The sequence below is a fragment of the Mammaliicoccus sp. J-M41 genome (assembly GCF_022385935.1).
GTDB lineage: Bacteria > Bacillota > Bacilli > Staphylococcales > Staphylococcaceae > Mammaliicoccus > Mammaliicoccus sciuri_A.
On record NZ_JAJNIR010000018.1, the window covers coordinates 1 to 48,767 of the forward strand.

Sequence of the window (48,767 nt, forward strand, 5' to 3'; positions counted from 1 at the left end):
AGTCTAACAGACCATTTATCGCTTAATTAAGCTACTTATTTTTAAAAAAATAAGTAGTGATCAAACAACTATATCTGTTTAAACTTCAAAATAAATATAGTTGTTCGATTCATTAAAAACCAAAGGTTGATTACATTCTAAAGATATTACACAAACATATGGACTTGACTATAAAATAAATTACCGGTCCAGAAATGAGAAATACAGGCCGATAAATAAAAATATAGACCCGAAAACCTTGTTTTCGGGTCGCTCAATCTTTAAGATTCTATCAATTTTTCGTTATGTAAATTAATATAATATACTTCGTTATCTGTCCATTCATCAAATTCATAAATAAAGTTCTTTCTTAATACTTCAAATTCAAATCCTAATTTTTTAATGAGTTTTTTAGAAGGTTCGTTATCTACATTAATATGTGCTTCTATGCGATGAAGTTTTAATGTTTTATAACATTGGCTGATGACTTCTTTCATAGCTTCAAATGCATAACCTTGATTCCAAAATTGGTTGTGCAAGAAATAGCCACATTCTCCCCATTGGAAGTCAGACCTGCTTAATACTTTAATATCCAGCATGCCTACATGTTTGCCATTTTCTAGAAATATTCCAAATATAAACGTATCGTCTTGTTTAATGAGCGCTTGTTGTTTATCAACGAGTGCTTTAAACCAAGTTTCGTCGCATTCATCCATATTGATTTTCCCTTTGTCGTGTTTATATTGCGAAGGATATCGATTTTCAAAGCCTTCAATCCAATCTTTGTGGTCATCATAGTTTAAAGGTCGAATCGTCAACATATTCGTACGGAAAGTTAATTCTTTATCTGTATACATTAAAAATCCCCTTTGTAAAAATATGTGTAATTTATTACATTATATACCTTAATTACCTAGGTTTGTAGAGGAAGCTTACAATAAAGATGTATGCTATTCATGAATTATTAGAGGTAATGAATACTATCCGATATAATTTGGTTATATAACGTCGAGTAAATATTATAGTATTAAATTATGATTAACCATGTAAGGAGGGAATGGAATGATAGATGATTTAAATAAAGCATTAGATTATATTGAAGATAATTTAACAAATGACTTATCTATTGAAAATATTGCTAAACATGTAGGTATATCTGATTATCACTTTCGGAAAATATTTCAGGCAATATCTGGTCTGCCTTTGAGTGAATATATTAAAAAGCGTAAATTGTCATTAGCTAATGTTGATTTAAAAAATGGTGAATCTGTTACTAAAGTAGCCTTTAAATATGGTTATCATTCAGTAGATGGATTTAGTCGCGCATTTAAAAACTGGACAGGTTCTTTGCCATCAAATGCAATGCATCTTGCATGTATAAAATCATTTCCTAAACTTACTTTTACGATAAGTATAAGAGGAGGTATAGATATGGAATATAGAATTGAAAATAAACCTGCTATCAAATTTGTCGGGGTTTCAACAAAGATACCTATGCAGTTTGAAGGTGTAAATCAAAGTATTGTAGAGCTTGCAAATAGTATTTCAAACGAACAAAAATCATATATGCATACACTTAATAATATTGAACCAAAAGAAGTATTAAATATTTCTTATGATGCTGATGCATATTTTGAAAAAGAAGAAGGATACTTAACTCATATGATTGGTGTAATTACTGATAAAGTAGAAATAAATCGTGAGTTATTAGATGTTTTTGAAGTTGAAGCACATACTTGGGCTGTATTTCCTAATGAAGGACATTTCCCATCTACAATGCAAAATACTATGGCAAGCATTTATGCAGAATGGCTACCATCTTCTGGGTATGAATTAGAAGATGTACCAAATTTCTCATTTACAAAAATGAATACCCAGGAAGAAACAGCTTACAGTGAAATTTGGATAACAGTTAGAAGTATAGAAAAAGTCTAGGGTGCCATACCCTAGACTTTTTCTCATTAATAAGCTTTCTCTATATCATCTAATTGTTTAATTGTTGAACTAATGCCACCAGAACCGAAGAACCATGTGTTGGAATCAAACTTTAGTATATCTTTATTTTTGATGGCACTAACATTTTTAATGACTGGATTTTCAAGTTCTTGTGGTAATCCTTTAGAATCATCATCTGTTCTATTTATATAGAAGATTTTGTCTGGATTCTTTTCTGCGATATATTCATATGATACTAACTGTCCGCTTGAGTTTGCTGGCATGTCTGGATCAATATGTTTGATACCTAAATCACCACTTAAAAAGCCACCATATCTACCAGTTTTACCGTATGTCTTAATGCCTTTTTGGTCAATATTCGCAAACATAACGGTATCGTCATTCACTTTATTTTTTACAGATTTAACTTTTTGATCAAGTTTCTTTATGAGTGATTGAGTTTCATTTTCTTTATCGAATATTTTTCCAATATTTTGTGCATTTTCCTTAATAGATTCTATGTAACGATCATCATCAGGACTCACGTAAAGTACTTTTGCGTTAGGTGCGGCCTTTTTAAATTCTTTTAAGTTTTTAGTATAAGCTTGCCTAAATGATATTAAAATTAAATCCGGATCTTCTTCAGCGATTTTTTCAAAATTCGGTCTGCCGGGATTTCCTAAATTGGTATATTTATCATCTTTAAACTCTGATAAATAACTTGGTAAGAAATCACCATTTGGACCTTTAGGAATAGCTGTTATATGTTTTTGTAATTTCAAATCTTTCATAATATCTAAAGCCCCATAATCCATGACAATAACTTTTTTAGGATTCTTAGGTATTGTTAAAGTTTCAGTTTTTTTCTTACCTCTATTATGATCTTTATTCTTTTCTTTATATTCAAAAGTATTCTTAATTGTGACAGTATCTTTATGACTGACTTCACCTTTACTATTACTACATGCAGATAATAATAAAAGAACACAAACGATGACGGTTATATACTTTTTCATGATTGCCTCCTATTTTCAATTGATAACATTTCTCAATTATACAAAATAATTTAAGAATAACAAGTGCTATTTTTAAAAATCGGGAATGTTTTAGAGGGTGCATATTTACTTATTCCCCATATAGAATAATTTGTATATAATTAAAGTAAGTCATGATATGGTGGTATGCAATATGAAGAAAAACTATATATTTATTATTTTATTTACCTTTTTTAGTATTATTGGCAGTAAATTATTTACATTTGCGCTTTCTTTTCATGTTTTAAAGATAACAGGAAGTGTACAAGCATTTTCTAATATTATGATTATATATTCGCTCATATTTATTTTGGGTAGCACTACTATCGGATATTATATAGATAAGATTAATAAAAAATCATTTATTATAACTATGCAGAGCATATCGATTTTATCAATTATAAGTATTTACTTAATACCAAATAGTTTAAACCAACTTCTATACATATACATAATTGTAATCATTTTAACAGTTACAGATATGGCTGTATCACTCACTTTTAACAGTGGTTTGTTAAGTTTAGTTAGTGAACGTTTTATAGATCAAACAGTTTCATATAGAAATGTCATTCAGAATGTATTACAAATAGGTGCTCCAATTTTAGGTGGAATAGTATACGCTTATTTCGATATTAAGACTTTTATGATTATTATGTTTGTAACTGAGCTCATTTCATTAATAATAGTGCTTAATATTGCGTTTAATAAAGTTCTAGCAAGTAAAGTCTATGAAGAAGTTAAGGATACATTCTTTAACAGTTATAAAGTTGTATTTAAATTTTTGAAATCAAATAAAGATATATTTTTAATACTATTATCAGGATCTATCATTAACTTTATGTTTGGTTTCGTTACGGTAGGTATTCCAGGAAGTTTTGTCACTATATTTAATATGAATTCTAAACAGTTAGGAATCATTGAAACAGGATTTCCGCTAGCAGGTATATTGTTTGGTTTGATTTATCCTAAGTTGAAGAATAAAGGAACACTTGTAGCAAATATGCAAGTTGCCATGATTACTTTAGCTGTGGGAATACTCATATTATGTATTCCGTTTATAACAGATTTATATAATTTATCGATACTTGTAATATATTTTATAAGTATATTTATTATCGGAAGCGGCGTCGTACTGAGTAATGTACCGATAAACATTTATGTACAAAAAAATGTACCAGAACAAATAAAAGGTAAATATTTAGCATTGTCACAAACAATGTCACAAGTAATGATGCCTTTTGGAATTTTAGTTGCAGGTATACTCTTTGACATTAATTCAGTATTCTATATTATTTCGTTCACCTTTACCGCAATATTATGCTTTATCTTGGCATATCTTTACGCATTTATCAAAAAGCATGACGGCGTAATTTGAGGGATTATCAATAAAGAAATAGAAGTATTAGAATAAAGTATATATTAAACCCCAACTCGAAAATATCGGGTTGGGGTTTTTAAATTTATTAAAATGATTATTATTAAACAAAAGTAATAAAAATAAATAAATGTTTTATTTAATATTCCTTGTAATTGAAATTTAAAAGTGTAGGATGAAGGTGTATCATCTTATGATACATAATCTATATAAAGGGAGAGTAATCGAATGAACAAATTTTCAAAAGTTTTTGTTTCAACCGGTTTAGCAGTAGCGACAGTATTTACGGTAGGCGCGGCGGGTAACGGTCATTCCGTTGATGCGGCGAGCAACAGTAATATGGATAGCCAAGCTTCTCAACCTTATACTTCTTATTACAATGGATATGTGAGTTATGATCCTGGATTTTTCATAACGGATACATTCAAAAAAGGATTTGAATCAGGTAATTTCACGTTAAATGGATATGAAACACCTGCACATGAAGATTATGCTAAAGAACATGAAGATGAAGCTAAAAATATAAATTTATATGATCAAAATTTAAATGTATATAGTAACTACGGTTTAGATGCTAATGCACAACCGACAAATGCAAATCAATTTAATTTATCGATAGATGATGTTGTTGATTCTTACGGTACAGATTTCAGTAAATCAGGTAGTCCGAGAAGTGTTGAAGGTCAATATTCTTGGAGTTTAAATGGTTATAAAATTGCCTTCACTTCTGATGAAACAGGTACTGTAACGAGAATTGATTTCTATACGATTGTTGAATAATGCTATAGATTGTTAAATTGTTCTATACGATATTGAAGTTCATCAAAGTCTATTATACGGGCTTGTCGGTGAACTTCTTTTTGGTTGTAATAAAGTAATACGACAGGTGAAGTGAATAAATTTAATTGTCCGACTGCTTCTGGCATTTGATTAGCAACAATTTCGTATGCTGGAATGTCATAGTCTTCCACCATTTTTTGTACGATTGGATGATCTGCTTTACATACCGAACAATTCTCGCTAGATACATAGATTAGTGTGAATGTATGTGCATCAATCTGTTTATTTAATTCATCAAAAGTTGTGATGATTTTCATGAAATTTAGCTCCTATCATTTAATTATAATGGCAAATATTATACCATTATATGAGAATAGGAGGAAAAAATATGTTTGGTAATAAAGATAATAATCGATTTTATGTTAAATAGGTAGATAATGTTAAAGGATTAGGTCGCATTTCGATTCTTGTTGATCGTGAAACAGGCGTCAACTATATCAATGCTTGGGTAGGTACAGGTAGTGGTTTAACACCATTGTTAGATGAGAATGGAAAACCTGTAATAGATAAAGTTTAATAAAATATACATCAAAGTCAAAGGAGTATTTAAATGTCTAGAAGATTTCTAAAAATGATGATAACAGTTGTGACGATGATGTTAATCATCAATGTATCATCTGAAGAAGTAGAAGCGGCCCAAGAAGAAGGTACGATGGGTCATGGTTATAAGAAATACATAGAAAATGAAAATCAAAATACTTTTAGAAATAAACAAGAAATAGAGGAATCTTCGACAGTAGCTAAAGATGATTCGATACTTGATTTATCAGAATGGCAAGGTGAATTAACTGCAGCTCAAGTTAAAAAGCTTAAAGCCAATTATGACTTTATTATTTTAAGAGCACAGTATGGTTCAGACTATAAAGATGCAACATTTGATACAAATTCAAAATTACTTTCTGCCAATAATATGAAGTATGGTGTATATACATATAGTATGTATGAAAATGCAAGTGAAGCAAGAACAGAAGCGAAATCGCTATATAATAGAGCACCTAATGCAAGTTTCTATATCAATGATTATGAGGAAGAATCAGTTGCTTCAGGAGATACGAATGCAAGTACACTCGCTTGGTTAAATGAAATGAGGAAGTATTCAGGCGATAAGAAAGTATTACTATATTCTTATGAAGACTTTATGGTTAATCATACAGCAAATGCTGTCGGCTCTTATGATGGTTATTGGTTAGCCTCATATCAAGAAACACAACCTGAAAGAGAACATGTATTATGGCAATACACAGATAGTTACTATTCATCAGAACTTGATCAAAATGTCGATGCAAATGTACTAGGACCAAATGTGCAAACAAGCTGGTTTATAAATTAATGAGCATTATGATTTCTCTTTTGTAAAGTGAACGGTATAATCACTTGAAGAAAAGAAGGTGAATATAATGAACATATTAGATGAATACTTTATCTTATTTGATGAAGCAAGATACAGTGAAGAAAGTTTTCATAAATTAAATGAACTATTTCATGATGATATAGAATTTGTACTAAATAAGAAGACTTTTAAAGGTAAAGAAGCTTGGAAGCAGTTTGTTAAAAGTGTTTATACAACAAATAAAGGTTTAAAACATATGCACAACGGTTGGACGCAAAACGAAGACGGTAGTTACGAAACAGATTGGGCAATTTGTGGTAATCGATATGAAACAGGTGTTTATACACAAGAAGGCAAAGATATCGCAAGATTAGATGCAAACGGCAAAATTATCTACTTAGAAAACCAACCTAAAGATGATCAATTGTTTTCAAATCAATCATAAAAAACTTAGAAGAGTTCCTAAAATTATTTTGGGAACTGTTCTTTTTCCATTAATGGGACGGGACCATTATTGACGATTGTTGTGAAATGTTTGATTAAATGAGATTTATCGATTCTATTTTCGTCTTGTATCCAATGTTTAATAAGTGAAATACCTGCACCTGATACATAGCTTGTGAAATATAGTAATGGAATATCACCAATAGTGTTGTTGATATTCTTATATGAACTTAAATGATCAAATATCAATGGTTAATAGATAAAAATCGAGAAAGAGCTTTTTCTGACAGACGATTATATTAAATAGTACGAATTTAATAGTTAAATAAATATTGTCTAATTTGACATAAATTGGTATAATAATGTTAATAAATAATCGGCGTTGTAGCGCAGATATAAAAATTAATACTACATAGAAATATTAAAAGAGACTGAGACATTACTTTGTGTCCCAGTCTTTTTTTAATTGAAAAATCAATCTAAACGTGAGGTTCTATGTTGCTTGTTTAGGCTGTCTTGCAACATACAGAGGTTCTATGTTGCTTGTTTCACCAGTCTTGATAAATACGAGGTTCTCAACATTGCTTGTCGAGCCCCGCTTGCAATATTCAGCCTCTCAACATTGCTAGTCACGCTCCACTTGCAATATTCAGCTTCTTATTTCTAAAAATGAAAAAAGTCTAGAACATTTCTGTCCCAGACGTTTGTATGTCTTAAATATCTATATAAATAGATACTTTAAAGCTAGGATTTTGTATCCCAGCTTTATTTTTTATGTTCTTCTATAAATGCTTTTGTCTTACTAGTAATGAGTGGTCCGCCTGTGTATATGTCTCTAGTTGATGGGTTTTTGACTTTTTCAGTTGGACGAATGCCATGTGCATGTATACCTATGACATGGTTGTCTTGATTAAATACTGGAGATCCTGAAAATCCTATAGTTCGATGCATGTGTCCGATATATTCGATATAGTCTTGAGTTGGTTTAAGATAGAATCCTTTTGATTGATACATATATTGACCGTCATATGGTTCTTCATTTGGATAACCTGCCATAAATAATGCTGATTTAGGTTTCAATTTTTGAATTTCACGTTCGGATGCTATAGTTAAAGGTTTAATTTTAGGTGTTAATGATTTTTCAGTAATGAGTACTGCGACATCTCTTTCGTTTGATTTATAAAATTGCTTAATCTTGAATTTCATCGGTGTATATTGATTAGATTTAGCTGGAAAGAAATAAAATTGTTTCTTTCCCTTATTTCCGTCATCATCACTTGCGACATGTGAAGCTGTGATAACTGTATGATCATCGACGACAAACCCTGTTGCGCCATTTCCTGACTTGCCTGTTTCATCAGATGTAACTTTACCAACAGTTTGACTGATAGTTTTGTCGTTTGAATGAAATGGTTTGATTTTAAGTTGCTCATTTGGAATTTGTGAACCTAATTTAAAAGCTTCTTGATAATCATGATGTGTTGCTTTAGTAAATGTATCTTTATAGGTTGCAGGGACATCAGTTGGTATCAATAAATAATTGAACATGGAAATTATGAGTATTAAATATAATTTAAGGTATAACAGCATTTAATCACAATCTTTCTCAAAATTGAATCATCACTATGTTATACCCTGATATTTCTATTATAAAAATCCAACGACAATAAATGTGATTACTGATAACACGATTGACGTTATAAGCATTGCTATCATTGGTTTGAATGCTTTTGTTTTTAAGTCACTGAAAGATACATTTAAACCGATACCGACCATTGCCATAATTAATATGAGTGATGTAAATTTACTGATTACATTTAATATGGCTTCAGGAATAGGAATGAATGTATTCACAGCGCTCATAATTAAAAATCCAATTAAAAAGTACGGAAAGTCTATTTTTTGTGACACTTTATGTGATCTCTTTCTATTAACGATAATTAAGAAAATAATACTTAATGGTATTAATAGAAATACTCTACCTAACTTTGTTAATAAGCCAATGCCTAATGATGACTGTCCTCCGGCATCTGCTGCTAAAATAACGTGTGCAATTTCATGTAAGCTTGAACCTGACCAAATACCATAAAATTCAGCATTCATTGGAAAAATAGCGAATAATAGCGTGTAAGTTAAAGAGAATATTGTACCCATTATGGCCACTAAACCTACACTCATCCCAACATCACTGTCTTTAGATTTAAGAATAGGTGATATTGCGGCAATTGCAGCTGCACCACAAACACCAGTTCCAACACCTAATAACAAGACTAAATTGTTATCTCCTTTAATGATTTTATTTAAAAACAAAATAAACAATATCGCAAAAGCGACGACACCAACATCTAGTAATAATAATGTGCTACCTTGGTGAATAATCGTCCACAAATTTAATTTAAGCCCGTATAGAATAATCGCAAATCTTAATAATTTTTTTGATGAAAATGCAATCCCCGATTCGATTTGCGTAGGATATCCCCTGAAATGTCTATATAAAATAGCTGTAATAATCGCAATTGCGAGTGCACCAACTTTGTTAAATACCGGTAAATACGATAAAAGTATACTGACAATAGCAACTAAAAACGTAAATCCAATACCGAGTAAAAAACGTTTATTAAATTTCTCCCCCATAATGTTCACCTCAACGTAAGTTTAAGTGCAAGATGAATATTTGTGAAATGCTATTTTTAAATATATAATATAACAAAAATGATATGAGGTGGTTGTAATGGAAGATAAATTACAAATCTTAAAAGTTATTGTAGAAGAAGAGGGCTTTACGAATGCTGCCGAAAAGTTATATAAATCACAGCCATCAATAAGTAGAGATATCAAAACACTTGAAGAAAAATATCAAATTAAGATTTTTGAAAATACAAGAAAGCATATTATTTTGACAGAAGAGGGAAGAGAGTTATATAACTATGCATGCCAATTAGCAATATTAGATGAGCAATTGCAAACAAAAATTAATCAGCATAAAGGAGATGTGAAAGGGAAGTTTGTCATAGGAACGAGTCACACTTTCGGTCAATCGATGTTACTAGACTTAACAATCTATCTACAAACAAAATATCCAAAATTAAATATTCATATATATGTCTATAACTCAGCTGATATATTAAATAAGTTGAAAGATTACTCACTTGATCTAGGCATTATCGAAAAGCCAGTACTGGACGACAAAATCAATAGTGAAGTCCTAACGAGAGATAAACTATTACTCGTGAAAAATAAACAAACAAACCAAAATTTAAATCAATTAAGATGTTACGTTAGAGAAACAGGATCGGGTATAAGATATTATCAAGATATGCTATTACAGCAATTGAATTTAACATCTCGTAAAGTCGTCATTAATGATAACCAATTAATTTTAGAACTCGTTAAACAAAACATGGGCTTTACGATATTATCCAATTTCTCTATAAAATCATTTGATGAAGATTATATCGTCACAAACGACCTAGATTTAAATCGTAATTTCTTTATAGTGTCTAACAAATCAAGATACAAGACAAATAAATATAATACGATCGTAAATGAAATTAAGAACTATGAGTTTAGATAAATACATAAAGAGACTGGGACATAATATAATGTCTCAGTCTCTTTAAACATCTTGGCAGTAGCTGACTGAATTGAAAATGCGCTTTTAACAAGCTTTTTTCAACTCTAGTCATCCTTGCCGGGGCGGGACTACGAAATCTTTTTATACAAATTAGATTTCTGTCCCGCTCCCTTATGTAACAACATTTATTTATTATCTTCAATTTCTTTGGCCAATACTGTATCTACAGGATTTTCACTTTTATTAAGTTCCGAAACAATATTCTTTTTATCAATGTCACTACGATACTGGCTTAGTTTATAAGCAGCATCAATTTCTTCAATTTCCATTTTAAAACCTACAATACCTTTAACTTGTTTTTTCGTTTGATCTGATAAATTGTTCCAAGTTGCACCATTTTGTCGATGACTTTCATATTTATTTAAAAGGATCGTCAAATCATCTACTAACTCTGACTCACTTAACAAATGCCCTTTACCATACGCATGTATACTTTGGTAATCCCAAGTTGGAACATCTTCTTTTTCATACCATGTAGAAGAAATATAAGCATGAGGACCATGGAATATGATAAGGATATGTTCGTTTGATTCGATTGTTTGCCATTGTTTATTAGCATTTACAAAATGGCCTGACACATATAAGGTATTATCTTTTTCTTCAATATTAACCGGTAAATGTGTAGCAAGAGGTTTTAATTCGTCATAAGTAATGATGGTTACAAAATTATTATGCATCATAAAATCTTTGATTTTTCCATAATCCTTCATTTGATAATATTTTGGTACATACATGTAAAAGCCCCCTTATAAATCATTCATCATAATGCACGAAGGCTGAGAGATATCGTGCGCCACCCACTCTCTAAAATTACTTATTCTCTTAATGATACCCAAGTAATCTAGAAATTTTGTTAGCACATGTTTTTAATTCATCTACAAAGAACTCTTTCTTATCTAATTCTGTTGTAGGGAATGAAAGGCTGATAGCGCCTTGGACTTCGTTTCGATAGTTTACGAAGTATGTACTTACGCAATATATGCCTTTTTCGTTTTCTTCGTTATCAACGGAATAACCTTGTTCCCGGATGACTGCTATTTCATCGATGAATTGATCATAGTCTGTGATTGTATTTTCGGTTAGTTTAACAATGTTCGATTGATTCCATATTTCTTGGATTCTTTCATTCTCATACGTCGAAAGGATAGATTTACCTACTGCTGTGCAATACATTGGTGCTCGTTTCCCAATTTTTGATGCCATCGATCGATTGTTATTACTTGGTATAAATTTATCAATATATACCACTTCGTTATTGTCTTCCACTACTAAATGACATGTTTCCCCAACTGTTGTCATCAGCTGACTAATCATACTTTTAGCTACATTTAAAAAATCAATATTTTGTACACGTTTATTCCCAAGTTGGAACATTTTAAAAGTTATTTCATATTGATTGGTCAATGCGTTTTGTTGAACGTAGCCATTGCTAATCAATGAATTAACAAGTCTATGTACAGTTGCTTTAGATAATTGAGTTTCATCTACTAAGTCTTTTAATGATATTTGTTCTTTTTCAGATATGATTTCTAAAATGCTTAATGCGCGGTCAATGGATTGAACGTTAGAAGCCATAATCATCACCTCTTTGATAAAAATATAGCATAAATTATTCTATGAATTAAGTAACATAGATGAAAATAAATAATTGACAACGTTTTCACAAACGTTATAATAATACTAAATATTACTATACAATACATTGTATCATAATATGGAACGGAGGGCTATTTTGAAAAAGTATAAAATTTTAAACCAGTTACATGAAAATTACCTCGTTGCAGTTGTTAGAGGGAATGACGAGGATGAAACAAAGAAAATTGTGGATGAAATCATTAAAGGTGGATTTAAAAATATAGAAATTACGTTTACTGTACCGAATGCTGAAGAAGTGATTAATCAAGTACATAAACAATATGGTGATGATATCGTTCTTGGTGCAGGTACAGTGTTAGATGCTGCTACTGCACAAATTGCGATTAATAAAGGGGCACAATATATTGTAAGTCCACATTTAGACACCAATATATCTAAATTATGTAATGTATATTCTATTCCATACTTACCAGGTTGTAGTAGTGCAACAGAAATTATAGAAGCGTTACGCTATGGCTCTGATTTAATTAAACTGTTCCCAGGAGCACAATTAGGTGCCGGATTTATTAAAGATATTAAAGGTCCAGTACCTAATGTTGAATTGATGCCTTCTGGAGGCGTGAATTTAGATAACGTATCAGATTGGATTGAAAAAGGTTCATTCGCTGTAGGTATTGGTGGCGACTTAACGAAAGAATTTACAGGAAATAATTATGAAGTTATTTCAGAAAAAGCTCGAAAGTATGTAGAAGCTGTTAGAAATCGATGAAAGTGAGTGGTAGAAATGAGGCTTTTCACAATTGGTGATTCCATGATAGCCATGAATCCTAGTAATAAAGGACCTTTAAAATTTAATCATACATTCCAAAGAACAATTGGAGGCGCGGAATTAAATGTAGCAATTGGTGCGAGTAGATTAGGGTTAGAAACAACTTTTTATTCAAAAGTTGGTAAAGATGAATTTGGTCAACATATTATCAATAATTTACGTGGAGAAGGTATTGATACAGAGCATATCGAACAAGTACCAGGAAAAAACACGTCCGTTTATTTTAAACAAATCAATGCAGATGGAAGCGGTGCTTCATTTTATTATCGAGACAATGCACCCATTAAAGACTTAACAGAAGAAGATGTCGCACATATTAACTTTGATGATATTGATTATTTCCACGTCAGTGGTGTGTTTGTCGCATTATTGCACCATAAAATCGAACTGATTCAATCAATGATGAAAAAAGCGCAAAAAGCAAATACAACTGTAACTTTAGATCCAAACATTAGACTAAAAACTTGGTCTAAAGAAACAGCAAGTGAAAGTCTAGGCGCGTTATTACCTTATACAGATATTCTGTTAACAAGCGATGAAGAACTAGAAATTCTTAAAATAGCAACACCATTTGAAAATATTGAAGATTTATTAAAAGAACAAGACTTACAAGAAATCATTGTGAAAGGTGGACATTTACCAACACAATTTGTAAGCAATGAAGAACAATTTGAAACAGAAGTCTTTCCAGTAAGTCCAATCGATACAGTAGGCGCTGGAGATGGCTTTTCAAGCGGATACTTGTTCGCTTTAAGTAAAGGATATACAGCAAAAGAGCGCGTAAGATTCGCAAATGCAGTTGGCGGAATGGTTACAGAAGTAATAGGCGATAACGAAGGATTGCCATATTTAGAACAAGTAGAAAGTTTCTTGAGTGGTAAAGGTATAATAGAAAGATAATCGGCAATTAGGAGATGGATAAAATGGAAATGACATTTCGTTGGTACGGAAGAAACAATGACACAATTACATTAGAAGATATTAAACAAATACCTAATACAACTGGGATTGTATGGGCACTTCATGAAAAGCCAGTTGGTGTTGTTTGGGAAAAAGATGAAATTAAAGAAGAAGTTGAATATATTGAATCACATGGATTTAATGCAAAAGTTGTTGAAAGTGTGAATGTTCATGAATCTATTAAATTAGGTAATAGTGAACGTGATGAATTAATTGAAAACTACAAACAAACAATTGAGAATTTAGCTGAATATGGTGTGGAAGTTATTTGTTATAACTTCATGCCAATATTTGATTGGACTAGAACAGATATGTTCCATCCATTAGAAGATGGTTCTACAGCATTATACTTTGATTATGAAAAAGTTAAAAATTTAGATCCGAAAGAATTAATAGAAACTGTTTCAAGTGCGAGTAAAAATCTAACAATGCCAGGTTGGGAACCAGAAAAATTAGATCAAATTTCAGAACTATTTGAAGCATATAAAGATATAGATGAAGAAAAATTATGGGAAAACTTTGCATACTTTATAAACGCAATCATTCCAACTGCAGAACGTTGTGGCATTAAAATGGCAATTCACCCAGATGATCCACCATATTCTATTTTCAACTTACCAAGAATTATAACTGGTGCAGATAGTTATGAGAGAATGTTTGAAATCAATAATAGTCCAAATAATGCGATTACGTTATGTACGGGCTCTATGGGTGCTAGTAAAGATAATGATATGGCAGAAATTGCTTTGAAATACCATGAGCATGCACCATTTATGCATATTAGAAATGTTCGTATCTCCGAAAATGGCAGTTTTGTAGAGACTTCTCATTTTACAGAAGACGGTAATATTGATATTGCACAAATTATGAAACATTTATCAGATGCAGATTATAAAGGATACATTCGACCAGATCACGGTAGACATTTATGGAATGAAGAATGTCGTCCAGGATACGGATTATATGATAGAGCATTAGGAATTATGTACTTAAATGGATTATGGGATGCATATCAACTTGAAAAGGAGTCTGGTAAAAATGTTTAGTAAACATGAAAGTTTAAAAGATAAAGTCGTTGTAATTACAGGTGGAAGCGGAGTGCTTTGTAGAACAATTGCGAAAGAATTAGGCAAACAAGGTATGCAAATCGCCATTTTAAATCGTACTTATGATAAAGGTGTAGAAGTTGTTAAAGAAATAGAAGCTGAAGGTGGTATTGCTCGTAACTATTCAGTTGATGTTACGAATGAAGAATCGCTAACGAAAGCTAAAGATGAAATTTTAGAAGCATTTGGAAAAATTGACTATTTAATTAATGGTGCAGGTGGTAATAATCCTGACGCTATTACAGATTCAGAGTCATACAATGCTGAAGATAAAAAGAACTTTTTTGATTTAGAACAAAGCGGATTTGAACATGTATTTAATAATAACTTTATTGGTTCATTTGTTGCTGCCAAAGTATTCGGTAAAGAATTACTGAAGTCAGAGCATGCAAGTATTATTAATTTCTCTTCTATGAGCAGTTACGCACCAATGACTAAAGTGCCTGCATATAGTGCTGCAAAAGCTGCTATTAATAACTTTACGCAGTGGTTGGCTGTTTATTTTGCAGAGGAAGATATTAGAGTTAATGCGATTGCGCCAGGATTTTTCTTAACAGAACAAAATAGAGACTTATTATTAAACGAAGACGGAAGTCTGACGGAACGTTCAGAAAAAATATTAAGTCAAACACCTCTTGGAGAATTTGGGAAACCAGAAGCACTTATCGGTACGATTTTATGGTTATTAGATAAAGAATATTCATCATTTGTAAATGGCATTACTGTACCAGTCGATGGCGGATTTATGGCATACTCAGGCGTTTAATAGAAATTTAAATTCAAACTCATTTTAGTAATTTTGCTAAAGTGAGTTTTTTTGTGCGCAATTTTAATTGATATGCAGTCTTTTTACAAATGTAGAAGTGTAAAAGAGGTTAATTCATTACTTTAGTAAAGCGATAGTTTATAATGAATTGATCAATAAAGCCCGTTTTCAAGGAAACGGGCTTTAAATATTATTTATAATTTTTTAAGTAATACGCGCCACCTAAAAGTCCGACAGGAATCCCAAATAAAGGTGTGATGAGGACACTTAAGACAACAACCGCAACTAGTACAACTGCTATATTGTAACCTGTTAATTCTAATTCAAGTAAATCGTTGAAACTTTTCTGAAGTAATTCTTTTACTTTCATGATTAACCCTCCATAGATAATTTATGTGAAATTATTCATTTCATATTATACCATCTCATATAATTACTGGTAAAACAGATGTCATTTTCATCTCTTTAATATATATGATTACCATAATTATATATAAAATGTTGCATTTATATTATAAAGGAATATATTGTGAATATCATAAGTTTTTGAGTCTTTAAAATAATATTAACAACGAAAGAGGTATGTCATATGGGTTTTTATATAATGTTACTTTCATTTATTTTAGGTTTAGTGATTGTAGTAGTTGGCATAAAACGTAGAAAAGAACATAATATTTATAAAGGATCTATATATGTTGGTGCGGTTCTTATTATCTTTGCTATTTATTTAGGATGGCCAAAATAAAGAATAGTGTACTAAAGGGTGAATCTTTATGAAACAAATTATTGTATTAATATTAATAGCGGGTATACTTCCAGTTATCGCAACTAATTTAGAAGGAAGTTTAACCAATTTATCTGCAGTATTATGGGGAGTTTCAATATTCCTCTTTATAATAGCTGCATATAAAGTAGCAAAAAGGGTCATGAATTGAGATAGCTCTTTTAATAAAAAACAAACGATACACTCTATGACTTTATCTCTTATCTAAGTGAAAGTGACGGAGTGTATCGTTAATTTATATTTACATATTTTGATTTTGAGCTTTTAACTTTTAGAAGTGATGAGATTGACGATTAACCATACGAGTTGTGTTAAGAATGGAATGATAAAAAGTGTTGCCATGATACCGATAGAGAACCATTTTAATTCTGTTGTTTGCACAGCTCCAGTGGCATCAACTTCTCTAAACCATAAAAAGATTGAGAACGTTAAAAATGCACCAACTTCAATGATTGTTAAAATCCACCACAATATCCAAGATACTTTCATGAGAATGCCTCTTTTCAGTATATAATATATTAATGTAATATTATCATTTAAATATTAAATGAGCAATTAAGGAAAGAATGCTTGAATATATCCTATCGTTTGAATAACATGTAAATAATAGTATGAGTTTGAGGAGGGTTATAGTGGTTAAGAATTTAATGGAATGGGTTGCGTCTATCGTTGTTGCTATTGTTGTGGCGTGGCTTATTACGACTTTTTTATTTAGTAGATATGAGGTGCATGGACAGTCTATGTATCCTACGTTTAATGATAAAGACAATTTGATTGTTAGTAAAATTTCGAAAACGCTTGGTACAATTGATAGAGGTGATGTGATTATTTTTCATGCGAATGAAGAAAAGGATTATATTAAGAGGTTAATAGGTGTACCTGGTGATACTGTCAGTTATAAGAATGATCAATTATATATCAATCATGAAAAAGTTGCAGAACCTTATTTAGATTTTAATAAAAAGCATAAATTTACGGAGTATTTAACGGAAAACTTTGATGTTTCAGATACAAAAAATTCTGAAGGTGAAAAAGTAATTCCAGAAGGTAAATATTTAGTCCTCGGTGATAATCGTTTGAATAGTAATGATAGTCGCCAAGATGTTGGACTCATTACCGACGAACAAATTGTAGGGAAAGCTAAATTAAGAATTTTACCAACGAATAATATGAAATATGACTTTTACGCTGATTCGTTTGATCATGTAAATGAGAATTGATTGGAACAATATGCTAAACTTTAATTAACTGCATGAAGACTTTATAGAATAGGATGAGGCTAATGTCATTTGAGATTGAGACTTTAGATAAAGAGAAGAATATAGATTTGATTACAATCTATGATGAGCGTTCAAAGATTCAATTTACGAATTTTGGTATGCGGATTGTCGATTGGAAAATTGATGGTAGATCCGTTATCCTTGGTCCGACTGAAAGTGATGATTTAATAGAATATTATGAGCAAAATCCTTATTTCTTTGGTGCAACTGTTGCAAGATATGGCGGCAGAATTGAAGACGGTCAGTTTGTATTAAATGGAGAATCTTATCAGCTTGAACAAAATGATGGTGTTCATAATTTACATGGCGGCTCTAATGGTTTATATACTCAAGTGTGTGATTATGACATTGTTAATGAAGATGATGTTGTCCGTATTGTATATCATGTAGAATTGAAACATTCAGTTGATCATTTCCCAGGTGATATTAACATGACCGTAACACATCAATATGATTTAACAAATTTGAAATGGACAATTATATATGAAGCAACGAGTACGGAAGATACTTTATTGAATCCGATGAATCATGTGTATTTTAATTTGAATGAGACAAATGCATCTATTGAAAATCATCAACTTCATCATAACGTTCAATTCTATCCGCTTAAGGATAATCAAATTGTGGAATCTCTAGATACAGACAATATTAATGTAGAAATTGGGAAAGATAGTATAACTTTTAAAGATATATTTGAAAGTGGATTACAACAAATCAATCAATTTAATGGTATTGATCATCCGGTGACATTAGAAGATGGCACTTTCAAAGTGTCGAATGATGAATTGGAAATTGAAATGACGACTGATCAGAATGAAGTTGTCATATTTACATTGAACGAAGTAGATTGGAATGATCATCAAGACTCTATTAATGTACATAGTGGCTTTACATTAGAAACGCAATCATTACCTAATGATATTAATTTATTAAATGAAACAGCACCATCAATTTTAAGAAAAGGCGACACATTTAATAGTGTCACAAGTTATCAAATCAATTATAAGAAATAGTATATATAATAGAAGACAATCATACTTTCATAACCAATCTTGTTTAGAAGCGTTGGTTATGAAAGTATTTTTATATCTTGTTTATCAATGACTCTCATAAATTATGTCTTTTAATTTTAAAATAGCAGGTTCGATATCTTCTCGATTTATTTTCGCAAATCCAATAATGAGCGTCTTAAAGGGTGTATTTTCAGGTTCATCAGCCATGAAACGTCTAATCGTATATAATTCTATATCATGGTCATGCGCCTTCTGTTCAATCTCTTGATAACTTAAGTCTGTCTTAATATTAATTAGAAAATGCAGTCCTGCCTCCATATCGTAAATCGAGACGTCTTCTTTAAAGGCTCTTTTTAATACTTTTAGAAAAAGCTCTCTCTTTTCAGTATAAGTATGATGCATCTTTCGAATATATTTCTCATAGTTTCCGGATTTAATAAATAAATGTAGGGCGTATGCATTTATTAAGCTTAAATCTGTAATAGATGTATCTGTTATCGCATCGAATTTATATAAAAGTGGATAGGGTAAGGCCATATAGCTTATTCTCAAACTTGGCATTAATGTCTTTGCGAAAGTACCTAAATATATGACACGTTCATTCTTATCTAAACTATACAATGAAGGAATATTGTCTGTACCATATTTATATTCACTATCATAATCGTCTTCTATAATATATTTATTATGTTCAGTTACCCAGTTGAGTAATTCAATTCTTCTTGAAATTGGCATAATCGTGCCTGTTGGAAATTGATGTGAAGGTGTTGTCACGACAAAATCAGGCTTTGCCTGTTTCACATGTTCAACAGATAATCCTTTGTTGTCGAGTGGAATATTAACGACATCCTGTCCCATGGCGATAAATAGCTTTCTCATTCTTGAATAGCCGGGATTTTCGATAGCAATTTTTTGATTATTTGAAAATGCTTTGAATAAGCTACTGAGTAAGTTTGCTGTACCTGATCCGACAATGATTTGTTCAGGGTAACAGACGACACCTCTTTTGTATGAAATCAATTGAGCGATTGATTTTCTTAGCTCAAGCGGACCTTTATATACAGGGATTTCTGACATTTCATGTTTGAAAAGGTGAAAAGCTTCTTTCACATATTTTGACCATAAGTCTATTGGAAATTGTGAGATGTCTGTTGTCATATGCGATAAAGAATAACGATATGAAGATTTAATTTGAGTTGGGCTATTATTTAAAGGTTGCGTAATATGTTGATCTTGAATGATTAACTTATTTAATGCTTCAACAAAGTATCCTTGTCTTTCCTTTGTGTAAATATAACCCTCAGCGAAAAGTTGTTCATAAGCATTCTTAACGGTGTTAATACTGACATTTTGATCAATTGAAAGTTGTCTTTTGGATGGTAATTTTTCGTGACTGTTATATTTCCGAGAGAGTATATCTTGTTTTAATTTGAGATAAATTTCTCTATATTTGTAAGTTTGAGTCATATAGTTCGCCCCTCTGGTACTATTAAAAATTAAAAACTGGTACTTTTCATTATACCAATCTTTTTTTAATATGTACTAAATAAACAATAGGAGGGATTTTGATGGGTAAGACTCAAGAACAATTAGAATCTTTACGTAACGAATATGTAGCAAGAGGTGTCAGTAATGGTAATACACATATTGCTGATTTTGCAAAAGGGGCAACAGTTACAGATAAAGACGGTAAAGAGTGGATTGACTTTGCAGGAGCAATTGGTACGTTAAACGTTGGTCATTCACATCCTAAAATAACTGAACATTTAAAAAACGAGCTTGAAAGATTTATTTTACCTGGTTTCAATGTGATTATGTATGAAAGCTATATTAAATTAGCAGAGAAATTAGCAGAAATTACACCAGGTGACCATAAAAAGAAAACAGTATTACTAAATTCTGGTGCAGAAGCAGTAGAAAACGCTGTGAAAATCGCTAGAAAATATACAGGTAGACAACAAGTTGTATCATTTATTAGAGGCTTCCATGGTAGAACAAATTTAACAATGTCTATGACAAGTAAAGTAAGACCATACAAATTTGGGTTTGGCCCATTTGCACCAGAAGTATATCAAGCACCATATCCTTATTTAGCAGATAAACCTGAAGGATTAAGTGATGAGGCATACATAGATTCAGTCATTAAAGATTTGAAGAATTTCTTTATCGCAACAGTGGATCCTTCAGAAGTGGCATGTGTTGTGATTGAGCCAGTACAAGGTGAAGGTGGATTTATCATTCCAGATAAGAAATTTATTCATGCATTAAAAGATATTTGTGAAGAACATGGTATCGTATTTATTGCAGATGAAATTCAAACAGGCTTTGCACGTACTGGTAAGACATTTGCAATTGAGCATTTTGATGTTATTCCAGATTTAATGACTATATCAAAATCTCTAGCAGCAGGATTCCCATTAAGTGGCGTTGTAGGGCGTAGTGAAATTATCGATAGCCCAAATCCAGGCGAAATTGGTGGTACATATGCAGGAAATCCACTTGCATGTGAAGCAGCATTAAAAGTAATTGAAATTATTGAAGAAGAAAACTTAAATGCTAAAGCTGAACAACTTGGTGCAACGATTCAATCAAGATTAGAAGCATTTAAATTAGAACATTCATTTATAGGAGATATTCGTAGATTAGGCGCAATGGTCGCAATGGAAATTGTTGATCCAGAAACGCAATCACCTGATAAAGTTAAAACATCACAAATTGTTAAAGCTGCAAATGAAAATGGTTTATTATTATTATCAGCTGGTATTAACGGAAATGTGATTCGATTTTTAGCACCGTTAGTCATTACAGATCAAGAATTAAACAAAGGATTATCAATCTTAGAATCTAGTCTTTAAGAAATTTGACTAATAAAAATGGGGTATAATTATGAATTCTCAATTTAATAAATCAATGAACATAGCAGACGTACTATTTCTCGCGATTGGCGCCATGCTTGGATGGGGCTGGGTTGTTCTTTCGGGAGAATGGATTTCACAAGCAGGATTTCTAGGTAGTATTATCGCATTTGTAATTGGTGGATTATTAGTAATTTTTATTGGATTAACATACGCAGAGCTTGCCTCTGCAATTCCTGAAACAGGTGGCGGATTTGTATTTGTTAAGAAAGCATTTAGTCCAGGCGTAGCATTTATATCTGGTTGGTCAGTATTATTTGGTTATGTATCTGTTATTACTTTTGAAGCAGTCGCATTGCCAACTGTTATTGACTATGTCATACCATTTGAACATTCTGGTTTATTATGGAATTTAGCTGGCTGGGATGTTTACTTAACTTGGGTACTCATCGGTTCTATAGGTAGTGTTATATTAACATCATTAAACTACTTTGGCGTTAAACCTGCTGCAGTTATGCAAACTGTGTTTACAATATTTATTGTCGGCGTAGGTTTATTATTATTCTTTGGTGCTGGTTTCAATGGTGACTTTACACATCTTAAACCATTGTTTAATGGTGGTGTAGGTGGAACAATGTCTGTTCTAATCATGATTCCATTCCTATTTGTAGGTTTCGATGTTATTCCACAAATAGCTGAAGAAGTAAAAGCACCTTCTAAAAAAATAGGTGGTATTTTAGTTATCTCTATTATAGCATCGGTTATCTTCTATTTATTAATTGTGTTTGGTGTTGCAACTGGTTTAACACCAAGTCAATTAAGTACAAGTGAATTAGCAACGGCAGATGCAATGGTGAATTTATTTGGATCAAGTGGATTTGGTATATTACTCGTATTAGGTGGGATTGCTGGTATTATCACAAGTTGGAATGCATTTATTATTGGTGGTAGTCGTATTTTATATGCGATGGCGAAAAATAATATGATTCCTAAGTGGTTTGCATACATTCACCCTAAATACAAAACACCAACACACGGTATTATATTCCTTGGTGTTTTAGCATTTGTTGCACCATTATTAGGTCGACTTGCATTAGTATGGATTGTTGATGCTGGTGGCATCGGTGTTGTATTAGGTTACTTATTAGTTGCATGTGCATTTTTGAAATTAAGAAAAAGTGAACCTAATTTAGAAAGACCATATCGTATTAAAAGTGGTAAAGTAGTTGGTTGGATTGCTGTAATTTTAAGTATTGCGTTTATCGCAATCTATTTACCAGGAATGCCGTCATCACTTATTTGGCCACATGAATGGATTATCGTATTTGTATGGTATGGCATAGCAGCAGTCTTATATTTAACAAAATCAAAAGGGGATGAAGTATTTGAAACAGCTAAAAGTATACAATCCAGCAACGAATGAAGTCGTTAAGACGATTCCTTATACTTCTGAAGAAGAAGCAATTCAACAAATTGATAAAGCACAAGTTGCATATGAATCATGGCGTGAAAAAGACGCTCATGAACGTTCATCACTTTTATTAAAATGGTATCAATTAATTGATGAACATAAAGAAGAATTAGCAGAATTAATTACTCTAGAGAACGGTAAACCTTATAAAGAAGCAGTAGGCGAAGTTGCTTACGCAAATAGTTACATTCAATGGTATCAAGAAGAAGCAAAACGTATTTATGGTAAGACTATACCTGCTAATCAAAAAGGTAAAAAAATTATCACTGATCCGTTCCCAGTAGGTGTTGTTGGTGCAATTACACCTTGGAACTTCCCAGCAGCTATGATTGCAAGAAAAATGGCGCCAGCATTAGCAGCAGGTTGTACAATTGTTTGTAAACCAGCTTTAGAAACACCATTAACGACGATAAGAATGGTTGAATTGGCACATGAAGCGGGTATCCCTGAAGATGCCATTCAATATGTTGTATTAAGTGGTAAAGACGCAGGTAGAATATTTACTGAAAGTCCAATTATACAGAAGATAACATTCACAGGATCTACACCAGTAGGTAAACATTTAATAAAAGATTCTGCAAATACAGTTAAAAATGTCACGATGGAATTAGGTGGATTAGCACCAGTTATTGTTCATAAAGATGCAGATATTGAACTAGCAGTTGATCAAACGATCGCGACTAAATTTAGAAATTCAGGACAAACTTGTATAAGTGCAAATAGAATTTATGTACATCAAGATATAGAACAAGCTTATACAGAACGTTTAACTGAAAAAGTAAACGCATTAAATGTAGGAAATGGCTTAGAAGAGGGTGTTGAAATGGGTCCACTTATTAATCAACAAGCTGTAGATAAAGTCATTGACCAAATTGAAGATGCTGTTCAAAATGGTGGAGAATTGTCATTACCATTAGAACAATTAAAATTAGGTGGAAATTTCTTAAAGCCAGTCGTTATTAGACAAGCCAATCTTGATATGAAAGTGATGCATGAAGAAACATTCGGACCAATCGCTGCAGTCATGGCATACGAAGACTTAGATGACATTATTAAAGTTGCCAATGATACAGAATATGGTTTAGCCGCTTATTTCTTCACGAATGACTATCGTACAGGCTTTGATATTTATAAGAAGCTTGATTTCGGTGTGATAGGTTGGAATGATGGTGCGCCATCAGCAGCGCATGCGCCATTTGGAGGATTTAAAGAAAGTGGATATGGCCGTGAAGGCGGCATCGAAGGTATTGAACCTTATTTAGAAACTAAATATTTATCAATCGGTAATATGTAATAAATGAACCCCCTAAAAGTGACCACTTTTAGGGGGTTCTCATATGTATCTATTTCTAGAATACACTTTAAATGCTATGATATTATCTAATGTCTTTCACAATTTTGCCATCTATTGAAACGACTTTAATTTTATTTGGGTCTCTTAATACTTTGATGTCTTCTAAAGGATTTTGATCTAGTATAATGAAGTCTGCTTTCTTGCCGACTTCAATTGTACCTAAGTCGTCGTCATAACCTAAACATTCAGCAGCTGTCTTAGTAGACGAAACAATAGCTTCCATTTCTGTCATGCCGTGTTCAACCATAAGCTCTAATTCTCTTAAATTAGTTCCATGTTTGAATACACCTGCATCTGTACCCATTGCTATTTTTACACCAGCTTGATGTGCTTTCTTAAAGCTATCAATATGGTCTTGCATGACTTGTTTAGATTTCTTAATAGAATTTTCACTCATACCTAATTCTTCAGCGAACTCTATAACGGAAAGTGGTGCGAGTAATGTAGGTACGAGGTACATTTCTTTTTCTTTCATTAATTGAACAGCTTCATCATCTAAATATATACCATGCTCAATTGAATGAATGCCTGCTTCTATACATTGTTTAACACCTTGCAACCCTTGAGCATGTGCCATAACTTTTCGATTATTTCTAAATTGAGCTTCTTCTACAATGACTTTTAATTCTTCTAATGAGAATTGCGTATAATCTGGGTGGTCAGTTGCACTTGTTACACCACCTGTTGCGTGTACTTTTAATACATCAGCACCAGCTCTTAACATTTCGCGTGCTTTTTTACGGACTTCATTCACACCATCACATATGCCACTCGGTAATCCAGGATAGCCATCTTGCAAAATAGGTAGTTGTATACCGGATTTAGTATAACTGTCCCCATGGCCACCTGTAATGGTTAATGCGTTGACACTTATTTGTAAACGTGGTCCAAGTATTAAACCATCATTTACAGCTTCTTTTAAACCTAAATCTGCTCCTAAAGCATCTCGAACTGTTGTAACACCTGCATCAACTGTTCGTTTTAAATGATCAATTGCTTTGTAGAAGTTATATGAAAAAGGTGTAGATAATCTTCTTTCTAAAGGTTCCATTTCCAACATAACATGTACATGACTATCGATTATACCTGGTAATAGATATTGACCATTTCCTTCTATTATATTGTCGCCATTTAAATTACTACCAATTTCAGAAATGACATGATTTTCAACTTTTATATCAACACCTCGTTGAATGTCTTTTCCAGTACCGTCTATTAAATTGATGTTTTTTATAATCATATTTATGTCCTCCTAAATTACTTAATAAAGTTCATTAATATAGATGTTAAAATAACAGATGCAACTGTTACAGTTGTAAATCCACCGATAATCATCGGGCTCAATAACTCATTAAATACATCTTCTCTGTCTTCCTCATTATCAGTAACAGATCGACTGACTTCTTCACATAAAATAAAATCACCCGGGAAACCATATAATGCGGTTAAAGCAACTGGCAGTGCTTTAGTTGGTTTCCAACCAATTAATTTAGCACCGATAAATCCACCAATTAAAATACCAATTGTACCTATAACAAGAATAGATAAAATAGCAGGTAAGAATTCCCATAAATCATGTGGTTTAATGCCGCCCATAGAACCGATAACGATTAAAATGATAATAACCATCATAATTGTGAATGATTGATTATGTTCCAGTTCTTTTTGTTCAAACAATCCAATTTTCAATCCGATAACACCAAATAATAAACTGACTAGTGTGAAATGAATGCCTGTTACTTCACCAATCATGAAGGCAATACTTGCTAAGAAGAACATAATAAAGAGTCTGATGACATTGTTTTGAAGTAACGGATTCTTATTAAATATCGTTTCTTTCTTGGATTCGTTTTTATTAGAAATATTAGCGACATTTTTGTCTGTATGTCTATTTGCTAAGTAATATTTTGAATAGCGCTTCATAAGGATAGAACTTAATGGCATACCAATAACGCCTTGAAGAGCCTGCACGATAGCGGGTAAAACAATTAAATTTGCTAATCCTAAATCTTGAAGCTTTTCGACTGTGATGAGCAGCGCGACGATACCTCCAGCAATAGGTCCAACACCTGAAGCAGCAGTACGGAAATCAAATAGGAGTGTAACGAAGACTAATATTAAGGTTGTAGAACCCAATATACCCAATATTGATATAACAACTGCTTTCCATTGTGATTTAAGTATATGAAGCGGCATCATTGTACCCATATGCATGATAACTGGTGCAATAATAAGCGCACCTAGCGAAGGTAAAATGGCATTATCTAATATCTTTTCAGGTAAGACGCCTGCCCATGATAAAAGCAAATAACTGACCATTGCCGTTAATAACATTGGTACACGAGCCTTTGTAAGATAAGATATAATTTCCCCGAGAACGATTAATGCGAATAGTATTGTTGCTGAAATAAGCGGTTCACTAACCATTAGCATTCCCTCCTTTTTAAAGTTAATAGTCAAACTTTAGCATATCTAAATCAAGAAGTTAATAGTATTTTCTAAAAATTTAGAATATATAGATAAATATTACACTATTAATTGCATTCAATATATAACAAGAATTTAAATATTATTCGATGGTATATAACATTTGTTCAATAAAAAACAGTAAACACGTCATATGACGATGTTTACTGTTTATTAGAGTTATTCATTTGAAGTAGATTGCTTGCGATGATTCAAATAATAAATAACAAGCAATAGTACAATCCATAAAGGTGAGTACATTAATGCTGTACGTGTATCATTTGCAAAGAACAAAATAACTAATACAAATACAAAGAATATTAATGCAAGATATGATCCAATCACACCGAATGGATTTTTGAATTTAGATTTTTCGTGTAAAGATTTGTCTTCTTTTCTAAATTTGATATAACAAATTAAAATGATAGACCAAATAAAAATAAAGAATATCGTAGCTAATGTCGTAACGAGTGTAAATACGTCATCTGGTATAAAATAATTTAATATCGCAGCGAAGAATAATACAACACCTGAGAATATCAATGCTGGATAAGGTACACCACGTTTATTTGTCTTGCTTAACCCTTCAGGCGCATGACCCGTTTGACCTAAACCATAAACCATACGACTATTACTGAATAATCCACTGTTTGCAGCACTTGCAGCTGAAGTTAACACAACAAAGTTAACAATTCCTGCAGCAGCTGGAATACCAGCTAATACAAATAAATTAACAAAAGGACTTTCAGCAGGATCAATTTTATTCCATGGTGTGATACTCATAATGATTAATAAACTTAATACATAGAAAATTAAAATACGAATACCGATAGAATTAACCGCTTTAGGTAAATTCTTTTCAGGATCTTTCGTCTCACGAGCTGTAACACCTACAAGTTCAATTCCTACAAAGCTAAATACTGCCATTTGGAAAGCCAGTAAGAAGCCCATAGCACCATTTGGGAAGAAACCATTATGGCTATATAAATTATGAAATCCAGATTGAATACCTGTGCTAGATTTAAAACCATTAAATATCATCCATAAACCAATGACAATTAATAATATAATGGCGATAATTTTAATGAGTGCAAACCAAAATTCGACCTCACCAAATAATTTAACAGTCATAAGATTTAAACCTAATAGAATAACAACTGTTGCAATTGCAGAAACATATGCAGGAACATCAGGATACCAAAACTGAATATACTTAGCCACTGCTGTAATATCCGCTATTCCCGTTGCAACCCAACAAAACCAATACGTCCATCCAGTTAAAAATCCGAATAAAGGACCTAAATAATGTTCTGCAATATCAATGAAAGAATTATAGTTATTATTTGAAAGTAATAATTCCCCTAAGGCTCTCATCATAATAAATAAGAAAAAACCAATAATAATATAAACTAATAAAATAGATGGACCCGCTAGTGAAATACTCTTACCAGCCCCAAGAAAAAGACCGGTACCAATCGCGCCACCAATAGCAATTAACTGAATATGCCGATTAGACATACTTCTTTGTAACTCATGATTTTCCATTTTTAATTCGCTCTCCTTAAACACAATAAAACATATGTAAACAATAAGATTTATAAAACAATATAAAAAGCATTATACTACGATTATTTGTATTTTGCATATTAATATAAATAAATGTTTTTAAATGTAAGATAAAGGTGAGGATACATAACACGATGAGTAATGTAACTTTACTCATTTTTTTGACTTATAATTATTTGATATAGAATAAGAATAACTTAAACAAAGGAGGAGATTTCTTATGTTAACAAGTATTTTACAACCAATCGTAGATTTGATTACAGCTTTAGGTCTTTAATTTGAATTTGATTTATTTTTATATGCAAACAAAGGGGTTAGTACATAGTGCTGTAAGTACTAAATAAGCCACCAATTCGTATTTTGCGAATTGGTGGCTTTTCTATTTAGTAACAATAATTGACCAATATGGTCGATAGCGTTATGATGTAGTCGACCGAACTGGTCTAATATGTTTCGGAAGGTGTATATGATGAATGATGCATTCTATAATTTAGATGAAGAAAAGCGTCAAAAAATAATCAATTCAGGACTGATGGAGTTCTCTAATTATGGATATCAACAAAGTTCTACGAATCGTATTGTTGAAAATGCTGGTATTGGTAAAGGGATGCTTTTTTATTACTTTAAAAATAAAAAAGGATTATTTAAATTTCTTGTGGATTATTCATTAGATTTCATTGAGGAATATTATTTTAAACAAATTGATACTTCTGAGAAAGATATTTTTAATAGGTTAGTTAAACAAGCGAAAATAAAATCTAATTTAATGACGATTCATCCTCATATGTCGAAGTTTTTAACGAAAATTGTTCTGGAGGAATCTGAACATCATTATATATCTGAAGAACAAGATCAACATATTAAACAATTACAAAGTAAAGTTCAAAATGCACTATTTGAAGATTTAGAAAGGGCTCTTTTTAAAGAGGATTTGAATGTTGAAATGTCTATCAATATTATAAAGTACTCGATTGACGGTTTAGCAGAATCTATGAAGACACGAATAACGCATCAAATGATCGAGCAGAATGATTATCAAAGCTTTTATGATGAATTCGACTTATATATTAAAGAAATGCGTAAAATTTTCTATAAGGATCGTGATTAATATGACATTGTTAAAAGTAAATGATGTAACAAAGACGTTTGGTAAATTTAAAGCTTTAAACGGTGTGAATTTCACTGTTGAAGAGGGAGAAATATTTGGTTTTATCGGTCCGAATGGTTCTGGGAAATCTACGACAATTAAAGCAATTTTAGGCATGCTTAAACCTGATTCTGGTACGATTGTGGCATTTGATAAAGATGCTTGGAAAGATGCAGTTCAAATTCATAAACAAGTTGCCTATGTTCCAGGTGATGTGAATTTATGGCCAAACTTAACAGGTGGAGAAGTGATAGATTTATTTCTAAAATTAAGTGGCACTAAAAATAATGAAAAAAGAGATGAACTGATTAAAAAATTCGATTTAGACCCTACTAAAAAATGTGGGTCATATTCTAAAGGTAATAGACAGAAAGTTGCACTTATCGCTGCATTTACTACTGATGCACAACTGCTTATATTAGATGAACCGACATCTGGATTAGATCCTTTAATGGAACAAGTATTCCAAGAATGTGTATTAGAAAAGAAAAAAGAGGGCAAAAGTGTTCTATTATCAAGTCATATATTAAGTGAAGTAGAAAAACTATGTGACCGAGTCGGCATTATTAGAAAAGGTGAAATCGTAGAAATGGGAACGTTGGATGATTTGAGACATCTAACGAGAATGCATTTCGTAGTTCAGTCTAAAGAAGATTTATCAGATTTAGACGAGCAAGATGGTGTACATGATATTTCTAGAGAAGGAGAAATATATCATTTTCAAGTGGATTCAGAGAAAGTTTCTAATATTATTAAATATTTAAGCCGATTTGAATTACTGAAATTAGAAAGTATGCCACCTACATTAGAAGATTTATTTATGAGACATTATGGTGTGAATATTGAAAGAGGTGAGTAATATGAATAATCTCTTTAGTGGTGTTGGTCAATTGACGTTATTTTACCTCAAGACTCATAAATGGAAAATGCTGTTTTGGATATTAGGTATTGTCGTTTTAACAGTTATCATTCCACCAACATTTAAAAGTATGTATCCACACCAATCAGATATGCAACCAATTGTTGAAACTTCCAAAAATCCTGCAATGGAAGCAATGTTAGGACCAGGACAATTTGAACACGTATCAGTTGGCGTGTTATTTACGCACGAGATGTTGCTTTTTACTGGTATTCTCGTTGCAATAATGAGTATTTTACTTGTTTCAAAAAGTACAAGAGGAGATGAATCTGCAGGTCGTATCGAAATGATTCGAGCATTGTCAGTTGGAAAAGTATCACCTCTCGTAAGTGCACTTATTGAGATGATAATTGTGAATATCATGGTAACCATTTTGATTATGATTATATTACCTTTAATGAATATTGATAGTGTGGATTGGCAAGGTTCAATCGTGTATGCAGTTTCATTAGGATCAATTGGTATTCTATTTGGTATGATGACAGCTATTTTCTCACAGTTAACTGAAACAAGTAGTAGTGTTACGGGCTATAGTATTACAGTACTGCTCTTAAGTTATTTAGTGAGAGCTGTTGGTGACGTCATAAATGAAGATATTTCTATGATTTCACCTCTAGGATGGATTACAAGAACGTTTGCTTATTCTGAAAATAATTGGTGGCCAATCGTCATAACTTTGATAACGGCTATTATATTCTTAATGATAGCGATGATACTTTATTTCAGAAGAGATATAGAGTCTGGCTTACTGCCTTCTAAACCTGGTAAAAGAACAGCACATAAAATATGGCTATCTCCACTCGGTTTACAACTTAAATTGTATAAAGTAGGGCTTATTTCCTGGGCAATAGGGATGTTTGTATTTGGCGCTTCATATGGGTCAATATTTGGTGAGTTAGATGACTTTATTAAAGATAACGAAATGTTGCAGCAAATGGTAGCTGGTAAAGGTGATCATTATATAGAAGCATTCTTACCTACTTTAATGATTATAATGGCAATTGTATCAACTATACCTGCGCTGTTAAGTTTATACAAAATAAAAAACGAAATAGATACTCATCGTATAGAACTTATAATGTCTCGACCTATTTCAAGAATTAAATTGTTGAGTAGCTATTTAGTGGTTTCATTATTTAATGCTATTTTAATGATTTTTATAGCTGCATTAGGTTTGTATATTGCCCAAGCATCTGTGTTAGATGATCCATTTAGTTTTTGGACAATTATAAAGGCAGGAATTGTGCATATACCAGCCATTATATCTTTCGTAGCACTCGGTGTTGTACTTTTAGGATGGTTCAATAAAGGGCATTTTATCGTTTATTTATATTTAACTTATACATTTTTCGTCGTATACTTAGGACAATTATTAAATATTAAAGACTGGTTAAAAGATATAACGCCATTTCATCATATTCCTGAAATACCTGTTGAAGATATGAATTATTCGGGTATAAGTATATTAATCATAATATCTGTAGCGCTTATCATAATTGGATTTATAGGGTTTAAACGAAAAGACATTTCATAAAGGGAGCTGTGTTCGGATGACAAATTTGCCGAAAATAGGGAAACCAGCAACAAATGCTTTGAATACGATCAATATTACGACGTTAGAACAGGTTGCACAATTAGATGAACATAATTTGGCGAAACTTCATGGTATGGGACCAAAAGCAATAGGCATTTTGAAAGAAGCATTATTAGAACAAGGGTTATCATTTAGTCAATTAGATGATGATTTGAAAAATGTGAAATTCACTGTACTGGGAGATTTAAAATGTGATAACGCACCAAAAAGAAGAGTCATACGAGACATTGTGATTGCTTCAATAGTTGGTGACGAAAAGTGTCTCACTGAATGGCTAACAGATGATTTAGTATGGAATGTACCTGGTTCTTTTGAACTAATAGGTAGAAAAGCATTTTTAGAAGAAATAAATGAGCACTTGCAAAAAGTATCTAGCCTTGAAATTAAATCAATGCTTACGCACGGTAAAGAAGCTTCTACACATGGCACAATTATATTGAATTCTGGTGAGGAAATTTATTTTGCTGAAATGTATGAATTTGAAAATCATAAAAAAGATGCTAAAGTCAAAGCGATTACGTCATATATCATCATGAATCCTTAAATTTATGAAAAATCCAATACCAGTATTTATGAAAATGTGATAAATTATAGAGGTTATTATAAACTTTCGGAGGTTGAAAGATGGAAGCAATATTACCAAATTGCCCTAAATGTGATTCAGAATATACTTACGAGGACGGACAATTTTATATTTGTCCAATGTGTAATCATGAATGGTCTATAAACGACGAAGATGCATCAAATGAAGAAAACACAGTTATTAAAGATGTAAATGGTGTTGAATTAAATGATGGAGATACTGTAACAGTCATTAAAGATTTAAAAGTAAAAGGATCATCTAATTCTATTAAACAAGGCACTAAAGTTAAAGGTATCAAATTAGTGGACCCAGAAGATGGTCATGACATTGATTGTAAAATACCAGGCTTTGGACAAATTGGATTGAAGTCATCAGTTGTTAAAAAAGTGAATAAATAAACACTTAAGAGCCTGAAACATTGAAATTGTTGCAGGCTCTTAGTTTTTAGAAAGTATGTTGATATAAATATTAACGAGGTGCTTATTATTTTTGTTAAAAATAATTAATTGATTATTTTAAGTTTTTGAAATATTAATTCGTTATATACATCAAATGTTTTTTGTGGTAAATATGTAGTAGAGATTACGTTTCCAACAACTATATAAGGGGAGAAAAATATGAAGGCTTATATGCAAAAATTTGCACAGTCTCTAATGCTACCTATTTCGATTTTACCGGTAGCTGGGTTACTTTTAGGTATCGCATCTTTTATTGATTCAGGTGCAATTAACGGGGAAGGAAATAGCGTTGCGAACTTTTTAGCAAATGGTGGTTTAGCAGTTATTAATAATTTACCCATACTATTTGCGGTAGGGTTAGCATTCGGTATGTCTAAAGATAAAAATGGTGCAGCAGCACTTAGTGGACTTGTATCATTTTTAGTGGTTACACAAGTACTAAAGCCAGAAGCAATGGCGAAAGTATTGCATATTGCTGAGGATAAAGTTGATATAGCATTTACGGGTATTAGTAATGTATTTATCGGGATTATTTGTGGTTTAGTTACAGCAGCAATTTACAATAGATTTAAAGATACGAAATTACCAACAGCGTTTGCTTTCTTTAGTGGTAAACGTCTTGTGCCGATATTATCAGCAGCGGCTATGTTAGTCATTTCTATCGCACTTATGTTTATTTGGCCGCCAGTATATAATGGCTTAGTGTCATTTGGTGAAATGATTTCTAAACTTGGTCCTCTTGGGGCAGGGTTATATGGATTCTTTAACCGTTTATTATTACCATTTGGATTGCATCACGCGTTAAACCAAGTATTCTGGTTTGATATTGCGGGTATTAATGATATTGCAAACTTCTGGTCTAGTAAAGGTGAAGCGGGTATAACAGGTCGTTACCAAGCAGGCTTATTCCCAATTATGATGTTTGGATTACCAGCTGCAGCATTAGCGATTTGGAAAAATGCTGAAAAGCGTAACAGAAAAGTAGTAGGTTCTTTAATGGTTACAGCAGCGATTGCTTCATTCGTAACTGGTATCACAGAACCATTAGAGTTCTCATTCTTAGTAGCAGCACCGATGTTATTTGGTATTCACGCGTTATTAACAGGTATTTCATTATTTATAGCAGCAACATTCCATTGGACTGCAGGATTTACATTTAGTGCAGGATTAATAGATTATTTATTAAGTTTAAGTATTCCAATTGCTAATAAACCATTAATGTTACTTGTACTTGGTTTGATTATGGGTGTCGTATACTTCGTCGTATTTGATTTTGCGATTCGTACATTTAATCTTAAGACACCAGGTAGAGATGGTTTAATGGAAGAAGCGGCAAAGCAAGATCCTAGTCTTGAAGAAGATGAAGCGGGTACTTCAACAAACAACAGTGGTGTGAAAGTATCTAATAAGACAAAGCTTATATATGAAGCAATTGGTGGTAATGATAATATAGAAGTTATCGACCACTGTGCAACAAGACTGCGTCTAACATTAAAAGATACAAGTGTTGTTGATCAAGATAAAATCAAACAATCTGGCGCATTAGGAAACAAAGTGATTAGTGATAAAAATATCCAAATTATTATTGGAACTGATGTACAATTTACAGCAGATGAACTGATGCAAATGCAGCATAATCAAGGTCATTAATTCAATATATCAATATTTAAACAGTAGACATTCATTTTTATAATTTGAATGCCTACTGTTTTTCATTTATAATAATAACAATTTTGAACAAATATGAACAAAAAATAATGATAAATGTGTGATTTTTTACTTTTATAGTAGTAATATGAAACTATTGAATGATAAAGGGGGACGATTCAATGGGTATAAAAAAAGCGATTTTGTTAGGTGCAGGTGACCGTGGGGGAAGAGTTTACGCGAATTTGATAAAGTCTTTACCCCATAAAATTAAATTAATTGGGGTAGCGGAACCTGTTAAAGAAAGAAGAGAACGCGTAAGTCGTCATCATAGTCTTGATGAACGATATGTACAAGAATCATGGAAAGCATTATTGGACTTAAAGCCAGAAGCTGATATAGCAATTATATGTACTCAAGATAAAGTACATTTTGAACCAACAATGAAAGCATTAGATTTAGGATATCATGTGTTGCTTGAAAAACCGATGTCTCCTAGTCCTGAAGAGTGTATTAAAATGGTAGAAAAAGCGAAAGAAATGGATAGAACATTAACGATTTGTCACGTATTAAGATATACATCATTCTGGAGTAGAATCAAATCTATCGTTCAAAATGGAGATGTTGGTCAGATTGCGTCAATTCAACTTAATGAAAATGTAGAATATATGCATATGTCTCATAGTTTTGTAAGGGGAAATTGGAAAAGTAAGGAACAGTCAAGTCCGATGATATTAGCTAAATCTTGCCATGATATGGATATTATCAGTTATATCATGGATCAAGATTGTAAAAGAATCAATTCCTTTGGCTCATTAATGTACTTTAACGAAGCAAACAAACCAGAAGGCGCACCATTAAGATGTCTAGACGGATGCCCAGTAGAAAATGAATGTCCATTTCATGCTGGAAGGTATTATTTAGGTATCGGTAGAGGATGGGCGATGAAATTTACAGAAGAAAATTCTAACGAAGCGATCATAGAAAGATTAAATCATACGGATTATGGGAAATGCGTCTTCCAATCAGATAATGACGTTGTCGATCACCAAGTTGTGAATATGGAATTTGAAAATGGTGCAACAGCAACATTTAGTATGAGCGCATTTACAAGAGAACAAACAAGAGTAGTTCAAATAATGGGAACAAAAGGTGAAATAAGAGGGAATATGGAAACAAATGAAATAAGCATTTTTGACTTTTTAACAAGAGAAGAAAAAATCATTAAATTCCCAGAAGTGAGCAGTGGACACGGAGGCGGGGATGAAGGTATTATAAGAGATTTTATAGATACAATTAATAGCTCAAATCAAAATGTATCTAAATCAATAGCAAGTAAATCTTTAATCAGTCACTTAATGGCATTCGCAGCAGAAGAATCAAGACTGAACCACGGCCAATCCATAAATATAGACGAATTCTATAATGAAATAGCCTTAACATCTTAATATAATATAAAAAAAGACGTGATACCGCTAGAAAATAGCAGTATCACGTCTTTTTGTTATGTGTAAAAGTAGCGCTAACGCTCAAGACTCACAAACAAGATCGTTAGCGCACGAAAATGAGCCCCGCAACTCCCACCTAAATCCCAACCAAAACATTTACCTCATTCTACATATTGATTATATTTTTGATGATGAGTGCTGCGACGAATAAGATGATAATACTTGATACTCTATTTAATATGATGATAAATTTACCTGATTTATCAAACATGCCGACTTGTTTACCGGCTATAGCGAGACCGAAGAACCAGAACCAAGAGATAAAGATTGTTGCTACTGTGAACCCGACTTTTTCATACCCTGAATATAGTGATGCACTTGTACCGATAACACCGACTGTATCCATAATGGCGTGTGGATTGAGTAATGATAGAGATAATGCAAAGCTGATTTGTTTTTTTGCTGATATTGCTATGTCTGAGCCATTGCTTGATGATTTTTCGTTCCATAACGTCCAAGCCATATACAATAGAAAAATTAATCCGACGATATATATGATTAATTGTAGTGATGGATAGTGATTTAAGATGAGTGATACGCCAAACACCGCAAGTAATATGAGTAATGTGTCACATAGACCAGCTGTAATAACAACAGGTAAAGCTTTATTTAAGCTTTTATGATTTGCGCCTTGATTAAAAACAAATATATTTTGAGCACCTAATGGTAAAATTAAACCGAGTGCTAATAAAAGACCGTGGATGACTGCTTGAAACATTTGATTTAACCTCCTTTTTGTATAGTATAAAAGAAATAAGCTACAATGAAATCATCCAGAATTAAATTTATGCCCAACCAGATTGGAGTTACATTTATGGAAAAACCTATCTACCAAAAAATTATAGATGATATGTTAAGAGATATTAATAATGGTCAATTAGAAGTTGGTATGAAAATCCCTTCGCAAAGAGCTTTAACACAAAAGTATGGTGTAAATAGATCAACAATTGTACATGTGATTGATATTTTAAAAAGTTATGGCGTGCTTGAAAGTAAAGAAAGAAAAGGGATATACATTTCGAAAAATAAATGGAATGAGTATGTGAGTAACAATTTAAATTGGCAAGATTATATAGGTAATAGTATTAACCAGAACAATCAATATTACATTAGAGAAATTAATCGATGCGAATTTATACCTGACATGGTGAGATTAGGGACGGGTGAACTTTCGCCAGAATTAATACCTAATGATGCATTTCATGAAATCATTTCGAAAGATTTAAGTTGTCAATTGACTTCAAATTACGAAGCGCCTAAAGGGAATATTCAGTTGAGACAACAAGTTAAAGAAATTGTTAAAAAAAGAGGTATTGAGTGTAGTGTAGAAGAAATTTGTATCACTTCTGGTTCATTACAAGGTTTGAAGTTGATAGCAGATGGATTATTAATTCCTAAATCAAAAATTATCGTTGAAACACCTTCTTATATCAATTCAATTAGAACGTGGCACAAAATTCATTCCAAAATGATACCTTTATCAATTGATTATATAAGCAATAATATTCATGCGATTTTTAAAGAAGATGAAGATTACAGCAATAGTATATTTTATTGTAATCCTACTTTGCACAATCCTACATCGCACACATATACATTGAAAGAGAAAGAACAAATTCTTGAACAGTGTAAAGCAAAGGGTATTCCAGTTGTGGAAGATGACATTTATAGTGAGCTGTGGTTTGAAGGTTCGATTCCTAAATCGATGAAAGAGCTTGATACAAGTCATAATGTGTTGTATTTAGGTAGCCTATCTAAAACAGTTAGTCCAGGTCTCAGAATAGGGTGGTTAATTGGCAACGAACGGGTCATTAATCATTTAGCAGATTTAAAAATGCAAAATGACTATGGTGCAAGTTCGATTTCTCAATTTATAGCTACTAAATGGTTGGCACATTACCATGAGAAGCATATTGAAGACATTAAACGTAATTTACAAAGGCGCAAAGATTTGATGGAAGATGCTTTAACAGAATCTTTCTCAGATATTGGTAGATGGTCTAAAGTAGAAGGGTCTTTCTATATATGGTTCAAATTCAATGAAAGTATTGATTTGAAAAGGTTATTCCAACGTGCCTTAGAGGAAGGATTGCTCATTCATCCAGGGGAGATTTATTCAGAAAGAGAAAAACATAGTTTAAGATTTTCTTATTCATATATTGATGAACATAATATAAAAGAAAGTATTTATAAACTAAGAACTATCATCGATAAAGAAAACTTGTTAAATAAAAGAAAATCCTCGAACTCTTAATATGAGACCGAGGATCTTTTTATATTATTTATTCACAATATAGTCTGGTGTATCACCTTGTAGTTTCTTAATCGTATTATTTGCGACGATTCTTGCCATTTCATCACGTGCTTCAAATGTAGCGTTTCCGATGTGGGGTGTTATGACGACATTGTCCATTGTTTTAAGTGCATCTGTAATTTCTGGTTCAAATTCAAATACATCTAATGCAGCACCTTCGATTGTTTTAGATTGTAGTGCTTCAACTAGAGCTTGTTCATCTACAATAGGTCCGCGAGATGCGTTAATAACATATGCTGTATTTTTCATTTTTTCAAATGTTTCTTTATTGAATAAATGATGTAAATCATCTGAATAGGCAGCATTAATTGTAATGAAATCTGCTTGTTCTAACATCTCATTAAGACTGACATAAGTAGCCCCTAATGAAGCTTCTTGTTCTGGTTTTCTATGTGGTCCAGTATATAGGATGTTCATGTCGAAACCTTTGGCACGTCTAGCAACAGCAGAACCAATTTCACCAAGTCCAACTATGCCGATAGTCTTACCGGAGACTTCCCTACCTCTAAAGAATAATGGTGCCCAACCGTTGAATCCTGTTGTTCTACAAAGTTGGTCGCCTTCAGCAATTCTTCTAGATACGGCAAGTAATATACCAATCGTTAAATCTGCTGTAGCATTTGTTGAAGCTTTTGGTGTATTTGTGACATCGATTCCTTTTTCTCTCGCATATTTAACGTCTATGTTATTGAAACCAGCACCATAATTTGCGATGATTTTTAAGTTTGGCGCATGATCAATAATTTCTTTATCAATATTTGTAGATAGTGGGCTAATAATCGCATCTACGTCTGTTACTTTTTGAAGTAAAGTATCTTTCGTAATTAATTTATCCCCTTCAAAGACTTCTACTTCAAAATGTTCTTGTAACATTTCTAATCCTTCTGTTGGAATTTCTCCAGTTATGAATACTTTATTCATGATGTAACCTCCTATAGAACTTTTCATACGTTTATATGATCACTATACCCTAATGCGCAAGTTTCCATTCACTGAATTTACGTACGATGACTTCAAAAGCGATGTGATATGGTAAGAAGCTGGAATAAGATGTTTGGTTAAATAGTTCTATCGGAGAACTATTAACGTATATATTGTAACTCGCATTCTGGGCTAAATAGTTATCCTTTAATGTAGTAATAGAAATATAACTAATATTTCGTGTATGCATAATCTCGACGTTATCTCTTAAATGTGATGTTTCGCCTGATAATGAAATGATGAAAATTAAATCGTCTTTATTCATTTGATTCATAGCAATTTTAAGTTCATTCTCGTCGTTAATAACCATTACTCTCTTATTAATAGAAAGAAAGTGTCGCTGAGCATCACGTGCGACGTTTAATTGTGCGACACCTGTACCATATATATAGATGTATGGCGCTTGGTTGATTTGTTCGCTTATATAATCATAGTCGATCATTTTTAAATGTTTCATAGTTTGTTGTAAATCTTGCTCTAAACTTTCAATGATATCTGTCGATGGGTTAGATGTTTGTCTATTTAATTTAATATATGCTTTAAAATCACTATAACCATCAAAGCCAAGTTTGCGAGCGAGTCGGTGAATAGAAGAAATTGAAGTGTGTGATATATCGGCGATTTCTTGTATTTTTAATCGATGAATCAAGTGAATATTTTGATTAATCATTTGTATGATATGTATATCGTTGTCATTAAGTTGTTGATAATGTTCATTAATCAGTTTATCCAAAATCATTATAATCCTCCATTCGAAGTGAAAAAATTTTCGTGTTATGAAAATATAATCTAAGTTTACTATGTGATTTCTATTTACGTCAAACCTCTTGGCAAATGTAAGCGCTTCCTATATTGTTGAGATAAATTGATGAGGAAAAGGGGTTAAAATATGAATGCAATTAAACGATTTGGTAGTGCCATGATTGTACCGGTATTACTATTTGCATTTTTCGGTATTGTTGTAGGGTTTGCAACACTATTTAAAAATCCAAATATTATGGGTTCAATAGCTGAAGATGGCACAATGTGGTTTAAAATTTGGAGTTTGATTGAAGCGGGTGGTTGGACTATATTCAACCATATGGAACTAGCGTTTGTGATTGGACTTCCAATCTCACTTGCTAAAAAAGCGCAAGGTAGAGCAACACTAGCAGCTTTAATGATTTATTTAGTATTTAACAATTTTATTAATGCAATTTTAACCCTTTGGCCAAAGACGTTCGGAGTAGATTTATCAAAGGGTGTTGAAAATTTAACCGGAGTAAAAGAAATAGCTGGTATTCCAACATTAGATACAAGTATCATTGGTGCAATTTTCATATCAGCAATCGTCATTTGGATACATAATCGTTTCTATGATAAGAAATTACCTGAAATGGTTGGTATTTTCCAAGGTCTACCATACGTTGTTATTATTGGATTCTTTGTTATGATCCCAATCGCTTTTATCGTATGTGCGGTATGGCCAACAGTACAAGCAGGTATCGGTTCATTACAAGGTGTCATGTTGAAATCAGGATTTGTAGGGGTTTGGCTATTCCACTTCTTAGAAAGAATATTGATTCCTACAGGGTTACATCATTTCATATACACGCCATTTGAATATGGACCAGCAGCGGTTAATGGTGGATTGAAACCTTATTGGATTCAACACTTAACAGAATTCTCTAATTCTGCTAAATCTCTTAAAGAACTTTATCCATATGGATTCTTGTTACAAGGTAACATTAAAATATTTGGTTGTTTAGGTATAGCATTAGCGATGTACGCTTCAACACCAAAAGAGAACAAGAAAAAAGTATTGGCATTAGTATTACCAGCTGGATTAACAGCAATTTTCGCAGGTATTACAGAACCATTAGAATTTACATTCCTATTTATTGCACCTTACTTATTCTTAATTCATGCATTATTAGGTGCAACAATGGTTACAATTATGTACCTATTCGGTGTAGTTGGTATTCAAGGCGGCGGTGCGATAGAAATCGCGGCAATAAACTGGATTCCATTATTCTCTAATCACGGTATGACTTACGTTGCACAATTTATCATTGGTATCATCTTTGTTGTGATTTACTTCTTTGTATTTAAGTTTATTATTGAGAAGTTTAATGTACCATTACCTGGGCGTGTGCCTGATGATGGTGACGCTAAGCTTTATACGAAAGAAGATTATAAGTCTAAAAAAGCAAGTGCTGATACACAAATGGATGACAATGCATCAGAATATGATACGAAAGCTATTTATTTCTTAGAAGGATTAGGTGGCAAAGACAATATTAAAGACGTTACAAATTGTGCGACACGATTAAGAGTAACGGTTAAAGATCCAAGTTTAGTGAAAGATAACGACTACTTCACGCATAATCAAATGGCACATGGTGTAGCGAAAAGTGGTACAAATGTTCAAGTAATTGTAGGACTCAGTGTACCTCAAGTAAGAGATTCATTTGAAACGATGATATAAAAAATATGGAGGTCATAAATAATGAAGAAATTTAACATAACAATAGCAGGTGGAGGAAGTACATTTACACCAGGCATTATATTAATGTTACTGGATCATTTAGAAGATTTTCCGATTGATACGATTAAATTATACGACAATGATGGTGATAGACAACAAACCATTGCGGATGCTTGTGAAATATTACTTCATGAAAGAGCGCCAAGTGTTAAGTTACAGGCGAGTACGGATCCTAAAACAGCTTTTGAAAATGTAGATTTCGTTATGGCACACATACGTGTTGGTAAATATGCGATGAGAGAACAAGACGAGAAGATTCCGTTGAAACATGGTGTCGTTGGACAAGAAACGTGTGGACCTGGTGGTATATCTTATGGTATGCGTTCTATTACTGGCGTACTAGAAATTGTGGATTACATGGAACAATATTCACCAGATGCTTGGATGTTAAATTATTCGAATCCAGCAGCAATTGTAGCTGAAGCAACGAGAAAATTAAGACCTTACTCTAAAATTTTAAATATTTGTGATATGCCAATTGGTATTGAAGAGCTGATGGCAACAAATATTGGTCTGAAATCTAGAAAAGAAATGGTCGTTAAATATTATGGTTTGAATCACTTCGGTTGGTGGACAGATATAAGAGATAAGTCAGGTAATGATTTAATGCCAAGTATCATTAAACACGTTGAACAATTTGGGTATTCGACTGATACGGGCAGCGATATTGAACAAGAAGCAAGTTGGAATGATACGTTCAAGAAAGCACGTGATGTACAAGCACTTGATAAAGATACGTTACCTAACACATATTTAAAATATTATTTCTTCCCTGATTACGTTGTGGAACATTCAAACAAAGACTATACAAGAGCAAATGAAGTAATGGCAGGACGAGAAAAATTTGTATTCGGTGAATGTCAAAAAATCATTGATCAAGGTACTGCTGAAGGAACGGAATTAACAATAGATGAACATGCATCTTATATCGTAGACTTAGCAAGAGCCATTGCGTTTAATACGAAAGAAAGAATGTTAATGATTGTCGAGAATAAAGGTGCCATTTCAAACTTTGAACCAACAGCGATGGTTGAAATTCCATGTTTAGTTGGTAGCGAAGGTCCAGAACCTTTATCAGTTGGTGAAATCCCAAGATTCCAAAAAAGTTTAATGGAACAACAAGTAGGTGTTGAGAAATTAACAGTTGAAGCTTATGAAGAACAATCTTATCAAAAATTATGGCAAGCACTAACTTTATCTCGCACGGTTCCGAGTGCATCAGTAGCTAAAAATATATTAGATGACCTTATTGAAGCAAATAAAGAATACTGGCCAGAATTGAAATAGTAATGATAATTGAATTTGTATTTATAAACGTGCAAGGCTTACGAGTCTTGCGCGTTTTTCTTTGTCTTACATCCGTTTAAGAAAAATCAATCGTATATCGACTTTCTTTAATCGCAAACTTTTAAATGATATAATTAGATGAAGTGATATATATTTTTTATTTAAAAATATAAGGGAGCATATCTATGTATATAGAAAGAAAACCAACAATCAATTTAGCAGAATTAAAGAAGGAATTTACGAATAATTTAGGTGAAATTGAATATGCGCAGTCTTCTGAACAAGCGCTAGAAGAGTTGTTTAATTTTGTAGAACTACAACATCAATATGCTGCAGCTTTAGAAGAAATCGGGACAAAGTTGAAAATATTGGACGATGAATTCCAAGTTGCTTATAAACATAATCCAATTCACCATATGGAAAAGCGTGTTAAAGAATTTCCAAGTCTTATTAAGAAATTAAGACGCAAAGGATTTCCTTTAAATGCAAATTCAGCAAAAGAGAATATTCAAGATATCGCGGGAATAAGAGTTATTTGTAATTATCTAGAAGATGTCTATACAATTGAAAAATTATTACTTAGACAAACTGACGTAAAATTATTAAAAAGAAAAGACTATATAGAAAATCCTAAAATGAATGGATATAAAAGTTTACATTTAGTTGTATCTATTCCTGTATTTTTAGCGGAAAGTGTTCAAATGATACCTGTTGAAATTCAAATTCGAACAATTGGAATGGATATGTGGGCAAGTTTGGAACATAAATTAAGATATAAGAATTCTCATGTATCTACTGAACAATATGAAGAAAAGTTAAAAGAATGTTCAATAGAAATAACAAATGTAGAACGCAAAATGCAAGAAATGAATGATGAAATCTATCATGATACGAATAAAAGTATGATAAAAATAGACAAAAATTAATACATTTGGCACAAAGAAGAGCAGAAATTTCTTATATTTAAGGATATCTGCTCTTTTTTTATCATTTAGTATATAATAAATTAAAATCATTCAGGAATTAATATTGAGGAGTGAAAAAATGGAGAAAAATCCTAAAGTCGAAGCTTTTATGCAACGTGAAAAAAATGGAAAGATGAATTTGAACGATTAAGAGAAATTATACGTGAATGTGATTTAGAAGAAGATTATAAATGGATGCACCCATGTTATACATTGAAAGGTAAGAATGTTGTATTGATACATGGATTTAAAGAATACTGTGCACTTTTATTTCATAAAGGTTCATTACTTAAAGATCCTGAAAAAATACTCATACAACAAACAAAAAATGTTCAAGCCGCAAGACAATTGAGATTTACCAATGTAGATCAAATTAAAGAGCAACGAGATATTATTAAAGCATATGTTGAAGAAGCAATCGAGCTTGAAAAGTCAGGCGCTAAAGTAGAATTAAAGAAAACAGAAGAATATGAAATGCCAGTTGAACTACAAGAACAACTTGATCAAAATAGTAACTTAAAAGAAGCTTTCTATAATTTGACACCAGGAAGACAACGCCAATATATTTACTATATTAGCCAAGCAAAGCGTCCAGCAACACGCGTTAGTCGAGTAGAAAAATATATCGATCATATATTGGAAGGCAAAGGGCTAAATGATGAGTGAAGGTAATGAGAATATGAATGCTGTGCTTGAAGAAGTCGTGGGATTTATAAAGCGTTCTGACCATCAAATCATTATTAGAATTGGTGGACATGGTGGCTCAGGAAAAAGTACATTTTGTCAGGAATTAATAAAATGTCTAGATTCAAAAGATTACAACTTAATCAGCACAGATACTTATATAGTAAATTCGAATTTAAGAAAACATACAAAGGCGAAATATATGTATAACGGTATAGAGCATGAAGCGAAAGTAACGGCTTGTATGCCTGAAGCGCATAATGTTGATATTCTAGAACGCGATATACGTGCTTTACGTAATGGTATTGACATCATGACGATTGAAACACCGTGGCAACAATCTGAACGTTTAGATGCGACAAAGAAAGTAACAATCTTAGAAGGTATGACTACCACATTTATAGATTCCAAATGGGTTGATTTATCTATCTACATTTATACGGATAATGAAACTGAGCTGAAAAGAAGATTTAATCGTGATGTACATGTAAAAGGAATAGATATAGAATTTTTAAAGGCATCTCAAGACGAAAGACGTATTCAATATGAATTATTCATGCATCCTCTTCTTGAAAATTTTGATATTGTCATTGATCATTCAAATGATTTGTTCAAAATACTGAAAAATCAATTAAATTAAAGCTTTGTTTGATACAATTTTTAAATAGAATGATATAGTAAAAGTGTTAATTAATTTTAAGGGGGATTTTTTGTGGCAGATTCAGTAAAATTATTAAAAACACTTACAGATATTAATGGTATTTCAGGATTTGAGTATAATGTTAAATCTAAAATGAAAGAATACTTAGAACCTGTAAGTGATGAAATTATTGAAGATAACCTAGGTGGTATTTTCGGGAAAAAGAACGCTAAAAATGGTTCTAAAACGATTTTAATAGCGGGTCACTTAGATGAAATCGGATTTATGGTTACACGTATCGATGAAGATGGTTACATTAAATTCACAACAATTGGTGGATGGTGGAACCAAGTGATGCTTTCACAAAAAGTAACGATTACAACAGATGAAGGCAAAGAAATTAGAGGTATTATTGGTTCTAAACCTCCACACGTTTTAAGTCCAGAAGAACGTAAAAAACCTGTTGACGTTAAAGATATGTTTATTGATATAGGTGTTGATGATAAAGAAGCGGTTGAAGGTCTAGGTATTGAAATCGGCAATATGGTGACACCTTATTCTGAGTTTGAAACTTTAGGTGACGGAAACTACTTAACAGCAAAAGCATTCGACAACAGATTCGGTTGTGCGTTAAGTGTTGATGTATTAAATGAACTTAAAAACGATGACCTCGGTATTAACTTAGTTTCAGGTGCAACTGTACAAGAAGAAGTTGGTTTACGTGGTGCGAAAGTTGCTGCAAACAAAATTAAGCCAGATTTATCTATCGCAGTGGATGTAGGTATTGCTTATGATACACCAGGTATGAAAGGGGAAGATCACGAAACGAAATTAGGTAACGGACCACTTGTATTGTTAATGGATGGTACGAATATCGGTCACGTTGGATTTAGAAAATTCATCAAAAACGTAGCAAAAGAAAAAGGCATTGATGTGCAATGGGATAACATAACAGGTGGCGGAACAGATGCAGGTAGTATTCACGTAGCAAACGAAGGTACACCAACAATCTCAATCGGCGTTCCATTACGTTATATGCACTCAAATGTATCAATCCTTCATAAAGAAGACTACTTAAACGCAGTAAAATTAGTAGCTGAAATCGTAAAAGCATTAAACGATGAAACAGTTAAAAATATTATGTGGTAAGAAATCTTAAAGAATGATTTAAAAAAAGTACCAAGAAACGCATAATCGCTTTCTTGGTACTTTTTAATATTTAGATTGATTATTATTTTACCATTTTTCATTGCCTATACTTTCAAAAGATACTAGTAATGTATTTTCAGGTTTTTCATTGTAATTTTCAAAGATATTTTTGATTGTCAAATCAGATATAGATTTCTTTTTTTCGAGTACAAGAGATTTTCTAGTATCTTTGTCTTCTAATACTTCTTTTGGTTGTATTTGTAATTGTTTATTTATATGTTTAGATGTGTTGTTGCTATGTTTATTTTCGATTAGTTTCACATAAACACCTCCATAAAATATAAAGTATTATACTATTATTGTATCATTTTGTATATGTATCCGATGATGAATATAGTATGTATATCAACTGTTATGACCAAGTTATAATTTGTTATTATAATAAAATAAATTTTAGTAGTATAGTAATCGTTTTATTGGGTTTATTTTTTGTTTGTAAAGCTTATAAATATGCTATATCATGATTAATAGAGATGGAAGTACTTGATTCATTCAAGTGATTCTTTTTTTATATTTATTGAATAAAAAGGAAGTGTAAATCATCGAAAAAGAAAAGAAAAGGTTACTTCGAAAAATGGTTAAACCATTTGAAAATAACAATTTAAAGAAAAGTACAATTCAAATTATAAACACAATCATCCCATTAATTGTGCTTATTGTTGTTGGCTTGGTAAGTTATCAATTACATTGGTCATTATCGGTCCTATGTGGTGTATTGGCATCTGGTTTTATTATTAGAACATTTATCATTTTTCACGATTGTTGCCACGGATCATTTTTGAGTAAGAAAAAGAACAATGATTTGTTAGGAAATATAACTGGGTTATTAACATTCTTCCCATATGAAAAATGGAGAAGAGAGCATATTATACATCATACGAGTAGCGGGAATTTAGAAAAGCGTGGTATTGGTGATATTTGGGTTATGACTATTGAAGAATATCATGAAGCTTCAAAGTTCACTCAATTTAAATATAGAATGTATAGACATCCGTTTGTGATGTTTATTTTAGGACCAATATTCCTTATGTTTATTTCAAACAGAATGAATGCTAAAGATGCGAAAGCTAAAGAAAAACGTAACACTTGGTTGCATAATATAATCTTGCTAGTTCTTTATGTCGGTATTTTCTTTATTGTAGGTGCAGTTCCATTTGTACTTGTATTTCTACCAATGCTGTTCATTGCAGGTATGTTAGGTATTTGGTTATTTTATATTCAACATACATTTGAAGATTCATATTTCGAAGAATCATCAGAGTGGGATTATGTAAAAGCCGCTATAGAAGGCAGTTCATATTATAAATTACCAAAAGTATTTCAATGGATGACAGGGAACATTGGCTACCATCATGTTCATCATTTAAGTCCAAGAATTCCAAACTATCAATTAGAACAAGCACACGAAAAGACACCACCATTACATCACGCAACAACCATAACAATTAAAGAGAGTTTAGAATCACTGAAATATAAATTATATGACGAGAAAAATAAATGCTTCATTACTTTTAAAGAATATACTTTAAGATTTAAGAGAACACATGCGTAAAAGTAATGATTTGAAACGGGACATTGAGCATGTCCCGTTTTTTTATTGTGTAATTAAAACCATACGCTATGCGTATGGTACAGTATGGTTTCACCGTTGTATTAAAAAATGCATCTCTACATGCTAGAATAATAT

Annotated in this window: 50 protein-coding genes and 1 pseudogene; 33 read left to right on the forward strand and 18 right to left on the reverse strand. The window is 32.1% G+C overall.

Annotated elements, in window-relative coordinates; translation table 11 throughout:
* Positions 1-260 precede the first annotated feature (260 nt).
* The gene (locus tag LQ686_RS08070) at positions 261-836 is read right to left on the reverse strand and encodes a GNAT family N-acetyltransferase (protein ID WP_239733258.1); all 576 of its coding nucleotides are present in this window, start codon (positions 834-836) and stop codon (positions 261-263) included.
* A gap of 205 nt (positions 837-1,041) precedes the next feature.
* Between LQ686_RS08070 and LQ686_RS08075 the strand changes: the two genes are divergently transcribed.
* Positions 1,042-1,914, forward strand: a complete 873-nt coding sequence (locus LQ686_RS08075) for an AraC family transcriptional regulator (protein ID WP_239733259.1) — start codon at positions 1,042-1,044, stop codon at positions 1,912-1,914.
* Positions 1,915-1,940: 26 nt separating this feature from the next.
* On the opposite strand, the gene LQ686_RS08080 is transcribed toward LQ686_RS08075, so the two are convergent.
* Positions 1,941-2,930 (reverse strand): siderophore ABC transporter substrate-binding protein, encoded by a 990-nt coding sequence (locus LQ686_RS08080; RefSeq protein WP_107590847.1) that lies wholly within the window; start codon positions 2,928-2,930, stop codon positions 1,941-1,943.
* A gap of 172 nt (positions 2,931-3,102) precedes the next feature.
* On the opposite strand from LQ686_RS08080, the gene LQ686_RS08085 reads away from it, so the two are divergent.
* Both LQ686_RS08085 and isaB read left to right on the forward strand, forming a co-directional pair.
* Positions 3,103-4,323, forward strand: a complete 1,221-nt coding sequence (locus LQ686_RS08085) for an MFS transporter (protein WP_239733260.1) — start codon at positions 3,103-3,105, stop codon at positions 4,321-4,323.
* 228 nt (positions 4,324-4,551) lie between these two features.
* Positions 4,552-5,103 carry an immunodominant staphylococcal antigen IsaB family protein gene (isaB, locus tag LQ686_RS08090; protein ID WP_210126734.1) on the forward strand — a complete coding sequence of 184 codons (552 nt, stop codon included), beginning with the start codon at positions 4,552-4,554 and terminating at the stop codon, positions 5,101-5,103.
* Between the two features lie 2 nt (positions 5,104-5,105).
* On the opposite strand, the gene LQ686_RS08095 is transcribed toward isaB, so the two are convergent.
* Complete coding sequence (locus tag LQ686_RS08095; protein WP_058590832.1) at positions 5,106-5,420, reverse strand: thioredoxin family protein; 315 nt, start codon at positions 5,418-5,420, stop codon at positions 5,106-5,108.
* 146 nt (positions 5,421-5,566) lie between these two features.
* On the opposite strand from LQ686_RS08095, the gene LQ686_RS14270 reads away from it, so the two are divergent.
* The 3 genes from LQ686_RS14270 (at position 5,567) to LQ686_RS08110 (ending at position 6,938) form a co-directional block, all read left to right on the forward strand.
* The gene (locus LQ686_RS14270) at positions 5,567-5,680 is read left to right on the forward strand and encodes a DUF6440 family protein (protein WP_308192878.1); all 114 of its coding nucleotides are present in this window, start codon (positions 5,567-5,569) and stop codon (positions 5,678-5,680) included.
* A 33-nt stretch (positions 5,681-5,713) separates the two neighbouring features.
* Positions 5,714-6,493 (forward strand): GH25 family lysozyme, encoded by a 780-nt coding sequence (locus LQ686_RS08105; RefSeq protein ID WP_107565791.1) that lies wholly within the window; start codon positions 5,714-5,716, stop codon positions 6,491-6,493.
* Between the two features lie 67 nt (positions 6,494-6,560).
* On the forward strand, positions 6,561-6,938 hold the full coding sequence (locus LQ686_RS08110) for a nuclear transport factor 2 family protein (RefSeq protein WP_239733261.1): 378 nt from the start codon (positions 6,561-6,563) through the stop codon (positions 6,936-6,938).
* Between the two features lie 23 nt (positions 6,939-6,961).
* Here LQ686_RS08110 and LQ686_RS08115 read toward each other — a convergent pair whose 3' ends face one another.
* The 3 genes from LQ686_RS08115 to LQ686_RS08125 all read right to left on the reverse strand — a co-directional run bounded on the left by LQ686_RS08115 (position 6,962) and on the right by LQ686_RS08125 (position 9,571).
* Positions 6,962-7,186, reverse strand: a complete 225-nt coding sequence (locus tag LQ686_RS08115) for a TetR-like C-terminal domain-containing protein (RefSeq protein ID WP_107565792.1) — start codon at positions 7,184-7,186, stop codon at positions 6,962-6,964.
* Between the two features lie 516 nt (positions 7,187-7,702).
* A complete protein-coding gene (locus tag LQ686_RS08120; RefSeq protein ID WP_239733262.1) occupies positions 7,703-8,527 on the reverse strand; it encodes a trypsin-like serine peptidase in 825 nt (274 codons plus the stop codon).
* Positions 8,528-8,584: 57 nt separating this feature from the next.
* On the reverse strand, positions 8,585-9,571 hold the full coding sequence (locus LQ686_RS08125; RefSeq protein WP_204192566.1) for a YeiH family protein: 987 nt from the start codon (positions 9,569-9,571) through the stop codon (positions 8,585-8,587).
* A 97-nt stretch (positions 9,572-9,668) separates the two neighbouring features.
* On the opposite strand from LQ686_RS08125, the gene LQ686_RS08130 reads away from it, so the two are divergent.
* Positions 9,669-10,511, forward strand: coding sequence for a LysR family transcriptional regulator (locus LQ686_RS08130; protein ID WP_239733263.1), 843 nt, complete (start codon positions 9,669-9,671; stop codon positions 10,509-10,511).
* A 185-nt stretch (positions 10,512-10,696) separates the two neighbouring features.
* Here the strand turns inward: LQ686_RS08130 and LQ686_RS08135 are convergent, their stop codons facing one another.
* The gene (locus LQ686_RS08135) at positions 10,697-11,305 is read right to left on the reverse strand and encodes an FMN-binding negative transcriptional regulator (protein WP_239733264.1); all 609 of its coding nucleotides are present in this window, start codon (positions 11,303-11,305) and stop codon (positions 10,697-10,699) included.
* Between the two features lie 88 nt (positions 11,306-11,393).
* Positions 11,394-12,146 (reverse strand): IclR family transcriptional regulator, encoded by a 753-nt coding sequence (locus tag LQ686_RS08140; RefSeq protein ID WP_107565795.1) that lies wholly within the window; start codon positions 12,144-12,146, stop codon positions 11,394-11,396.
* Positions 12,147-12,303: 157 nt separating this feature from the next.
* On the opposite strand from LQ686_RS08140, the gene LQ686_RS08145 reads away from it, so the two are divergent.
* The 4 genes from LQ686_RS08145 to LQ686_RS08160 are packed head-to-tail and all read left to right on the forward strand — an operon-like array spanning position 12,304 to position 15,828.
* Entirely contained in the window at positions 12,304-12,936 is a 633-nt protein-coding gene (locus LQ686_RS08145) for a bifunctional 2-keto-4-hydroxyglutarate aldolase/2-keto-3-deoxy-6-phosphogluconate aldolase (protein WP_151359094.1), read from the forward strand.
* 15 nt (positions 12,937-12,951) lie between these two features.
* Positions 12,952-13,896 carry a sugar kinase gene (locus LQ686_RS08150; protein WP_037590074.1) on the forward strand — a complete coding sequence of 315 codons (945 nt, stop codon included), beginning with the start codon at positions 12,952-12,954 and terminating at the stop codon, positions 13,894-13,896.
* Positions 13,897-13,919: 23 nt separating this feature from the next.
* Positions 13,920-15,002 carry a mannonate dehydratase gene (gene uxuA, locus LQ686_RS08155; protein ID WP_198051837.1) on the forward strand — a complete coding sequence of 361 codons (1,083 nt, stop codon included), beginning with the start codon at positions 13,920-13,922 and terminating at the stop codon, positions 15,000-15,002.
* Positions 14,995-15,828: an SDR family oxidoreductase gene (locus tag LQ686_RS08160; protein WP_151359092.1), complete on the forward strand. Its 834-nt coding sequence runs from the start codon at positions 14,995-14,997 to the stop codon at positions 15,826-15,828. The genes uxuA and LQ686_RS08160 overlap by 8 nt, the downstream gene beginning before the upstream one ends.
* Before the next feature lie 190 nt (positions 15,829-16,018).
* On the opposite strand, the gene LQ686_RS08165 is transcribed toward LQ686_RS08160, so the two are convergent.
* Complete coding sequence (locus tag LQ686_RS08165) at positions 16,019-16,198, reverse strand: VraH family peptide resistance protein (protein ID WP_048541552.1); 180 nt, start codon at positions 16,196-16,198, stop codon at positions 16,019-16,021.
* Positions 16,199-16,417: 219 nt separating this feature from the next.
* On the opposite strand from LQ686_RS08165, the gene LQ686_RS08170 reads away from it, so the two are divergent.
* The gene (locus LQ686_RS08170; protein WP_158011151.1) at positions 16,418-16,573 is read left to right on the forward strand and encodes a hypothetical protein; all 156 of its coding nucleotides are present in this window, start codon (positions 16,418-16,420) and stop codon (positions 16,571-16,573) included.
* 28 nt (positions 16,574-16,601) lie between these two features.
* Positions 16,602-16,763: a hypothetical protein gene (locus LQ686_RS08175; protein ID WP_158011150.1), complete on the forward strand. Its 162-nt coding sequence runs from the start codon at positions 16,602-16,604 to the stop codon at positions 16,761-16,763.
* A 113-nt stretch (positions 16,764-16,876) separates the two neighbouring features.
* On the opposite strand, the gene LQ686_RS08180 is transcribed toward LQ686_RS08175, so the two are convergent.
* Positions 16,877-17,101 (reverse strand): DUF3923 family protein, encoded by a 225-nt coding sequence (locus LQ686_RS08180; protein ID WP_151359091.1) that lies wholly within the window; start codon positions 17,099-17,101, stop codon positions 16,877-16,879.
* Between the two features lie 143 nt (positions 17,102-17,244).
* Between LQ686_RS08180 and lepB the strand changes: the two genes are divergently transcribed.
* A complete protein-coding gene (gene lepB, locus LQ686_RS08185) occupies positions 17,245-17,832 on the forward strand; it encodes a signal peptidase I (RefSeq protein WP_151359090.1) in 588 nt (195 codons plus the stop codon).
* A gap of 62 nt (positions 17,833-17,894) precedes the next feature.
* The gene (locus LQ686_RS08190; RefSeq protein ID WP_151359089.1) at positions 17,895-18,905 is read left to right on the forward strand and encodes an aldose epimerase family protein; all 1,011 of its coding nucleotides are present in this window, start codon (positions 17,895-17,897) and stop codon (positions 18,903-18,905) included.
* An 84-nt stretch (positions 18,906-18,989) separates the two neighbouring features.
* Here LQ686_RS08190 and gabR read toward each other — a convergent pair whose 3' ends face one another.
* Positions 18,990-20,372, reverse strand: a complete 1,383-nt coding sequence (gene gabR, locus LQ686_RS08195; RefSeq protein ID WP_239733265.1) for a MocR-like transcriptional regulator GabR — start codon at positions 20,370-20,372, stop codon at positions 18,990-18,992.
* Between the two features lie 101 nt (positions 20,373-20,473).
* Between gabR and gabT the strand changes: the two genes are divergently transcribed.
* Genes gabT through LQ686_RS08210 form a run of 3 tightly spaced genes read left to right on the forward strand, consistent with a single transcriptional unit; the run spans position 20,474 to position 24,525 of the window.
* Positions 20,474-21,760 (forward strand): 4-aminobutyrate--2-oxoglutarate transaminase, encoded by a 1,287-nt coding sequence (gene gabT, locus LQ686_RS08200; protein WP_025904437.1) that lies wholly within the window; start codon positions 20,474-20,476, stop codon positions 21,758-21,760.
* 31 nt (positions 21,761-21,791) lie between these two features.
* Positions 21,792-23,183, forward strand: a complete 1,392-nt coding sequence (locus LQ686_RS08205) for an APC family permease (protein WP_239733266.1) — start codon at positions 21,792-21,794, stop codon at positions 23,181-23,183.
* The gene (locus LQ686_RS08210) at positions 23,146-24,525 is read left to right on the forward strand and encodes an NAD-dependent succinate-semialdehyde dehydrogenase (protein WP_025904435.1); all 1,380 of its coding nucleotides are present in this window, start codon (positions 23,146-23,148) and stop codon (positions 24,523-24,525) included. Before LQ686_RS08205 ends, LQ686_RS08210 begins: the two co-directional genes overlap by 38 nt.
* An 82-nt stretch (positions 24,526-24,607) precedes the next feature.
* Here the strand turns inward: LQ686_RS08210 and LQ686_RS08215 are convergent, their stop codons facing one another.
* From LQ686_RS08215 to LQ686_RS08225, 3 genes are all read right to left on the reverse strand, one after another.
* Positions 24,608-25,825, reverse strand: a complete 1,218-nt coding sequence (locus tag LQ686_RS08215; RefSeq protein ID WP_025904434.1) for a metal-dependent hydrolase family protein — start codon at positions 25,823-25,825, stop codon at positions 24,608-24,610.
* A 17-nt stretch (positions 25,826-25,842) separates the two neighbouring features.
* Complete coding sequence (locus tag LQ686_RS08220) at positions 25,843-27,012, reverse strand: hypothetical protein (protein ID WP_025904433.1); 1,170 nt, start codon at positions 27,010-27,012, stop codon at positions 25,843-25,845.
* A gap of 219 nt (positions 27,013-27,231) precedes the next feature.
* Entirely contained in the window at positions 27,232-28,596 is a 1,365-nt protein-coding gene (locus tag LQ686_RS08225) for an amino acid permease (RefSeq protein ID WP_239733267.1), read from the reverse strand.
* Between the two features lie 487 nt (positions 28,597-29,083).
* On the opposite strand from LQ686_RS08225, the gene LQ686_RS08230 reads away from it, so the two are divergent.
* The 7 genes from LQ686_RS08230 to LQ686_RS08260 all read left to right on the forward strand — a co-directional run bounded on the left by LQ686_RS08230 (position 29,084) and on the right by LQ686_RS08260 (position 36,413).
* A complete protein-coding gene (locus tag LQ686_RS08230) occupies positions 29,084-29,725 on the forward strand; it encodes a TetR/AcrR family transcriptional regulator (protein WP_160166425.1) in 642 nt (213 codons plus the stop codon).
* 1 nt (position 29,726) lies between these two features.
* Complete coding sequence (locus tag LQ686_RS08235; protein ID WP_025904430.1) at positions 29,727-30,623, forward strand: ABC transporter ATP-binding protein; 897 nt, start codon at positions 29,727-29,729, stop codon at positions 30,621-30,623.
* 1 nt (position 30,624) lies between these two features.
* Positions 30,625-32,217: an ABC transporter permease gene (locus LQ686_RS08240; protein WP_239733268.1), complete on the forward strand. Its 1,593-nt coding sequence runs from the start codon at positions 30,625-30,627 to the stop codon at positions 32,215-32,217.
* A 16-nt stretch (positions 32,218-32,233) separates the two neighbouring features.
* Entirely contained in the window at positions 32,234-32,821 is a 588-nt protein-coding gene (locus LQ686_RS08245; RefSeq protein ID WP_239733269.1) for a helix-hairpin-helix domain-containing protein, read from the forward strand.
* Between the two features lie 80 nt (positions 32,822-32,901).
* Positions 32,902-33,258, forward strand: coding sequence for a zinc ribbon domain-containing protein YjdM (locus LQ686_RS08250; protein WP_037590102.1), 357 nt, complete (start codon positions 32,902-32,904; stop codon positions 33,256-33,258).
* Between the two features lie 219 nt (positions 33,259-33,477).
* Complete coding sequence (nagE, locus tag LQ686_RS08255) at positions 33,478-34,968, forward strand: N-acetylglucosamine-specific PTS transporter subunit IIBC (RefSeq protein ID WP_107565413.1); 1,491 nt, start codon at positions 33,478-33,480, stop codon at positions 34,966-34,968.
* Between the two features lie 179 nt (positions 34,969-35,147).
* The gene (locus LQ686_RS08260) at positions 35,148-36,413 is read left to right on the forward strand and encodes a Gfo/Idh/MocA family protein (protein ID WP_107565414.1); all 1,266 of its coding nucleotides are present in this window, start codon (positions 35,148-35,150) and stop codon (positions 36,411-36,413) included.
* Positions 36,414-36,579: 166 nt separating this feature from the next.
* Here LQ686_RS08260 and LQ686_RS08265 read toward each other — a convergent pair whose 3' ends face one another.
* Entirely contained in the window at positions 36,580-37,191 is a 612-nt protein-coding gene (locus tag LQ686_RS08265) for a LysE/ArgO family amino acid transporter (RefSeq protein ID WP_107565415.1), read from the reverse strand.
* Between the two features lie 96 nt (positions 37,192-37,287).
* Between LQ686_RS08265 and LQ686_RS08270 the strand changes: the two genes are divergently transcribed.
* Positions 37,288-38,727, forward strand: a complete 1,440-nt coding sequence (locus LQ686_RS08270) for an aminotransferase-like domain-containing protein (protein WP_107573114.1) — start codon at positions 37,288-37,290, stop codon at positions 38,725-38,727.
* A 24-nt stretch (positions 38,728-38,751) separates the two neighbouring features.
* Here the strand turns inward: LQ686_RS08270 and LQ686_RS08275 are convergent, their stop codons facing one another.
* Together LQ686_RS08275 and LQ686_RS08280 are read right to left on the reverse strand one after the other, a co-directional pair.
* Positions 38,752-39,708, reverse strand: coding sequence for a 2-hydroxyacid dehydrogenase family protein (locus LQ686_RS08275; RefSeq protein ID WP_107565417.1), 957 nt, complete (start codon positions 39,706-39,708; stop codon positions 38,752-38,754).
* A gap of 49 nt (positions 39,709-39,757) precedes the next feature.
* Complete coding sequence (locus LQ686_RS08280) at positions 39,758-40,507, reverse strand: MurR/RpiR family transcriptional regulator (protein WP_107565418.1); 750 nt, start codon at positions 40,505-40,507, stop codon at positions 39,758-39,760.
* A 150-nt stretch (positions 40,508-40,657) separates the two neighbouring features.
* On the opposite strand from LQ686_RS08280, the gene LQ686_RS08285 reads away from it, so the two are divergent.
* The 6 genes and pseudogenes from LQ686_RS08285 to LQ686_RS08310 all read left to right on the forward strand — a co-directional run bounded on the left by LQ686_RS08285 (position 40,658) and on the right by LQ686_RS08310 (position 47,020).
* Positions 40,658-42,235: an alpha-glucoside-specific PTS transporter subunit IIBC gene (locus LQ686_RS08285; protein ID WP_103360908.1), complete on the forward strand. Its 1,578-nt coding sequence runs from the start codon at positions 40,658-40,660 to the stop codon at positions 42,233-42,235.
* A gap of 21 nt (positions 42,236-42,256) precedes the next feature.
* The gene (locus tag LQ686_RS08290) at positions 42,257-43,582 is read left to right on the forward strand and encodes a 6-phospho-alpha-glucosidase (protein WP_107573116.1); all 1,326 of its coding nucleotides are present in this window, start codon (positions 42,257-42,259) and stop codon (positions 43,580-43,582) included.
* Between the two features lie 185 nt (positions 43,583-43,767).
* Positions 43,768-44,508, forward strand: a complete 741-nt coding sequence (locus LQ686_RS08295) for a GTP pyrophosphokinase (protein ID WP_037590362.1) — start codon at positions 43,768-43,770, stop codon at positions 44,506-44,508.
* Between the two features lie 118 nt (positions 44,509-44,626).
* A pseudogene (locus tag LQ686_RS08300) lies at positions 44,627-45,213 on the forward strand (YdeI/OmpD-associated family protein).
* Positions 45,206-45,871 carry a uridine kinase family protein gene (locus LQ686_RS08305; protein WP_239733270.1) on the forward strand — a complete coding sequence of 222 codons (666 nt, stop codon included), beginning with the start codon at positions 45,206-45,208 and terminating at the stop codon, positions 45,869-45,871. The pseudogene LQ686_RS08300 and the gene LQ686_RS08305 overlap by 8 nt, the downstream one beginning before the upstream one ends.
* A 72-nt stretch (positions 45,872-45,943) precedes the next feature.
* Positions 45,944-47,020: a M42 family metallopeptidase gene (locus tag LQ686_RS08310; RefSeq protein ID WP_107573117.1), complete on the forward strand. Its 1,077-nt coding sequence runs from the start codon at positions 45,944-45,946 to the stop codon at positions 47,018-47,020.
* Between the two features lie 87 nt (positions 47,021-47,107).
* On the opposite strand, the gene LQ686_RS08315 is transcribed toward LQ686_RS08310, so the two are convergent.
* Positions 47,108-47,341 carry a hypothetical protein gene (locus LQ686_RS08315; protein WP_107573118.1) on the reverse strand — a complete coding sequence of 78 codons (234 nt, stop codon included), beginning with the start codon at positions 47,339-47,341 and terminating at the stop codon, positions 47,108-47,110.
* Positions 47,342-47,654: 313 nt separating this feature from the next.
* Here LQ686_RS08315 and desA point away from each other — a divergent pair, with 313 nt between their 5' ends.
* Entirely contained in the window at positions 47,655-48,632 is a 978-nt protein-coding gene (gene desA / locus LQ686_RS08320; protein WP_269670341.1) for a Delta(5) desaturase DesA, read from the forward strand.
* The last annotated feature ends 135 nt before the right edge of the window (positions 48,633-48,767 follow it).

Coding starts and splice junctions, on each gene's coding strand:
- LQ686_RS08220 (WP_025904433.1), bottom strand. CDS start 27,012: ATGGTTAGTGAACCGCTTATTTCAGCAACAATACTATTCGCATTAATC.
- LQ686_RS08295 (WP_037590362.1), top strand. CDS start 43,768: ATGTATATAGAAAGAAAACCAACAATCAATTTAGCAGAATTAAAGAAG.
- LQ686_RS08125 (WP_204192566.1), bottom strand. CDS start 9,571: ATGGGGGAGAAATTTAATAAACGTTTTTTACTCGGTATTGGATTTACG.
- uxuA (WP_198051837.1), top strand. CDS start 13,920: ATGGAAATGACATTTCGTTGGTACGGAAGAAACAATGACACAATTACA.
- LQ686_RS08305 (WP_239733270.1), top strand. CDS start 45,206: ATGAGTGAAGGTAATGAGAATATGAATGCTGTGCTTGAAGAAGTCGTG.
- LQ686_RS08080 (WP_107590847.1), bottom strand. CDS start 2,930: ATGAAAAAGTATATAACCGTCATCGTTTGTGTTCTTTTATTATTATCT.
- LQ686_RS08225 (WP_239733267.1), bottom strand. CDS start 28,596: ATGGAAAATCATGAGTTACAAAGAAGTATGTCTAATCGGCATATTCAG.
- LQ686_RS08160 (WP_151359092.1), top strand. CDS start 14,995: ATGTTTAGTAAACATGAAAGTTTAAAAGATAAAGTCGTTGTAATTACA.
- LQ686_RS08280 (WP_107565418.1), bottom strand. CDS start 40,507: ATGATTTTGGATAAACTGATTAATGAACATTATCAACAACTTAATGAC.
- LQ686_RS08140 (WP_107565795.1), bottom strand. CDS start 12,146: ATGGCTTCTAACGTTCAATCCATTGACCGCGCATTAAGCATTTTAGAA.
- LQ686_RS08165 (WP_048541552.1), bottom strand. CDS start 16,198: ATGAAAGTAAAAGAATTACTTCAGAAAAGTTTCAACGATTTACTTGAA.
- LQ686_RS08105 (WP_107565791.1), top strand. CDS start 5,714: ATGTCTAGAAGATTTCTAAAAATGATGATAACAGTTGTGACGATGATG.
- isaB (WP_210126734.1), top strand. CDS start 4,552: ATGAACAAATTTTCAAAAGTTTTTGTTTCAACCGGTTTAGCAGTAGCG.
- LQ686_RS08175 (WP_158011150.1), top strand. CDS start 16,602: ATGAAACAAATTATTGTATTAATATTAATAGCGGGTATACTTCCAGTT.
- LQ686_RS08170 (WP_158011151.1), top strand. CDS start 16,418: ATGGGTTTTTATATAATGTTACTTTCATTTATTTTAGGTTTAGTGATT.
- LQ686_RS08230 (WP_160166425.1), top strand. CDS start 29,084: ATGATGAATGATGCATTCTATAATTTAGATGAAGAAAAGCGTCAAAAA.
- LQ686_RS08070 (WP_239733258.1), bottom strand. CDS start 836: ATGTATACAGATAAAGAATTAACTTTCCGTACGAATATGTTGACGATT.
- LQ686_RS08120 (WP_239733262.1), bottom strand. CDS start 8,527: ATGCTGTTATACCTTAAATTATATTTAATACTCATAATTTCCATGTTC.
- LQ686_RS08130 (WP_239733263.1), top strand. CDS start 9,669: ATGGAAGATAAATTACAAATCTTAAAAGTTATTGTAGAAGAAGAGGGC.
- LQ686_RS08260 (WP_107565414.1), top strand. CDS start 35,148: ATGGGTATAAAAAAAGCGATTTTGTTAGGTGCAGGTGACCGTGGGGGA.
- LQ686_RS08095 (WP_058590832.1), bottom strand. CDS start 5,420: ATGAAAATCATCACAACTTTTGATGAATTAAATAAACAGATTGATGCA.
- LQ686_RS08190 (WP_151359089.1), top strand. CDS start 17,895: ATGTCATTTGAGATTGAGACTTTAGATAAAGAGAAGAATATAGATTTG.
- LQ686_RS08180 (WP_151359091.1), bottom strand. CDS start 17,101: ATGAAAGTATCTTGGATATTGTGGTGGATTTTAACAATCATTGAAGTT.
- gabT (WP_025904437.1), top strand. CDS start 20,474: ATGGGTAAGACTCAAGAACAATTAGAATCTTTACGTAACGAATATGTA.
- LQ686_RS08135 (WP_239733264.1), bottom strand. CDS start 11,305: ATGTATGTACCAAAATATTATCAAATGAAGGATTATGGAAAAATCAAA.
- LQ686_RS08110 (WP_239733261.1), top strand. CDS start 6,561: ATGAACATATTAGATGAATACTTTATCTTATTTGATGAAGCAAGATAC.
- LQ686_RS08275 (WP_107565417.1), bottom strand. CDS start 39,708: ATGAATAAAGTATTCATAACTGGAGAAATTCCAACAGAAGGATTAGAA.
- LQ686_RS08205 (WP_239733266.1), top strand. CDS start 21,792: ATGAATTCTCAATTTAATAAATCAATGAACATAGCAGACGTACTATTT.
- LQ686_RS08245 (WP_239733269.1), top strand. CDS start 32,234: ATGACAAATTTGCCGAAAATAGGGAAACCAGCAACAAATGCTTTGAAT.
- LQ686_RS08285 (WP_103360908.1), top strand. CDS start 40,658: ATGAATGCAATTAAACGATTTGGTAGTGCCATGATTGTACCGGTATTA.
- LQ686_RS08150 (WP_037590074.1), top strand. CDS start 12,952: ATGAGGCTTTTCACAATTGGTGATTCCATGATAGCCATGAATCCTAGT.
- LQ686_RS08215 (WP_025904434.1), bottom strand. CDS start 25,825: ATGATTATAAAAAACATCAATTTAATAGACGGTACTGGAAAAGACATT.
- LQ686_RS08265 (WP_107565415.1), bottom strand. CDS start 37,191: ATGTTTCAAGCAGTCATCCACGGTCTTTTATTAGCACTCGGTTTAATT.
- LQ686_RS08250 (WP_037590102.1), top strand. CDS start 32,902: ATGGAAGCAATATTACCAAATTGCCCTAAATGTGATTCAGAATATACT.
- desA (WP_269670341.1), top strand. CDS start 47,655: ATGGTTAAACCATTTGAAAATAACAATTTAAAGAAAAGTACAATTCAA.
- LQ686_RS08085 (WP_239733260.1), top strand. CDS start 3,103: ATGAAGAAAAACTATATATTTATTATTTTATTTACCTTTTTTAGTATT.
- LQ686_RS08240 (WP_239733268.1), top strand. CDS start 30,625: ATGAATAATCTCTTTAGTGGTGTTGGTCAATTGACGTTATTTTACCTC.
- LQ686_RS08270 (WP_107573114.1), top strand. CDS start 37,288: ATGGAAAAACCTATCTACCAAAAAATTATAGATGATATGTTAAGAGAT.
- LQ686_RS08075 (WP_239733259.1), top strand. CDS start 1,042: ATGATAGATGATTTAAATAAAGCATTAGATTATATTGAAGATAATTTA.
- nagE (WP_107565413.1), top strand. CDS start 33,478: ATGAAGGCTTATATGCAAAAATTTGCACAGTCTCTAATGCTACCTATT.
- LQ686_RS08235 (WP_025904430.1), top strand. CDS start 29,727: ATGACATTGTTAAAAGTAAATGATGTAACAAAGACGTTTGGTAAATTT.
- LQ686_RS08290 (WP_107573116.1), top strand. CDS start 42,257: ATGAAGAAATTTAACATAACAATAGCAGGTGGAGGAAGTACATTTACA.
- gabR (WP_239733265.1), bottom strand. CDS start 20,372: ATGACTCAAACTTACAAATATAGAGAAATTTATCTCAAATTAAAACAA.